Genomic DNA, 53,605 nt, shown 5'->3' on the forward strand with positions numbered 1-53,605 from the left:
ATAAGAGACACCGTACCATTCGCTAGGCCAACAACTATTTCTTTTTCTGCATCACCATCAGTATTAGCAACAACTGGAGGACCATTGGCTGCATCACCAACAAATAATTCTCCGATCTTGTTCTCTCGTAGTATCTTTCCTTCTTTGTCTGTCTCAATCACAAATAACCATCCCTCAGGATGCTCAGGCGTGCCATACACACTAAAGAAAACCGTCTCAAGATCACCATCATTATCCATATCAGATACAACAGAACGAGAAAACAGATCCTCATTCCCGCCAACCAGGAATAGAAAATCCAACTGCTCAACATCTTTCGAGTTTTGCATATCACCTTTGAGTAAAGTAAAACCCGTTCTTCTATTATCGTGCTGGTAGGTGGGCCAGTCAAGCTGGAATGCTTTTTGTAGATTAATTCCCTTGTACCTAAGAAATGTCTTTGGATCAAAGATATCATCACCTGTTTTTTTGAAAATGTCTTCTATCTCGTAAGGCTTCAAAGCCGGATCAAATTGTTTCATTAAGAGAACAGCTCCTGTAACATGTGGTGCTGAAAAGGAAGTACCAGATGTCCAAAAGCCAAAACCAATATCATTAAAGATATTTGAAAAACCTCCTCCTTCCTTTGTTGATCTTATTTTTTCTCCAGGAGCTACCAGGTCGAGATTTTCTCCTCGATTTGAGAATTCTGATATTCTCTTCCAACTTGAATAGGAACCAACAGAAGTTACGTTTGGAAGACAGCTTGGATAATAAAGACCATCAATAAATTCTCCATTCCCAGAAGCAACTATAACGCTGATTCCATTTGAGACTGCATTATTTATCTCATCTTGAAGATGATAATAATCTGTACAATTTTCATTTAAACCAGAAGTGGCATTTGGAAGACCAACACTCATACTGATCACAGCAATACGGTACTTTGTTGCATTATTTATGCACCATTGAAGACCTTTTTCAATATTGGTAAATCCAAAATCAAAGTATGCTTCCTTGGTGTCAAAACCAGCACTCCCATTGTCTTTTTCAACCTTAATAGCTATTATCTTTGACTCGGGTGCTATGCCCAGGTATTTGTCATCATCAGATGAAACGATACCAGCAACATGGGTCCCATGATGTAAAAGTTCTGAGGGGATTGGATTATTGTCATTATCACCAAAATCATAGCCACCTATGACCCGACCACAACTTCCATCATTAATATTAGTCGTAAAGTTGCATCCTCCCAGATTTGGGTGAGTATAGTCAATTCCGTCATCTATAATACAAACGGCAAAATCTTTTCCCCTAATGCCTGCTTCGTTGATTATATCAGCATGAATTTCTTTTCTACTCTTATCTAATCCACTTACCTCCTTTGGGGTTATTAGTAGCATTAAAGAGAAAAAAATCACAACAAAAACAATTACACCAAATCTTGCACCCGCTCTTTCCGCGTTCATATTACTTTCTCTCCTGTTTAATAACGTTCCTCAAAAAAAGAAATAATAAGATTAGAAAAAACCATACTAATCCAAAAGAGATAAAGTATTTTATAGATAATAGTATAAACGAAGCAGTACAGTCACTTAACATTTGATAAAAAAATAACGAGAATTTATTAACACAAAAAATAGACCGAATATATATAATAGTAAGGAAAGTCGTTATTATTGTTAATATTAACCATATCAACAAATAATGCTTGGATTTATTTTTAAAGATTGTAGTAAGCTTCATGGTTACTTTTCACCTCTCTTTACTTCCACCTGAACAATATCATAGGCTTCGAACGGCATGTTACAGAACCGTCGATGATCACAGAAATTAAAGGTAATGGATGCAACCTGTAAAGAAACATCCTCATTCAAGGTAAAGACAGAAGGCTTGCTGGCATTGCTCTGCCTCGGGTCATACAATCTCTTGGTGGGCACGCCGTTAATGCGGAAGAAACAAGCCTTGGTGTTGCGATCACAGTACAGCAAATCAATAACGTATTTTTCCTTATCAATGATATAGCCACGTTGAGTATCCAGGCGTGCACCAATCTTCATGCTCGTTTTATCATAAGAATCAAACTCTTTGTACGTCAGATTCGTGAAGTTCTGGTGCACTCTAAAGTACTCCTGGATAGAGGGGGTGTGAATAGTCTGATTATGAATGGTTCTTGCAAAAGGAAGTTGAGAAGGATCTGGAGAAAACGGCGTTAAAATTGACGAAGGATCAAGCGCAGCGGTGAAAACTATGCTTAGGAATAAGCTCGTTATAAACCATAATATCATGCTTTTTTTCATGGTACAAACCCCCGAAACAAGAGAAAATGCATACTTATTTATCTGCCTTTTGGTTAAATCGGCGGAAGACTTCCGGCTGATGGTTAGAACGAGGATAAAAACGGCAGAAAGAACTAGCTACCACATCTCATAGGTTTGGTAATGTTCATTGTACAAAAGTGCTTTCGTCATGCGTTCTGCGTAGGCCTTTACATTTTTTCCTGATTTACCTAATATAATAAATTCCCAGAGTACACCCTTCTTTACCTTACGGATCTCGTGCATGCCTAATCGTTCTTGCAGTGTTTTCAACAATCCCTGTGCATCATCTTCACGTGCAGTTATTAAAACAACCGGTGTCTGAGTTTCAGGATGTTTATCACGGATCAAGGTTGTTGTTGCACGGTGCTTGTTCACATTTACCAACACATCCGTTGTCTGTAAACGCTTGCTGAAGGCTTCATAATGCTTCTCATCTCCATCAACGGTAAACAAATAGTAGTCTCTCCGTTTGAGTTCTTTAAGATCAGTATAGCCCATACGCTGCAAGGTCTGCAAGGTCGTCAATGCAGTGGTGTCAGGAACAACGAGTTCAACGGTTAAGATGATATACATGGGCATGGTTATCCTCTGCTTTGTTCTCTACTTTTTTTTGGTAATCCATTGCTTGAGTGATGCAAAAATAGCACTTGCGGGTGCAAGTTGTTCTGTTTCTTTGAAGGACTTACCCTCATGTTCTGGCAGTTGTTTCCACCACGTAGATCGTTCTGGATGGGGCATGAAGGCAACGATATTTCCTTCTCGATTGCAAAGCCCTGCAACGTTCTCTGTGGAACCATTCGGGTTAATCGGAAACTCATCAAGAGCATTCCCCGTCTCATCACAATACCTAAAGACAATCTGATTATGCTTGGCAAGAGAGGAAAACAAATCAGGATCATTGGAGACAAACCTTCCCTCACCATGCGCAACCGGAAGGGGAAGGACAGTATGTTCCTTTATCGCACAACTTGCTGCTGACTGTTGCTGTTCAGAGATTATCCTCACCCATGTACAGTAATATCCAGCGATTTTTGGATTACGATTAGGAGCCAAGGCAAGCTTCACGGTTCCATCAGTCCCAGGAATAAGACCAGACTCCACCACAATCTGAGCACCATTACAAATACCAAACAACGGTTTTCCTTTTTTTGTCTCTTGCTTGAGGATATCCATGACAGGATCCTTAGCTGCAATAACCCCTGCACGAACCCTGTCCTCATAACTCCAACCTCCGGGAATAACATACCCATCATACGTCGATAAGGTTGCTGGATCATTCCATCGTACAATCGTGGCGTGAAGACCAACCGCTTCAAGAGCTCGTTTTGTTTCCTCTTCACAATTCTGTCCTGCAAACCAGACAACAGCGATGCGTACCATTATTCCAGAGCCTCCTTGACGCCATTTGTCCAACTTGCCCGTAATGCTTTGAGAGAAAGCCTTACTCGTTCATCACCATTGAACTCAATGGTAAGAGAAGGATCTGCAACTGTTTCTCCAATCTTGATAAGATCAACACCATACTGAGCACAGATTTTTTCTACTGCTCGTAGATGCTCATCAGCAATCTCAAGAACAAATCCCGGACTTTCACTAAAGAGAATACGATCAAGACGTTCTTGATCATTCAGAGAGAGCCCCACACCGATGTTTCCATCTGCATTTCCGCCAAGCATCATCTCAGTAACACTCGTAACAAAGCCACCATCTGAGATATCATGGCAGGCAAGGACCAATCGTTGATCAATCGCATCAATTACCGTATACACCATGTTCCGATGAAGGGTAAAGTCCAATTGGGGAAGCTGTATGCCTGTTTCCTGATGCAAGCCATAATAACTACTCCCACCAAGCTCCATCATACGGGGTCCAATGAGATAAAGACCAGAACCAACCTGCTTTAATTTCATGGTTATGGCCTTGCTGTAATCCTGCATAATACCAACCGCAGCAATAATGGGACTCGGATCAATGCTCTTGCCTTTTGAACTTTCATTGTAAAAACTGACATTTCCAGAAACAAGAGGTACTGGTGCTTTTGTTCCCTTTAACCAGAGTTGGGTAGCAGCATCTGCAATGCCCTTAACACCTTGGGTAAAGTACCAGAAACTTTCTGGATCCTCGGGATTCCCATAGCACAAACAATCAGTTAAGGCAGCCGGTGTTGCACCAATGGCTGCAAGATTACGCATACTCTCAGCAACTGCATGGGCAGCCCCCCCGTAGGGATCAAGACGATTATACACAGGATTGCAGTCAGTGGTTAAGGCAACGCCAACTGATTTTCCGGGCAAGGGAGCAAGGAGTCCTGCATCTGCCTGTCCTGTACCAATAACCGTGTTTCCCATAACATTGGTATCATAATGCTCATAGATGGGTGATTTAGAAGCGATGTGTGGCAATCGTAAGAGCTTCAGAATAGTGGCATTGTAGTCCTCAGGTTCAGCAATCTCAGGTTCTGTATGTTTTTTTGTTGGCTCTTTTATCGGACGATCATAGAGTATAGGAGTGGTAATAACCTTTGCAGGTGCATGGCAGACAACGGTTCCTTGGTGCATAAGGATGTAATCCTTACTTTTTGTTACGTTTCCAATGACGGTTGCTTGAGCACCCTCACTTACTTGAGGTAGGGCAAAATCTTCATTGTAAATCCGTAAGACAACAGGAGTAAAGGATTTTGGTACAACCCAGGTAAACCGTTCCTGGGTTTCAGCACAGGCAATAATGTAGGGAGGCAATCCTGTGATAGAGACAGGTACTTTATCGAGGTCGATGATAGCTCCATAGCCACCTGCATCACACAGCTCTGCGGTTGAACACATGATACCACCAGCACCCATGTCCTTAAAACCAACAGTAATTCCCTGTTTTTTTATTTCATTAAATACCGCATAGGTTGCACGAATAAGCATGTTCTTGAGAAAGGGATCAGGAACTTGAACGGCCCCTTTATTGCTCTGCTCATGTTCTTCTTGTAAGACCACTGAAGCAAAGGAAGCACCACCAAAACCACTGTTATCAGTAGCTTTTCCAACAATGATAATATCATATTCTTCCTCACCTGAGCCAGGAGGAGCTTGAGAATGGATAATCTCATCAGCCTTTACAATGCCCAGACAAACAACATTAACAATACAATTCTCATTAAAACTCTCATTAAAATAGACATCACCGGCAAGATTAGGAATACCTACAGGATTGCCATATCCTGCAATGCCGTCAACAACTGCATTCGCAATGTACTTTGTTCGTGCCTGTTGCTTTCCTTCGGGATCACCGAATCGCAAAGGATCTGCTGTTGCAATAATCTTGGCTCCCATACAGAGCACATCACGAAGAATACCTCCAATACCTGTTGCAGCTCCTTCATACGGAACCACTTGACTCGGATGGTTATGACTTTCATGACCAATAACCAAACCGTATCGTTCATGAGCAAAGACACCAAGTTCAATAATTCCTGCATCCTCTGCAGGCCCAAGGATAACGTTTTTTCCGGTTGTGGGTAAAAGCTTAAGCCACTTTTTGCTACTCTTATAAGAACAGTGCTCGCTCCACTGGATGTTAAACATGTGGAGTTCAGTAAGGCTAGGATTTCTCCCAAGAAGGGCTATAATCTTCCGTGTTTCCTCAAGTGTTAAAGAAATTCCTTGCTGTTTCAGATACACCTTGAGATTCTCATCCGAAAGGGTATCCAACAAAAGAAGATTTTCGGGGAGTTTTGCAGGAGATGCTGATGAAGATTTTGACAGAGGTTTTGCAGAAACAGATGGAGTATTTCTCGACGTTCCCATAGCAACAGGTAACTAGACCTGCTTTATTAATGTTTTGCTGGTACTTTTTTCGTAGGTTTGTCCTCGACAGTTCCCGGAAGGACAGCGTTCTGAATAATGAACGGAAGGCTGGTAAAGTAGTGCTCGCGGTACTCACCAAATGTTTGATAAGTAATGATGATATCCACAAAAGTCTTCTGGATTTCTTTGATCAGTTTATGGGCTTGGCTCATATTTTTGGTGACGATATAGAGCATCAAATCCCAGTCTCCAAGGACTTTGACTGCTCGTATAATCTCTGGTTTTTGAGAGATATACTCTTTAAATTTCAATTCATGAGGAAGATCAAAGGTTTTGACATCGATGCACAAGGTCTGCCAATGATAACCAAGACGGGAAAGACAGGGTAAGATGGTAAACTGGCGAATAATGTCCTGTGCAAGGAGTTTTTTCATGCGTAATCTTACGGTATCTGGGCTGAATCCGAGTGCAGCAGCGATGGTATACGTTGAAGCCCGTGCATTATCCGCAAGCTGTGTCAGAATAAGATAATCCTTGGCATCAAGCTGTTTGAGGATTACTTTCTTGGGTTTAAGCATAACCTTTTCCTGCACGTATGTTTGAGGAAACTGGATGGATTTAAAGCCAGTAATGATCTCAAATTTATGTTTTTCAACGATAATATCGGTAAATGCTTTCGTGAGGTCGGTAAGAAGAGCATCAAATTCCTGGACATGACGGGCAACAAGGATCCATTCAAAGTCCCAACGGTCACTGTACTCAATCAATCCTTTGGTATGGGGATGGGCTAAAAAAGCATCCATAAGTTCCTGTCTTCGTTCAAGGTTAGCCTCGTTAATGACGAAAAAGACATGATAGGTTGCATAGCCAAAGTCACGCAAGTCTACGACGGGCAGGAATTGCAGGAGTATTCCCTTTTCCTGTAAGCGTTTTATCCTATAAAATGTTCCTTCTTTCGAGAGCCGAATTTGTTTGGCGATTGCCGAAATGGGCATCCGGGCATCCATCGAGAGTAATGCGAGAATTTTCTCGTCCTTAACATCGAGAGAGATGGCTGTATCAATGGTCTCATCTATCCGATAGACAGGCAAAAGTTGGGTCATTCTTTTAACTAAAACGAATGATCTATATATAATTTTCGGTATTGTGCTGAATCAGAAACGAAGTTTTTATTTATATCTTATACTTTCTTAGATACATCATTGATTAATAATAACGAAAAACAAAAACTTTATATAGATGTTATCACTAAGGGGTTACACTATGAAACGAAACACTGCATTCGAAACGTCCTCAACTGGACTACCTGGAAATACTGATACTGATGGAAACATGCCCGCGGGAAGAGATGGGAATGACCCTTGTTCTCCTCCAGAAAGAGTACGGTCTATGTACCGGCTTGGCGACCGTCTGTATAGCTCAGCACCTCTTCGACATCTTGGAGCAACAGGTATTGAAATTGCTGTTCTTAATGGCGTAATTCATGTCACGTTCCCTGATATCGTTGATGATGCTCGCCATGTTGTGTATGATCTCCGGCATAGCGGAAGAACCGTTGGAGAAATGCTTCATGGCGGTCCTGAAGGAATGCGAAGCATAGAAGTAACTATTGATGAGGCACTCCAAACCTTGTACAGTACTTCTGCAAATGATCCTAGGTCAGCACAGTTACGTGAGCAACTACTCGACCAAGAGGGTTTTACTCGTGAATTAGCAACGATCTATCAACAGAATGAGACGCTTACAACACAGGCACAGCGATTGCTCTTACAATTGGGAGGAGCAGTAAGTCATACCAATCAACTAGGAACAGATATACGAGATGGTTGGAGTGACAGCTCTCTGCCTGGACATGGGATCGTAGGATGGTGGAAGGATAATGTTGATGCACGCCTTGAAAAGGGCCGGGCACAGCTTGAACAAGGTCGAGGAAGAGACGGATACCAAGGATTAACACAAGAACAGGCAGTAGCAGAAGCGAAAGCACGATCAGAGCTGATCAATACCTTTTTTAATGAAGTTGCTCCTGCATATGATGCACGGGAGAGAAATGAAGATACGGTTCGGCAGTTGTACGATAATGCGCGAGCAGAAAATCAAGCCCTCGGAACATTATTCCCACGCATTAGTACCTATGCACAAGATGCAGTTACCGGAACCGTACGAAACACCTATAAGGTTGAACAGAGTTTGTGGGAAAAGGCAAGGAAAGGAACCGATATAACCATCGATGATGTTGCAGGAGCACAAAAGGATGTTCATAACTATACGCAACAAGTTGAGCAAACCAGGGAAGCAGTAGGAGATGAGGTTCCTCTTCAGGATTACCATGGTGGACAATTCCTTGACTACACGGTTAATGGACCAATGCTTGCAGCAGTAGCTGTTTTAGGAGGAAAATTCCTTGTCCGAAGGATTCCTTTTGTCGGAAAACCTACTGATAATGGCATCACCCGTCTAGTAGCATATCCACTGAAGCTTGTAGGAAATGGTATGCATGCTGCCTATGATGCTATCCATGATAGAATTGTCGATCGCTATAGTGGTCATAAACCACAGGAAAGTCCTAAACTACAAGAAACAGGAGAACAAACAGGAGGCAACCAACCATGATTAAATCAGAACATCTGACTGATGCAGTTATTTGCAGAGAACAAGAAAGCGTGCTTGAGGTGTCACGCATTTTACGAGATACCCAACGACGTCACCTTATTGTACTCAATACTAAGGATCAACCTGTAGGAGTTATTTCAAGCGTTGATTTAAACAACAGGGTCCTTGCAGAAGAAAAAGACCCAAAGAAAATACAAGCCCATGAAATAATGACCAAGGGAGTCAGAACAGTATCCTTACAGGACACCTATGAAAAAGCATTCCAGATTATGATTGAGCTTGGCACGTATTCCATTCCGGTCTTACGCCAGGGAAAATTACTGGGCGTACTTGAATTCACCAAGGCATTTAAACTCAAGGAACTGGAGGCAGCAAACCATGCACAGCATCCGTGATCTCTTTACCTACATGCCTGCAAAGCGCGAAGAACTGAGCGATTACATTACTCGTTACTACAGCGATGTTGGAAATATGGTTGCGAGTAACCCAGCATATCGCAACACCTTGGAAACTGCGGTCAGTGAATCATTCGATAAATACAAAAATCACTTTGGTGGATTAACTGCAAAATTAAGTGGCCTAGGTCATGCCATAGGATACAGTGCAGACGCCTGGTTTTTGGCAACTGGTGATTTCATCGGTGCGTTAGGAGGAAAGTTCTTGAACCTCTTGGCACAAGTACCCCAGAAGTCATACGCCTTAGTCTATGGCTTACGAACAGGAGATTATCGAGGAGCTGCACAGAATATCCTTGAAGGATTAGTAAGCTATGTTCCTGGACTAACCTTTGTTGACCAGGGCTTGGGACGCATTGCACAAAAAGCCATGGTACGAGATGCAGTCTATCGCTTTGAAAAGGCAACAGGAATGTATAAAGGATGGACTACAAAATTGGCAGACACGCTGAAAGATAAGTACCGTGATGTCAAAGATCGAAGCAAGAATGTTTTTACGCCAGCCTATCAACCAGCATTCCAGCAGGCGTAAGATAGATTTATATACGTCCAGCCATTCTTTGCCGTGAAGAGACACTCCACGATAGGTTCAGAAACAGTAAATGAAAACGCGGAGTCAAAAAAGGTGAGATTATGGAAAATCTCTTCAAATGTACCAGTTGTAAAGCTGAATTTCCTTTTGAACGCATGAGATACACAAACACCAATCGTCTGGTGTGCATGACCTGTTATACAGCAACAACGCCAAGTATGGGCAAAAGAACAACTCCTTCTCTACAACCTTCTTCTCAGATAAAGTCAGTAGCAAAACCTTCGCCAAGTAAACCTATAATTCCTCCACCAGCAACACGGTATCGCTGTTGGCAATGCCAGTATAAATTTACTATCAAAAAAGGTTCACGGGTAAAACAGACCTGCCCGTACTGTGGCAGTACCAGAGTCAGCGAGGACATCACCTCATCACAAGTGCTCAAGGACGTTGCTGACTTAACGCTTGAATAGGAACGTTAAATCCACGTACGTAAAACACCTTACGCAGAAGTAAATAATCCTTAGTGTTGTTGTCATAATCCTGTACACGATTTTTTAGGTGGGGAGGGGGAGAACAATGGTAATGGTAAGGACTGAAAAAACAAACCTTGCATTGGTAACACCAGAATTCTATGGCAGAGCAATGGTCGGTGGCTTGGCAATGGCAACCTTTGGATTGGCACATGCCTTACAAGGGAGAAATTATGATATGCGCGTGTTTCTTCCAGCGTATGAAAGAACACCACGCAATGAAAAATTTTTATTACAACCTCAAAAAGGGGATCCCCATAAGGACATTTTTTCAGCAATACCTGTCCACAATGTTGAGGGTGCTCAGGGACATTTTTCCGGAGGACCCGTTTCCTACACTGAACGTCCTAGTACCATTGAAGAAGTAGCTTACAGGGAAAGTAGCCGTGCAGCGTTTCATGCAGCAGTCGAATTTGCCGAAAGAACGGTCAGAGCACTTGAGGAACTTGCTGCAGGAGATCCTTCCTGGAAGCCCGATGTTGTCCATGCGCATGACTGGTATGCTGGCCCAGTTGCTTATTTCTTAGCAAAGAGTCCAACTCTCTCAAGGGTTCCAACCGTGATAACGGTTCATAACGCAAGCTATATTGGCGAAGTTCCCTGTCCCCCTCCTCAAGAAGATAGTTCTCAAGGAGAACTTCTCAAAAGACAACGACAAGCACTGCAGATTGATCGAGACTTATTCACCAGTCTCCTTGAACTGAGTATTCATTTTGCCGATGCAACAACAACCGTAAGTCCGGCCTATGCAAGAAGAATTCTGGGAAATGAGAGTGACATTGATGGTCGTGTAGCAAGACGAATGCGAGAGAATGGTATGGAAGCCATTCTCAACGGACTAGATTATGAGCTCATGAATCCACAAACAGACCCTTATACTTTTCGTTTTGATCCAACAAATATAGAATCAGTAGGATATGGCAAAGGCAGAAATAAATACGATCTGCACCGAAAACTGGGTATTTCTCCTGATGGACAGAAAATGCAAGTCACGCTGATGGCACGACTTGAAGAGCAAAAAGGAATTGATGTGGTCATGCAAGCGATGAGCGAACTTGCAACCATCGATGGCATCTCTCTCCTTATTGTTGGTGAGACCGGTAATGATCGACTACGAGAACAGCTTCAACAGATGAACGGAAATATGAAAGGACGTCCGTACTTTGCTCCTCCAGAACTGCAACATCTGGTATTGGCAGGGAGTGATGCCATCCTCCATCCATCAAGAAACGAGCCTTGTGGATTAGTTGTTCTGGAAGGGATGCGCTATGGTGCATTACCTATTGTTACTGGGGTGGATGGGCATGTGGATACCGTCGTGCCTTTTGACGGTCAGCAGGGATATGGGTTTATGGTTCAGCAACTCACCCCAGAAGGTATTGTTCGTGCGGTAACCCAAGCACGAGACGCTTTCAAGCAAGGAGAGCCATGGAGAAGAGCACTCGGTAATGTTCTTCGTGAAGACTTCTCATGGGATGGTACAAGAGATCCCGTAGGAAAGTATATTGAGCTTTATGAACGAGTTAGAGCACAAAAAGCACCGAAACAAGCGGTTTCGTAAGTCCCTTTATATAAGAGAGAATTCAACCGTTTATTTTAGCTAGGGCTTACCACTGACTCGTTTTCTTCTTCACTCTTTTCTTTGTTTTCTTCACGGACTGAACCAAAGCTCAGCAGAGGATCTTCATTATCCGGATAGGAAAGGGTTGGATCCAGTAAAGGTTGTGAAGAGCTTTCTAAGCTACTTAATGACTTGACATAGATCAATTGAACAGCATCGGCAAGGACATAACCATTGGCCTCATCGCTAACGAGTACTCCCTCAGTTTGGCTATTATCAAATTCATATTGGCCAAGGTAGATCCATTCATTTCCTAGTGTAGAGAGATTACGGATGATCCATGGAGAAACACCATTTCGATGATAGATTTGGTAGTGCGCATTCTTAGCCATAAGACCAAGATATTGATGCTCAAATTTCCAAACATAGACATCATAGGTTGCGGGAGGAACAAGATCATCAACAAGCCATGCTGCTTTCTCTAGCCCTGTTCCTGCATCATTATAGCGAGTATTTCCTGCATAAGCATTCGTAATCGTAATAAGATTCCATGCGCCAGCAACAATAACAAATCCAGGATCTTTATTATCAACAATATAAACCAGAGGGAGATCAAGCACGGTTACATTCACCAGTTCACTCACCATGAATTCACCATCACTTACGGTAATTAAAAAGGTATAATTCCCTGCATCATCATAACTGGTATTCCAAGTAAAGACATTGTCCTGTTGTACAAAGCGGCTATCATTGATCATAAAAGAAAGGGTATCATTCTCTGGATCAGTAGCATTCACTTGTATCATTACTTGTTGGGTTTCATTAATGGTAATCGAGGAGAGTGGTTGGAGGTACGGTGGGCTATTTTGGGTCATATCAACAACAGTAATACTGATAACTTCTTGATCAGTTGCTGTCCCATCAGTGACATTAAAGGTAACAACATAGACACCAGAGTCATTACTTGTTGGAGTCCAGCTGAATTCGCCAGTTATAGCATTAAAGCTAACATCACTGGGAAGTACTTCAGCAGCGTCAGTCCCAAAGACAAGGGGATCATTATCAGCATCAATTGCATGAAGCGCAAGGAAAAGAGTTTCTCCCTCAACAAGAGATTGATTTCCAAGAGGATCTAAGACTGGAGCTCGATTACGGAACGAGGTCTTAATAAGGTGGTAGCTTTTCTGTGTGTTATAGTAATAAAGCTGGAGCTTGATGAAATGGTTGATGTGATTACTTAAGAGATAAGTAATATCTTGCTGAAGATTTGCCGGATACACATTTTGTGTATCATAACTCGTGGCACTTTCAGTTGCATAATCATAGACCACAAGATTGGTTACTTCTTCTATTGGAGTAATTAAGAGTCGCTCATTCTCTCCAAAGAAAGTGTACATCTCTGAGCCCCAACTATTAAAAGGACCATCTGCACTGGGGTAAGCGCCTTCTTCAATACCACCGTCAGGGGAATATTTTACTAAGTGGAAATTTCGGAGCACATCATACTGATAAAGGCTTATCTGAACAAGGTGATTGGTAAACGCATCAAGATAAGGGGTGATGTCAAAGGTATCATAAGCATTCTGTCTACTGATGTTAATCCTTTTTTCAAATCCTCCATTGTAGTCATAAATCCGTATGTTATTAAATTGTTTTTCTGCGGCAACAACATAGCTTTCTCCTATCTGTGGAACCGTATACAATGAACTTGACCAGGAATAGAATGAACTTCCTGGCTGGTTACCATCAGCACCTTCAACAATGCCTCCTTCAGCAGTTCGTTTCACCAGATGGAAATTACGTTCAGTAGCACCATTCAAGGCTTTGATCTGAATAAACTTATTTTCATATGCCGCAAGCAAAGGGGTAATGTCACGAAGCATGCCACGAGGAATGCTTGTTGGGAGATCATAATACTGCCAATATTCATCATCATAATCATAGACGCCAATTCTAGTAACCATACTGTCAGGTGCAATGGCCAATCGTTCTCCGTTTCTGAAGAAGGTAAACATATAGGAAGACCATAAGCTAAAGGAACTGCCATAGCTAGCATACCCACCTTCAATAAAGTCGCCACTTGCTGTTTTTTTAACGAGATGGAAATTTCGTGGAATATTATTGAAATAAACATTGAGCTGAATAAGATGATTATCATATCGAGAAAGATTACTCAAGCGAGTAAGTTCAACAGCAGTTCCTCCATGATAATTCTGACCAAGAGGATAGGTGTAGGATTGATCATCGCTGTAATCATAAACGGTAAGTGTATTAAAGTAGTTATCAGCGGCAATAGTCAGTTCATCATTGGGTTGGAGAACCGTATACAAGTTGTTGGACCATGAATAGAAGGAACTGCCATAACCTGCTCCTGCTCCTTCAACAATACCGAGGCCATAGCTTTGCGCATCAATTGCTGGGCCTTCTAACCCAGCTTCAGAGGGGAAATACCCTTGCGTGTTTTCATCATCGTAATAAAAGCGATATGCTAGTGTTTGATTTCTATCAGTTACTGTTGGTAAATAAGTAAATGTAACCTGAGCTGGAGAATCTATGTTTTGTGTAGCAACTGTTTTCCACCAACCATTGGTTAAAATTTGGAGCGATAAGGTAAAAGGCCTCTCTTGTTCTGCAACAGTTAGTTCATAAGTAAATTCATCACCCCACCCTCCTTGCAAAGGCGTTACTGAAGCATTCAAAAATACCGGCGGCAAACGCAAAGAAGGATTAGCTATTGTTGTTTTCACGAGATGGAAATTGTTCTTCTGTGTACCATCATAGATATTCAACAATATGAATGATCCTTTTTGTTCAGCAATGAAATTAGTGATGTCAATAAGCTTTGCAGCAGGATAATCGTTTCGTAAGGAATAATTAAACCAGGTATTCGTACGGTAATTAAAGATCTGGACCATGTTTGTTGTTCTGTCTGGAGCAACAAGAATGCGCTCGTTTGTCCTAAAAAGAGTATACATATCCGAACTCCAACTATTGAACGGGCCATCGCCACTTGGGTAAGCACCTTCTTCTATTCCACCCTGAGGAGAATATTTGACCATGTGGAAATTACGCCATGTATCATACTGATAAAGACTAATACTCACGAGACGGTTACTAAAAGAAGCGAGATAAGGAGTTATATCAACTGCTGCGTATGCTTCTTGTCTGGTAATATTAAATTGACGTTCATTGCCCGTAACATAATCATACACCCGTATATTATTAAAGAAATTATCCGGAGTAACGAAATAGCGCTCTCCTTGTTGGGCGACGGTATATAATATACTTGACCATGAATAGAATGAACTTCCTGGCTGGTTGCCATCAGCGCCTTCAACAATACCTCCTTCAGTAGTTCTTTTTACCAGATGGAAATTACGTTCAGTAGCTCCATTCAAGGCTTTGATCTGGATAAACTTGTTTTCATATGCCGCTAGTAGTGGCGTGATGTCACGAAGCATACCACGGGGAATGCTTGTTGGGAGATCATAATACTGCCAATATTCATCATTATAATCATAGACGCCAATTCTCGTAACTGTACTGTCAGGCGCAATAGCCAATCGTTCTCCGTTTCTGAAGAAGGTAAACATATAGGAAGACCATAAGCTAAAGGAACTGCCATAGGCAGCATAGCCGCCCTCAATGAAATCACCACTCTTGGTTTGTTTGATCATATGGAAATTTCTGTAGGTGGTATCATAAAACGCTTGGATGGTAACGAGGTGGTCCTGATGATTTTGGAGAGCACCAGTAATGTCAATTTCTGTACCAGCAGCATAGGTCTGATTAAGCATGTATGAATAGGAGAGATCATCAACCATGTCATACACTTGAATGAGATTAACCGTATCACTAGCTGCTATGATAAATTCATCTCCCTGCTCAACAACCGTATACAAGGTGTTTGACCATGAATAGAAGGAACTGCCATAACCTGCTCCTGCACCTTCAACAATGCCTAAACCATAAGGAGTGTTATCAAGGACAACGCCTTCAAGTCCGATCTGTGATGGATAATATCCCTGCTGAACCGTAAGATTATTCCAGATTTCCGTATAGAAGAATCGATAACGTGTTGTTTGATTCAGGTCAACAGCAGTGAAATTATAGGCAAACGTGATATTTCGATCGGTACACCAAGAGCAAAGCAGACTACTGGTATTTCTCCACATCCCATTAGCGTATACTTCTAACGTGAGGTAAACATCTCCTCCCTCTCTATCCATCACTCGTGTCTGATAAAGATACTGATTGTTCCATGAGCCAGAAGGCGGAGTTACTTGTGAGTTTACAAAGGATGGTTTTTCATTTATCTGAACCGGAAGTAATGGAGACGCACGATTGTTGGTCTCATTTTGTTCAGTAAATGTGTTCAGTGGATCAAGAACAACAATGATGGTGTGATTTCCAGAAACCAATGTCCAGTTGTTGAGATATTGTCCTGAAGGTGGAAGGATCACTGTTTGTGAGCTGTTTGGCGAAAGTAGTGGAACGACAAGTTCTCCAAGAAGCGACGATGATCCATTCGGAATATTGGGGAGATCATACACCAGAACAGGCACATTGGATAAACTTGCTGATCCTTTATTGTGGATGGTAATATTGATGGTTACAAGCTGTCCCTGTACAGGTTCTGGAGTTGAAAATGAAACATCAGTATTACTGATCAAAAGATCAGAAAGGAGATTTACCGCAAATTCCTGACTGGCCCTATTGTTGACTTCACTTTTTTCTTCAATAATGTTCAACGAATCAAGAACCACAGAGATCTCATGTAGTCCCTCACTGTTGTTCCATGGAAGAGAAGCAACTTTACGTAAACTTTGCTGTTGGGATCGTGGATCTAATGCTCCGGTGATAAGAGCAGCATCGCCACTCCATCCACCAACATCTTGACCATAATCACCATTTGACCACTCAAGATTTCCTTCGGAATCGTAGATGTAGATCCATCCTGATTTGTCCCCAATCATCAATTCACTATCGCCATCATTGTCATAATCTCCAAAAAGAGGAGACGTAGGATTTTCCTCTAAAGATGGCAGTTTAATGTCTCTTTCAAGAACATAGCCATCATTACCATCAGATTCGTAAACCCACACATGCCCATCTTCATCCAAAGCACGAGAAGATCCAATTGCTATCTCGTCTTTTCCATCTCCATCCCAATCAGCAATGCTTGTTGGAGAGAGATGTCGACTAAATCCATTTTCACCTGGCAGACTCATCCATTCTTGACGGTAGTATCCTGCGGAAATGTATTGATAGACAAACACTGCACCTTTGTTATTTTCAGCGTAATGATCACGATCTCCTGTCCATATTTCAATGTTCCCATCATTATCAGTATCACCAAGGGCAATTCCCTGAAGATATCCGCCAAGATCTTCGCTTACCCATTCTCGCACATAGACTCCATGATCATACCCATACACCTGAAGCTTTGCATTAGTATCACGATATTCATTAAAGATAATCTCCATGGTTCCATCATTATCGACGTCTTCAACAGCAAGCGAATGAATGTTCTCTGTATCTTCTGCTATGAATGTGGATTCCCGGATAAAGGTACTTCCATTCCATCCCCAGATTTCAATTTCATCAGGGCTTGGTCCTTGATCAGCAATGATCATTTCAGCAATCCCATCATTATCGACATCGCCGATGGTAATTCCTCCTTCCGAACTTAGTCTATCCACGGTTGCATTAAACATATTTACTAAAGGATAAGCTCCAGGGTATCTGAAAACATAAAAGGTACTCGTACCTCCACAGGAGAAAATAAGTTCAGGATTCCCATTACTATTAACATCACCAAGTGCAAGTGCATTACACCAATTACCTGGATTATAGCTCCACAATGTTGTCTTATTCACCGGATCTATAATCGTAATCCCATTCGCATAGCTGCCTAAAATAAGTTCGCTATTTCCATCCCTATCCAAATCAGTGTTGCTCTTAAACCAAGGTTCGCTATCAAGTTCCTCAACTATGCTCCTTCCGATCAATGTTCCATTCTCAGGAGTACCATCATAAAAGTCAAGTGAGAGGTTATAGGCAGTATCTCCGCCATTGTTCGCAACAGTAGCCAAAAGCACACCAGTTCCTGGTACAATCAGCTCAGGCCCGAGTATCAGCTCTGGTTCAACCAGTGCATACTTTCTCACAACCAAAGCATCAATCCAGCCCGTGTCAGATCCTGCTGTTGTATTTGCATTTTTCTCGTAGGCAAATCTCAGAGTTTTTAGTCCTTCAGTCAGGCCCTTGCTCACCTTTGTCCACGAAACTGTTCCTGAAATGCGCTCTTCATAGCCACCTATTCGACTGCATGAGATATTCTGCACACAATAATAGAGGAAATCTTGGTTCTGTTCAGAAGAAACTGACCAATAAAAGACAAGAGATGCAGGCAGGGAAAGATTCAACTGCTTCTCAATCCATGAAATTTGTCTATCAGCAATATCATTATTCCCTGAGGAGAAATTTCCTTCATATTTGGTGGAGCTGTATTTTCTCCAATAGGGTGAGACACTTCCTCCCAATGTCCAATAGCTTGTATTAATCGGGCCTTCTTCCCAATTCTCAAAGATATCAAAAACATCTTTTCCATTACTTTGACCAGTTGCCGAATTATTCCCGTATGAGAGAGCAACGGTCAAGGTACTGTTGGCAGAGAGGCGAGGGATTTTAAACCAAAGACGAGTATTATTGGTATTACATCCTGACTCAAGCCAATAGCTTAATGGCTGGCCTTCCATAGTCGCTATTCGTAGATCACCACAATCTTGACGTAGGACATCCCTACTTACAAGGGTTGCTGTATCCAAAGAAACAGCTACTGGATAGTCAAGCAAATCACGGCCCGAGATCTCATGCAATGTTACTATCCTTTGGAGCAAGAACATTCCCTGAATGTCCCTTGCTTTTAGCGAAACATCAGGAAGAATTGAAAACAGCGTGGTAACTTGATTATTACTTTCATTTTTTTCAGTAATTTCATATAAGGGATCAGCAAAGACAGTAATGTTATGATTTCCTAACGAGACATTAGACCAAGCTATAGGAACAGAGACCTCTTCTCCTGGACGTAGCTTGGTGATTATTACGGTACCAATGATCGTTCCATTTTCCATACTTCCGTCATGGGCACGGACTCTAACATAAGGAGCATCTCCCTGACCGGAGTTACGAACTCTTGCTCTGATAACCGTTGACTCACCAATAAGGAGATCCGGATTTGAAAATTGAAGATCAGCATCAATGGTTAAATCTGGCAAGGAAGAATTCTGCATTTTGGTGTTTACTTTAATCAGATGATAACTCTTTTGACTACGCTGATAGAACACCTGAAGCCGTATAAAATGCTGTGTATGTTCTCTAATTATTTCTGTTATATCCACTAATGCATATTTCGGATAAACATTTAGAAGACTATAGTTGTACCATTGATTCGAGGAGTAATCATACAGGTACACTCGGTCAATAAAGTCATTCGGTGTAATAAGGATTCTCTCATCTTCTCGCAAGAGGGTGGAGAAATCAGTACTGTATCGAGAAAATGATCCACTATCATCAGGGTAAGCGCCTTCAACAATGCCTCCAGCCGGACTTACTTTAATCATATGGAAGTTACGATCGGTTGAGAACTGAGCTGCCTTAATTTGAACGAAACGATTAGCATAAAGCTCTGAGGCTTTACTGATATCAATGACTTCACCAGGTCCATAGGTTCTGTTCAGACGGAACTCTTCCCAAACATTAGTGATATAATCGAGAATTTTAATTCTGTCAATAGGATCCGGTCCTGCAATGTAAACTTGATCTCCTTTTTGTGGGGTTGTATACAGGTAGGTATACCATGAGTAGAATGAACTCCCCGGTTGGTTGCCATCAGCACCTTCAATGATTCCTCCCTGATTGTTTCTCTTGATCAAATGGAAATCTTTTTGGTTATTATCATCATACACTTGGATCTGGACCAATGCATTTTCATACTCTCGTAAGGTTTTGGAGATTTCCACTAATCGTTGTGCAGATGCAGTTTCACCAAGGAAGTAATATCTCCATTGGCCACTACTGAGATTATATACACCAACCTTGTTAATGTCAGCTTTCGGTGCAACATACAGACGGTCGTCTGGCAATACCATAGTGTAAGCATACCCCTGCCAGTTAGTAAAGGATCCACCGTAACCGGGATATCCTCCTTCTTGGATTGCACCTGTTTCAGTCTCTTTAAGCATATGGAAAAGCTTGACACTGCTTTGAAACATCACACGAAGCCTGAGGAAATCATCAAGGTGATGTTGAAGGAAAGGTGTAATATCAATCTCCATCCCTTTTTGGTAAATCCTACCTAGTTGATAAGTAGAGGTATTATCATAATAATAATCATATACTTCCAGGGTGTCAATAGGTTCACTGGCAACAATAAAGATACGGTCATTTGTCTGAATAGCAGTGTAGAGATCATCATCCCAGGTGTAAAATGAACTGCCATAGCTTGCTCCTCCTCCCTCAACGATACCTCTCCCATAGCTACTGTTATCAATGTAAGGACCAAGAGTGCCATCAAGACTAAGATAATAACCTTGGCTATCATTTTCAGAAAACAAGAAACGATACTGTGTTGTTTGATTTCGATCAACAGGAGTGAAGGTGTGATTAAAACTAACTATTCCTCCACGAGTGAACTGAGTTGCTACCTGTTGCCATTGATTATTAGTCAGAATTTGGAGGCTGAGATTCATACCTTCTGCATGAGGAATTGCCTCAACCGTGTAGGTATAGTCATCATTCCAAGATCCAGAACTTGGAAAGACAGATGCATTCTGGAGAATGGACGTTTCATTAGAGGCCTGTTGCAACAAAGGAACTCGCTTAATAAGATGATAATTCTTTTTGCTTGCACCAAAATAGGTTTGTATGGTTATGAGATGATTTTCGTGGTCTAAGAGATAAGAGGTAATGTCCATAATCTGGTAAGCAGGATATGTATTAGAGAGCGTGTAACTATACCATTGATCGTCACTGTAGTCATAGATCTGAAGCAGATTGATAGATTCATCAGGAGCTAAAAGCAGACGTTCATCCTTTCCAAAAAAGGTAATTAAGTCGGAAGACCAAGAACCAAATGAAGCATCAGTGTTTGCATAACCACCTTCAACCATACCCCCATTCGGTGATTTTTTAACCATGTGGAACATGCGAGCAGCACCATCTCTGAGCGCACGGATTTTTATGAGGTGAGTCGTATGATTCTCAAGAAAAGGGGTTACATCAAGACTCATACCACGCTTTGTGGTCTCATTTAATGAATAGGTATAAGCACGATCATATCCGTAGTCGTAAATCTCAAGCGTATTTACCGTGCTATTCGGAGTTACGTACAGTGTATCACCGACAAGAGGCACAGTATAGAGTGCAGTTGACCAAAGCGAGAATGAACCCCCTTGTTGAGATCCCTCTGCACCTTCTACGATACCGCCTTGCTGAGATTTTTTGATCATATGGAAATTTGTTTCAACATCATCCTGAAGAACTTTAATCTGAACAAAGTGATCAGTAAGACCTACTAGATAGGAAGTGATCTCAATAGCTTTTCCCCGAGGTAAGTAGGTAGCGTTTGCACCTGCACCGGCATCACCAATGTTAATAAGGTCAGCATAATACCACTGATCATTGGCATAATTGTATATCCCGAGTTTATTGACAACACTATCAGCAACAACATACAACCGCTCTCCAGGAAGAAAGAGCGTCTGCGCAGTTGTATCCCATGAAGTAAATGCATTTCCATACCCTCCATAAGCTCCCTCTACCATCCCACCTTCCTTGGTCGTCTTGACCATATGGAAACTCCGCTGAAGCGTTTCATAAAAAACCTGGATCTGGACGAAATGGTTCATATGCGCTTGTAAAGGTAGGGTAATGGATGTTCGCTCTCCTCTCAATGAGGTAGCATTCAAACGATAATAGAACCACTGTTCACTCAAGTAATCATAAACAGCAATGCGATTTATTGAATCTGAAGCAGTTACGAAGAATTCATCTCCCTCTTGAACAAGCGTGTATAATTGATTAGACCACGAATAAAATGAGCTGCCATAAGTTGCTCCTGCACCTTCAACAATACCAAGCTGATTGTCCTCATCATTTATTTGAGGGCCATCTAATCCAGGCTTTGAAGGGAAGTAACCACTATTGATAACACCACTGGAGTAATTTTGACTACGAACCTCGTCACTATAGAAAAAGCGGAACTTGAGGGACTGGTTTCTTTCTACTGGTGTAAAGGATGGAGAAAAGGTAAGTTCCTGCATTTGACCACAGGCTCTACAGGTCAATGTACTTATATTCTGCCACCACTGGTTTGCAAAGATCTGGAGCAAGACTTGGACATTATCAGCCTCTGGATCGGTTACATTAACGGTAAAGGTATAGGTATCATCCCACGAGCCATTTTCGGGAGAAAATGAGGGATTTATGAACACTGGAGGAAGATCTTCAGAAACATTAATCAAACGACGAGCAACATTATTGGTTTCATTGATCTCATTGATGCGGTTATCAGGGTCAACAGACACATACACTTGGCTTGTCCCGTTAGGGAGGCTGGGTTGTACGATAATAGATAAATTAACCTCTCCCTGTGCAGGAATTAACTCGAGAGTTCCCGCACCTATTGAAATATTCAATGAAGGGTCTCCCTTGAAAAGGCCAACAGGTACAGAAGAAACATTCGATGTGCCTGTATTGTGAATCGTTGCTGTAACCCACAAAGGTAAACCCTCTCGTGGAGTCTCATTTGAAAAGAAAATATCTGACGGTGTAAGGGTAAGATCAATGTAATCAAAATCAGTTGTCTTAGTAAAATCAACCCATGTTGTGCCATTAATAGATGCTTCAACATTAATGCTTCTGCCTGTTCCCGCATATACCCCATTGACGACCATGTTCCAGTCAGTGGGATCATCAATATTAACGGTATACGTTCCTGAATCAAGCATGGGAACAGCGTAATCACCATTTTCATCCGTAGCATAAAATGGCGTTTCAAATCCTGAAAGATACACTAATTCATCTGAAACACCTCCACCGGATTGGTTGATTACTCTGCCTGCAATAATAGCAGCATATTCGAGCACTGAATCAACCAAGGTAACTTGATCCTCAGCGACGGTAATGTATCCAGCGCTATTCTTAAGGGGAGTCTGAACCGGAGGAATAATATCAATGGTATATGCTCCTGGAATAACTCCAGTGAAGTTATAAGTTCCATCTTGTGTGCTTACTACTGAATAAGAGTTTGATCCAGCCATTTGGATACGTGCTGCAACAACAGGGCTTCCATTAAGGGCTCGAACCATACCTCGAACCATCCCACCTGAAGGTAAGGAGATGTTGAGATACGTTATGGAACGAAGGGATATCATCGTTTGATTTGATACTGACAAGAAATTACTTCCTTCGGGAGGAAGAGCAATAAGGGTGTACGTTCCATTAAGAAGATTCGATAAGGTAAAGAGTCCATTCTCATCAGAAGTTACTGATTGTGACGTTCTTCCCAAAGCACGAAGTGTAGCATTCGGTATGGGCACATTATTTTCATCAAAAACAATACCGCTGAGATTACCTCCTGCTTGGAAACTGGTAATATTATATATCCTTGTTTGATATGGCTGGTCTTCATTATCGATTTCTTCTGGAATTGAAAGAACAAGACGAGTAAGGTTGAATGATCCAGAACCAGCGGCAGCAGAAAGTAACATACCATCAAATTGCAAACTCAGACCATATATTCCTCGAGGTAAGAATGAAGAGTTCGCTCCACTTGTGAGATACTTCCCCTTTTGATCATACAAGATACCAGTAAGGGTATAATTTCCTGCTTTGGTTACGTTGATTCCAGTTTTTACAATAAGGACATTGTACAGAAGATCTCCATCACTATCTAATCCATAGTCCTGGTAATTTCCTATAAAAAATGCAGGAGGCCGTTGGAATGCCGTGTAGTTATATGCAGAAGTTACTGCAGGACTTGTTTCTCGGCTAACTAGAACACCATTTTGATCAAAGAGACGAAAGTTACGCAAGGTATAGGGGCCGTTTAGAGAATACTGCCAAAAGGTATAACCATTAAAGTATAGGGTGACATTACGGATGCCTTGGTCAAGATATACAACTGCTGATGCGTCAGCAATATGTTGTTGATCTTTGAATAAACTTCCCACAAGGGTATAATTCATTGGCTCACTTATGTTTACCAAAACATCAGTAGCAAGATAATTAGAGAGATTATCTCGGTCGTTGTCTATTAATCGAATACCTGATATGTTCATGCCTTGAACAATGACTACGGTGGTGGTAGCAACATTATTACCCTCATCAATCTCCAAAAGTCTGTTGTCTTCATCAAGTATTGTAGTAATCTGATGCATTCCCTTTGTTGTAATCCAGGAGAATGAAATTGGCGTGTTGTTATTAACCATCAATGAGGAAAGGGTTGTATTCAAAAGAAGTCGTGTTTCTGTACCAAGAGTACCGTCAGCACTAGTTTTACTTAAAGAGTCTGCCACTAAAGAATCTACTCCTGAAGAACCCTGTGCCAAAGAACTCTCCGAGATCTCATACGTATCATAGACCAAGATACTGATATCGCGGGCAAGAGCATTACCCTTGTTCAGCAGAGAAAGGGTTATGGTCTGATTTCCTTCAGCAGTATTCGCAAAGAGTATGTCTTCTGATGTTACAACAAGATCAGCAAAAACTTTACTGACACCTCTCGCTTGGTTATTGTTTTGATTTAATTCTTGCAATGTTGCCAAAGGATCAATAACACCATAGACGGTTCGGAGGCTTTCATTCAGTGATGATACATTCCATAGAACCGAGATAGTTGTAGAGTGGTTAGCATCAAGCGAAGGAAGGTTATTTTCTGCAATGAGGTGATCATCACTTATGTTGCTATCATAGAAACGGACAATAACCGGGGATGCAGTAATTGTTCCTATATTTTCTATTTTTGCGCTTACATTAATTGTCTGATTCTCCAAATACGTCACGTGAATTGAGGATAGAACAAGATCTGGAAGGATAATAAAGGTGTTTTGTTCATTATTGGATTCATTTTGCTCAATGATACTATCATATGGATCGACAACAAAACGAAGAAGATGCGACGCGTTGAGAAGTGGTATGGTCCAGTCAAGAGAAAGAGTGATGTTCACTCCTGCTTGCAACATACTGATGTTTTTTTCTTCTAAAAGAGTCATATTATCAAAGAATGCCACACTAATATTTTCTACAAGAAGATCACCAAGATTGGTAATGGTTGCATTAAAAGAAACTGTCTCTCCGAGCTCTGGATTTTCGTTTGAAGAACGTAGACCCTCATCCAGAATACCAACATCAGTATACCGTTCATGGTTAAGAACATAGAGATGGCTTGCATTAAAATGTGGCATGGGAAGCGTGATATTGGTTCCCTCGAAGGTTTCATTGACGATAGTAATGTTTGTTTTGAGATAGGATGTCCATATCATACCAGCAGAATCAATTCCTAAAGTCATTGCAGATTCAATCTCATGATCATGAGTTAGCTGTTTCTGAGTGCTCCAGTAATTATAGCGTGGATCATAGACAGAGTAAAAAAGGTCTAGTCCTTGCTCAGAAAGGCTTTCCCACATTGCCACAAAACGATCTCCTCGATCTGGAGCAACACGAAGTTCATTTATTCCTGTAGAAAACGTAGTTATTTGTTGTGGCATTGACCAGTTGTCATACTGACCTTGGTACTGAGTGAAGAAAAGCCGTTGGATCGTTGCATTGGTGGTAAGATTAAGCTCATTTATTGCCCAAAGAACATCTGCATTGTTTTTCGTATCATAGAAAACAACAGGCATTACATCCTCATAATTATTAACGGTTAATTGACGGGGCAATGACCATGTTTTTTTGTAACTTGCAAAGAAAAGTTCTCTGTCCTGCTGACTAGTAAGATTTCCATCCGTGTCTTGAGACCAAACAAGCAAAGCATCAGTTCCATTAAACCCAAAGCTTGGTCGAGCATCTATACCGATGCCATGGAGAGCTAGGCTTGGTGTTGTCCAGTTGAATCCATTCCAAAATGTAGCGTAAACATCTTCAACAAAAGGAATATCTTCTCCGATAAGACTAATGTTATTATCGGTGTCTTGTATCCACAGAAGCATGAGATTTCCCTCAGTGTCAGACGCAAGAGAAGGAAGAAAATCAAGGACATTGTTCTGCGTTAAAGCACTCGGTTCACTCCATTGTAGGGTTGTAGGATCAAAGAGGGCATAATAAATTTCTAAGTACGGGAAGGTTTCAGTAGGTGTTATGTTAACAGGCAGATTTTCGTTAGCAATAACGGTCCATACAGCAATTCCTTTACCATTTTGATCAAAGCTGACAACTGGTCCAACATCAGTAATAGTGTTATTAGTTATAAAAGAGGCATTACTCCATGAAAGACCATTCCACGAGGAATACTGTAATTCAAAGCTCTGGGAGAGATTTTTTGCAGGATCATCATAAACCCAGACCAGGAGTTTTGAGTCATTCCTACTTACTGCAAAGGATGGGTTTGCATAGGGAAATATGTTTTCGATAATACTTGTTTCAGTTGTCGAGCCAGAAGTGTCAGTAATCGTTTTCAGCTCAGTTGCCCTGAATAAAGAGTAATCATGATGGATATATTCTCGTTGGAGTGGAGTCCATGCACTCACATCACTGTCATAAAAAAAGCCAGCAAGTGTTTCTGGATACTTCCATGACCATACCCAGCGCATTTCCTCACTCACCCACATATAGGTTACTTTAGCCCTTACCCATAGTTCAGCAAGAAATTCTTTTAGATAATCACACCCATTGCAAAACTGGAAAGTTCCTGAGGGTTTTCCTCCCAATCCTCCTTCAACTTGTGCAAGACCTTCAGTACCAACACGAGCAACCCCTTCAACAGAAGAACCTGTATGAACTTCTCCAGACTTAAAGTCAAGTGGCATATCAGGACCTGATGCACCCCATACTGCTCCGCCCCCAAGCTCTGGCTGAATAATAACAGCAAATTCTGCAATCCACCAATTCCATGGATATTCAAACGAAGTCCAACCAGTAACGTCAATTCCTAATTCATCAAGGTAAATTTGAGGGCTGAGGTTTAACTCACCTGAGGCCATGATGTCAATGCCCATTTCCCGTTTTGGACTTGTTCCACCAACATCTACTGAAACCGTTCCTCCTCCCTCTACAAGCCCTAATCCTAAAGTGTTGTATGCAGCCTTACCCTCTACGTCCAGCTTCAATCCATATGCCCCACCAATAATCGGAATCTGCTCGGGAACGTCAAATGCTACATCAACTGCTGGATCAGGAAACTGCATGTGGAAGAACTCAAAGATAAGACCATTATCATAAAGTGTAAAGGGAGGATAAAATGCTGGTGTTGGTGAGTAGGTCATTAACCATGTATGAACACCTGTCGTATAGACCATGGAGACATAAGGCTCTGAACGTACTTCTTCTCCATCAATGATTTCAGTAGCAACCACTTCTAGCCAGTTCTCACCCAAGACAAGATCAAGCCCGGTGTCATAACTTTGGGTAGCTGCATAGTCTCCTAAAGGAAGAGGACTGCCGAGACGAGCAGGTTGGGAAATAGTTACTCCGTTAAGCGTATATTCAATACGAAGGGGTGCTGCATCTTGCTGTGTCCACTCTACATATGTATCAAAATTATTGATGGCACTGACGGCATACATAAATGCTCCTGTATAGCGTGATTTTACTGCAGTAATCTTTGGTTTATGACGAGTAATCTGTACTGAAGTTTGTGCAGGAGCATACTCACTTGCTGAACTTTCCATATGTGCAATACCTTCTTGAGTCATGGAAAGAAATGATGCTCTTGCACTACCATTTTCATCAGTGATTGCTTTCTGTGGTAAAAGTATGCCAAGAGGTTCCGGAGAAGTTATTTCTGCAAATGTTACCATTACACCGGGCTTTGCAATTTGAGCACCATGTAGATCTTTTAATTGCGCAACAATGGTACTGGTACTATTAATAGATACCTGAGAAGGCTTAGCATTGAGTGAAATAAATGCTGACGAATTTATTACTATCAAGAATGAATCACTTACCTCAAAACTAGTAGGTTGGGGCCAGCAAGTTCCAGAACATGCCCTTCCCGTTGCAAGAATAGTGAAATTATGATCATTGTTAGTAGGTTCGGGAATAACCACGTTTATATCAAAATAACGCTGACCCGTGCCAGACATAGAAGCTCTTCCAAGATAATGCCAATCTATATCACTCTCATATTTTCCAAAAACCGTGAAATAATACGCAGGGCAGGAAACCATTCCATAATATTGAAGATGAATACTTACCGTTTCGCTAGGAAAAGCACTTTCTGGTCCATTTGCATCAAATCCTGAAATATAATATCCGTCAATAATAGGATTATCGCTGTTTTTAGAGGTATCACATCGCCAGCCTCCAAGCGTTAACTGTAGTCCCCGTGTTCCTGTACCTCCTTTTTCTTCGATGTAATCAAGAAATTCTTTAAACACCGTAAAGCGTTCAGTATCGCCAGCTATGATTGATGGATGAACAACAACAAAGAAATAATGTTCCCACATCGTTATCTCATCATAACGTTTCTTGAGCAACGTAAGATATTCTTGCGCAGTAGACGAGTGTGCTTGAAATCCAAAAGAGGAGGTCTCAAATGGACCTTTTAGGCTTCCCTTTAATCCTAAATATAATTCATCGGGTGGAGAAAATAAACATACCTGACAAGTAACATTGTTGGTTTCATTCTGAGGAAAAAAATAGGTATCAACTAAGGGCACTTCACGATTATTCGTTTGAATGGTTGAGATAGGCATAATCAAGAAATTATAATCAGTGTAATAAGGAAAACGGTAACTGTCTGTTGTAGCAATGAAGCCTGTATTCATTTGAAAATCAAGATCTTGAAGGGCCTTAAAGGTATCCCTATTCTGTTGAAACTGTTGTGGCCTAAATTCTCGATACGGAAGCTGAACACCAAGCGCATCTTCAATAGCCATGAGCGAACGATTAATGCGTTCACGCTGGGTAGGATAATCAAACAAGGTAAGATCCTCTCCCTTTTGCCAACCGCCAACAGCAATTTTATGTCCTCGTGCATACACTTCGCGTACAGTGTCTGGATGACGTGAGGCAAACTCTCCAGTAACATACACCGGAACACGCCATTCATGTTCTTCCACTACATCAAGAAGTTGAAAAATATATTCATTGTCTAATTCATCCTCCAGATCAACCTGAATAGTCACATACAGCGGCTTGTGGTCAGGACTTTCGAGAAAAATAATGGTCTCGTTTGAAAGTGCTAACAGTGGAGGTGGAACAGCGGTTGTATAGGTCTGTGCAAAGGCTGAGGGAATGATGGTAAGAAAAAAAACTACAATTAATAGCGTACAAAAAAGATCATACTTTGCTAAATACTTCCTTAATCTATTCACGCAACAAACCCCCACTCATTCCCCTGTGAAAACAATCGACGATAAACGGTAACTAGAATAAATCACGGATGAAGGAACTATAAATATGTTTCGAAATCAACAAAAAACAGCAAAGCGAAATAATTATATAGTAGCTTTCCTATTACCTAAAAAGGGGGAATGTTGCGAGTGTTTATTTTATTCACTTTTTGGGCTTAGTTTTTTGATCAGATCTAGTCATACAGAGCCGTATTAAGCGATGTTATAAAGGGGTGGTAAGAATGGATAAACTGTTCTCTGAAAGAGCATATCCTATTTCGATGTTAAGGAAAAAAACTTTTTTCTCACTTTTAATTTTAATGATTCTGATGATTACTGTTCTTACTATCACTGCTGAAATTGATACTGTTGACCGGAATGGAAATGAAGGACTACAAGACGGAATCCACGAAAAAAAGATTCTCCAACAAAATGCCTACCAACAATTTTCAGAAGTCTTACCCTCGAAAGCTATATTGCCTCAAAAAAACGGAGTATGTAACAGACATGACAGAGACATTCTTCCTCCTTTCAACAGCAACGCTGACAACGACACAGAAAGAATCTATAGCTCAGTAGATGAAATACAGCAAAGAAAGTTAACAACAAATATCATAAATCTCCAAATTGATCTTGAAGATGAACATGATGCGAATATATTACCAAAACTCTTAGAGATGCTGCAGTCAGAAAAGGTATTAGTAACATTTTTCTTCACGACTGATTTTATGCAGGCATATCCCGAAGCAATCACAACAATTATGGATGATGGACATTCTATTGGTTTACTTATTACTGAAGATATCTCATTGATGAGCTATGAAAGACAAGAAACGTTCATGGCTCAGAAACTAGCAGTGTTAACAGAAGTTACATCGTTTCCATCAGAGAAGATCGTGAAGCATATAAAAATTAAGTTATTAACACAGAATGCAGACACCTACCTTTTAATGAAAAAAATGGATGTTCAGTATCTTACGAGTCAGTTTAATGATCCTGCACTCTGTGAAATCAATGATGGAGAACTCCAAGGAAGTTGTGGATATTGTCAAGCACTTAAGGGAAAGATTACGCATGTTTATCCAACGGTTTATGGATTCTGGGCAGTACCAGTATCTTCAATATCAATGTCCTCTGAAGGAAGCGAAGATAAAATAGTTCCACTCATGCAAGAAGAAATAGCTGGCACCTTCTTCGATACTGTCTACCAAACCTATAAAACAACCGTCGCGACGCAAGAACACGTTGCACTGCGATTTATTACTGCATCACTGAAAGCATCTGAAGCAATAACAGAAAAAGAAGAGTTTCATGAATTGACGGTGAATGTCAGGGCATCAGGAGGGCTGATTAAGCCATTTCAAGAAGGCCTTCTCCTGTCAGATGAGCAAAATGATATTTCCTCACTCAATATCACCGGTGGACCACGAGGAATCTGTGGTAGTCAAAATATCACTGGAGGGAGTAACAATACCTTTGACATAACTGTTGAATACACAAATGCACTGTACTGCCCAACCTATTATTTTCGTATCTATGGAAAACTCCCGGAAGAACAAGAATGGGATCTTTTAGGCGAATATCAAGAATTTTCCTCACTCGGAACGCACAGTTTTACGCAGACTGTTACGACACCACCTCTTGTGTCCAACAGTACACATTACGAAGTTATGGTCGTTGGCCAAGACTGTAAAGATGGTCCCTGTTGGCCAACACCAATTTCCTACCAGATGAAAAGTTCAGCAGAAATACCCTTGTATGATTTTCAAATAATTAATATTAGTATTGAAGGAACAAGCAGCAAAAATAATCCAGAAACAGGAAACATTGTTACGCTTTCAGCAAACCTAAAAGGAGCGCCCTATGCATTAGTAAGTTGGACTGTTGAATCAGTGGGAAGCAGATTGACAACCTCACCTCATGGATCCAGTAAAGCTCACCAAAATTTACCTATAGCTCCACAAAACACCGGTAACCCTCTCAAATATACGCCGAACATTGATACTCATGGTGCAAAAACAGTTATAGCCAAAGTAACGTGGAAACAAGCTAATGTTACCTGTCAGCAAGAAATGGAAAAAAATGCCCTTTTGTATTTCAAAAAGGATGGAAGTGATTATAATGCATTTAATGGTGATCCCAATTGGTTTGGGTATTGGTCACTGCATGATGATCAAGCAGTTACTGCTGAGGGCTTTGATCACCAAAATGGGTATTTTAAATATGATCCCGGCTATAATGGGTGGGGATATACTAATTTTCAAAGTATATCGTTAGGTAAACAAGCACCGCTTGGATGTGGAAAAAATGGTGGTTTTTTTTCCTTTCCTAGCATGGGGATTTCTATAGATCATACAGGCTCAGATTGTGTTTCGTTAACCCTCGGGCATGAAACAACGCATGTTGATGTGTATAACAACTGGCTTCCTGGCGGGATTTGGAACGGAAGACCGGATACAGACTGTGATGGAATTCCTGACATTGAAGAAGCAAGTTTGCAGGGTTTTGATCCGAATTCTCCAGATTCTTCTCAAGGAAATTATTTTATCAGTGGAAGTACGACCGTCCATTTTCTCAAACCAGATCCTAATCATCCATGTGCAGGAAGTAGGGTTAAATCAGTAGATGGAGAGATTTATGCTGATCTAAAAGGCCAGGTCTTGCATAGCACCTACAGTCGAGACTGGGCACAGCCAGGGAAACAATCCATACCTGCTTATCGAAGAATATCACAAGAAACAGGAAATAATGCAACCTTTACTGGCTTATTCCGAGATTTTGGTCTCGATACCAACCTTAACCAATTATTTGACGTTCTCACCCTCGACGCTGGAGTTGATGTTAGGTCAGCAGGAAACTACTCTTTTGAGGCTTTACTCGTAGACCAGAAAGGACAAAAGTTTGGTGCACAGCCTTTGTTGATTTACTTGGAAGAAGGTAACCAAACCATTCAATTATCATTTGATGGACAAGCCCTACGAAAGGCAAACGTTAATGGAACCCTTAACGCAACAGTCCGCTTATTCGGTGATAATCTTGAAGAGACCACTACGATCAACACGGGAACATATCAAGCCGTACAGTTCGAATGGTTACCGGCTGAAATCCTCGGTATAACACAAGAGACTACACCTGATCAGAATACTAACTCGCTTTATGACTCGCTTATTCTTAGCGTTGATGTTGATGTGCATGAACAAGGGATGTATACACTTCGAGGCTTTTTAGCTGACGGTGTTAGTGTTGCAGAGCAAACAGCGACACTCTTACCCGGAGTTAGCACTATTAACTTAACCTTCGCTGGAGTATCACTAAGAGCTTCAAGAAGCAATGGACCCTATCAATTAGGACTAGTAAGCCTTACTAATGAACTGTTTACTGAAGTGGACGTTGCCTATGATATCTACGAAACCTTGGCTTATCAGTACACCTCGTTTGAAATGCCTCGAGTTGAGTTTAGAAGTAAACCACTGGAATTCGGTGTTGATCTTAACGCAAATAGATTGTATGATATCTTACGGCTGAAAACAACAGTTGCTGTTAACCGTTCAGGAACTTACTTTTTTTCTGCTCATCTTTGGAATAAAAATGCTATACCTATCTCTCTAGCAACAAAGACCAAAAGTTTATCAGCAGGAACGCAATCTGTTGATCTTGATTTTAATGGATTTGCTATTAGTAACTCAAAACGTCATGGACCTTATCAAATTGTTTCGTTAACCGTTTCAGACACTAATGGTAGTATCCTCAATGAATACCCTTTACCTATTAACACAACATCCTATCTTTATTCGGACTTTGATGCCTTTGGTAAGATTAGTGGATTCACCTTGTATAACAAAACTCCGGTAGAGAATGTTGAGGTAAGTGTGAGTGGTCCAATAATAACCTCAGCTCAGTCTGATGTATCTGGGAGATATGTTATCGAGAATCTTCCTGAGGGTACTTACACCCTTACTGCGTATCCTCATCCAGAATCTAATCTATATCCAACAACAAAGACAGATTACTTTGTGTCTTCGGGACAGGAACGTGTACTTAACTTTTCACTGAGTGCAGCAGGAAGCGTCAAAGGTAAAGTCACTGATCAAAATGGTTCTCCGGTAGTAGGTATTTTTCTCTATGAAGATGTTTTTGAGCCTCCACAATATCCTACTAATGTGACAGGGGAATATATTATTCCTTACTTACCTGCTGGTTCTACAACCATTAAAATTGCTGAAGGAACGTGGTACATCTTAGTGAATGGCGAATACTTTGGCATAGGGGATGGTGTTTTGGTTGATATCCTCGCGAAAAATACAACGATTGTTGAGTTTACCCAACAACTTCCAGCAAATTGTACTGACGCTGATAATGACAGTTTCTTTGGTGGCTGTTCTATTCTTCCAGATTGTGATGATACAGATCCATCGATCATTGGGCTTAGAGATGATTTATACCTTAACCACAATGTAACCTTATGCACCGATGGATACTCTCTTGATGATGATGGTACACTGGGAATTATACGGTTTAATGCCACTGGAATAACACTCAATTGTAATGGAAGCATTATCCGTAGTATACGACTAGAAGAAGGAACTGGGATCTACACGCAGAAAGATAATTCGAAGATTGAAGGTTGTACATTTGTGAATTATGATGTAGGAATTGGAGCCGACTATGCACAGAATATTTCATTGTCACTGAATACGCTTATAGGAAATGATGAAGGCATATCATTATATCGCTCAGATGGATATATTGTGCAAAACCTTACGTTGTATTATAACGATGTGAGCATGACTATCGAATCCTCAGATGATGGTCTTGTAACCAAAAGTAATTTCACTACGAATAATCAAGGGATTGATCTTTCTTCGAGCAACCGCGTTATGATTCTCTCCAATCGTTTTGATAATGTAAATATGGACCTTTTGATTGATGTTTATTCCCAACAAACGGTTGTCGGTGGGAATGGCTTTTTTGGTAAAGGTGTCATTGATGATTCGGGAAGCACGAATTATTGTGCAATGCCAAATTATTTTGCACCAGGTGCAAATGTCCCCTATGGCGCTCAGGTCTGTGGATGTACTGATGCTGATGGTGACACAACTTACGCTTACAATGTAAGCTGTACTCTCGGTAATGACTGCGATGATACCAATGCGTCAATCATTGGCCTTAACGATGATCTTTATATAAATCGTAATTCAGTTCTTTGTAGTGCAAACTACTCAATAAAGGATCAAGGGGTTGGTGGTGTGTTCATCCTCAATACAAGTGGTATTACCTTAGACTGTAATGGAAGTAGTATTATTGGTCAAAACCAGGACGGATATGGGATGTATGTAGAAAGAAAATCAAACATCACTATTAAAGGATGTACCTTTCAAAATTATAGGAAGGGGATTCTTGCAGAAAGCACGTCCAATATTTTGTTTCTCTTAAATACCCTTACAGGTAATTACCAAGGATTATCTTTGGATAATGCAGATCGATTCGTTGTGCAAAATCTTACTGCTATTGGTAATAATTATGGCATTGATCTTTCCTATTCAGATAGTGGAACAATAACCAAGAGCGAATTTACCAATAATAATTACTATGGAATTGATATTAATTCTGGAAGTCAAATAACTGTCCTTTCTAACTATTTTGATAATCCAGCTGTAGATCTCTTCATAGAGGCTTATGTTGAAAGAGCAACGGTTGGGGGTAATGGTTTCTATGGTGGTGGTATTTATGATGATTCGGGAAGCACTGATTATTGTACGCAAAGAAATTATTTTGCACCGGGTGCAAATGTCCCCTATGATGCTCAGATCTGTGGATGTACTGACAATGACGGTGATGGAACTTACGCTTACAATATCAGTTCATGTATTATTGGTAATGACTGCGATGATACTAATGCGTCGATCATTGGCCTTAAAGACGATTTTTACCTCAACCAGGATGTTATCCTATGCAGAGGAAATTACACTCTAGAAGATAATGTAGCCTCAGGGATTTTGATATTTAATGCAACTGGCATTACCCTTGATTGTAATGGCAGTACCATCAAGACCAGAGATCCAGGAGATGGAGTTGGTATCTCTATTTATAGAAAAGGAAATGCAAGTGTTAGAGGATGCACTCTCTCAAATTTCGCTATTGGAATCTCTGGAGACTCTGCAGATAATATTTCCCTTAGTTCCACTACTATTAAGAATTTTGGTGGGTCTACTGGTGTTGATATAGATTCGTCGTCTAAGTTCAGTATTCGCAATGTTACGGTAACCGGTGACTTTTATACGGGTATAAATATTTACTACTCAGATAATGGAAGCGTTATTGATAACACCATAGCGGGTAGCAATGACTACGGAACAGGAATAGAGCTTTATGATGTTTCACAGATCGTTATGAAACGTAATAACCTAACTGGAAATGATGTTGGGATAGGGTTAACAGTTGTTGATAGAGCTATTATTGAGGCAAATGAGATTTATGGAAACAGTGAAGGCATAGATGTATGGTATCTGCTCACCAATAGTAGAATAGTAAATAATAACCTCTATGATAATGTGTACTATAATTTTGTCAATGAGGATTCTAGAGATATAACTGCTGAAAATAATTGGTGGGGAACTACCACTCGTGGTATTATTGTATTATCCATTTATGATTATTATGATGACTCTGGTTTAGGCATTGTCGATTTTGAGCCATATTTGTCTGCACCGTACAACCCCTTCATCAAAAAGCAAGAATGTTATTTTGAAAACAATACTATTACCTGCTAATCGACGAGATAACGGTAACAGTTCGAAGCAGACTGGACAGAAGCTAGAAGATGATTCAATTTAGGTAGAATATCATGCAGTATGCGTAACTAACTTTACCACGTCCTTAACATTCAACAATTGTTCTTTTCCTGTCCTCATGTCACGTAACTTTACTTTTTGCTTTTGAAGCTCGTCTTCACCAACAAGAATAACATACGGGATCTGGTAACTGTCTGCATACTCTAAGTGTCTACTCACTCCTTTTTTGCCGAGTGCAATGTCTACATGAATATCCTGTTGACGTAATTCCTGGACAATACGAACCGAGGCTGCCATAGTTCCTATGGGGATAACATAAACCTGCACAACGCTTTTCTTTATACCATGTTGCTGCTGCATGACCAGTGAGATTGGTTCAATACCAAATGAAATACCAACCGCAGGATACGCTTGCTTGGTTCCTAAAAGGTTACCAATCATCTCATCATACCTACCACCACCTGCTAAGGAACTCTGGAAGGTTCCATCAGGAACAAAAGCCTCAAAAACCGTACTCGTGTAGTACGCCAAGCCCCGAGCAAGCGTTACATCAAGGACAAGAGATTTGATGCCAAAGAAGTCAGCAAAACAAAACAATTCACGAAGTTCATGAATTCCCTGCTTTCCTTGTTCATCTTTTAACTTTCCAGAAAGTTCATCTAACATTGCCAATGGTTCTTTTGCAGTTACTGAAAATAAAGAAAATATCCGCTGCATCATTGCTGGTGTCAATTGATGACGCTGTAGTTCTTCTTTGACGCCAGCCTCACCAATCTTGGCTAGTTTATCAATACTAAGAATGGTAACCTCTAACAGAGACTTTGGAACCCCTGCCTCTACCAAAAGCCCGTCCAAGAGTTTACGGTTGTTCACTTTTATGGAAACCAAAATACCAAGCGTTGTAAAGGCTTGCTCAGTTAATGCCAAGAGCTCTGCATCAGCAATCATACTCGTGGTACCAACCACATCAACATCACACTGCCAGAACTGTCGCATCCTTCCTGCTTTAATGGGTCCATCCCGAAAAACAGGTCCCATCTGATAACGTTTGAAGGGCAATTTCACGTTCGGATGCATGGTAATATAACGCGCAAGAGGAACCGTAAGATCATAACGCAAACCTAAATCTCTGCCACCTTGATCCTTGAGTTTAAAAGTCTCTTTCAAAATTTCTGAGCCACCAGTATATTTTGATGCCAAAACATCAACGCGCTCAAGACACGGTGTTTCAAGCGGATTGTACCCATACGATTCAAACAAACCCTGGAGCACAAGAAAAACATGCTGCCGGGTAATCATCTCTTCAGGGGTAAGATCCTTTGTTCCTTTAGGTATGGTAATGTCCATTGCGGGATCGAACAACACGCATTATTTAAATGTTTCTTCACCAATGTTTATAAATGACTCACCGTTCCATAATCCACTAGCTGGGGCTGTGGTCTAGCTTGGACTATGATACGTGCCCGGGGCGCACGTGATCCCGTGTTCAAAAGAAGATTAACTGAAAGTCACGGCAGCCCCATTTTTTTAACTCTTCTCAAAAAAAGACAAATAAAGAATCGATCTTCTTTATGATCTATTTTTTCTTCTGGAAGAACCAATTTCCTTCAGTATCAACCCGTGCCATGGCATCTCCCTCAAGATACGCCTCAGTTGTTGCTACATCAAAGTTCAGCCCGTCAGCCTCTAAAAAGATAACGCCTCTCCTACTTGTTAGACAACCCTGCTCTTCGTACCATGTTCCTTGCATTGCTTTGATAGTTCCATGATAGAGGCAAAGCGTAAGGTCTTTTCCTGCAATCATGACCGTGCCATCACCATAGAACAACAACGTTCCATTTCCCCAAGCGCGATACTCACCATGACCCTGATAGGTATCAGCATACGTAAGAGGCAGGAGAAAAAGAAGCCCAACGAACATACCAAAAATGACAGGGCTATAGGTAAAGCCACGATGACATAAACGCTTATTCTTTGTGCATATCTGCTGCTTTTTGTATAGTTGGTTACGAAAGTTGTGTGGGTTGTTTATTATTGCCATACCCACTGAGAAAAATCAGAGATTAATAGGTGTTTGCAGCATAAAAATAAGCGAACTATTGCAAAGAGTGAAAAGGATACACATTCGTCGGAAAGGTATCAGAAAGAAAAAACAATGCCGAAATTTTTACAAGAACGCTGAAAATCCTACCCGACTATCATTTCTCAAATGCTTCTGCTAATTTCCTTCGATAGGCATGAAGCTGCTGGTCATATTTTCCAGTCATGCTCATCACTTCGATTGCAGCCAGAGCAGCATTTTCTGCTCGGTTAAGACCGACCCAAAATCCCTTCTCAGTCAGTTTTAGAAGTGAAAGAGCATCTTGTGCTGTTGCTTGCTCATGCAGCGGAACATTGATAACCAACTGCTTGGATGCATTTTTCACGAAAGTAAATGAAGACAATGGTGAGAAATGAATGATCAATGATAGAGGAGCTATTGCCTCAGTTTCTCGGTTTCTTATTGAAAATGGCACACCAAATTGCTGAAGTATGTCAGTACATGCGGTTACTCGTTCATGTGTTGTTTCTCCAGACAACACCACCTGCTCATACTGCTGGAAAATACACTGCAGATCAGTAAGATCAGTACCACCATCTACGCCACGACCAAGAACAGGAACACCTGCAGGCATTTGATGGACAGAAAGGAGTGCATCTAGGCCATGGTAATTTCCATGACACGGAACGCCAATGACCGGGCGTATGGTTTTTGCTGCCACAACACCAGGCAAGTGTGCAGCTAGCCCTGCACCTGCAATGATTGCGTTGTATCCTTGCTCTTTCTCAAGAATTCTACCCAACAACAATGGTGATTTATGGGCAGATGCCACGATAAGTTTTGCCGCAATATGTTCTTTCGCGCAGCAATGAAGTATCTTGTTATAGACCTTATTATCAGAAGAAGAACCAAAAATAATGAGAACGTCAGGTGTTTGCATGACGCGCTCCTATTCCTCTGCTTCCTCCTCCACGTCTTCAACCACTGTTTTGGAGGTTTTTCGTTCGGTAGGTTTTTCCTTACTGGGATTTACTGATGCCTCACTTTCCTGCTCACTAATTTCGTCTTTTTCTTCAGTAGAAGCGTGTTCGCTTCCTGTTTCCTCAGCCGGTTTTGTTACCGGTTCTTGTGGAGCAGCATCGCTTGCTGGAGCCTCTCCTTCGTACTGGACAATGCGAATTTCACACACCTTTAGCGGGAAAACCTTGGAAGTAAGATCCTTTAACGATCGTTGGAGTTTGTGATTAACGAGCTGAAGAATCAAATCTTCGTAGGTTAACTTATGAACTGCATCTTGTAAGTAAGCATGAGCGGTCTTCCGCAATGCAGTTTGGACAGATTTGGTTGTTTTATTTTTAGTGATGAGCAGTGGTTTAAATCGTACTAATTTTTGGTCCTTGGTTTTGCAGAGAAATGATGCATCTACCTTATCTTTTGTTCTTCGCACCAATCGTTTGATGGTTGCAGGGATGATTTGATATTTTACTGGTATGGCATATGCATTATCTCCCTCAACTGTCTCGACAGCAAAGGTAAGCTTCGTGTTCTGTGCTTTTGGATCACCGGTCATATCCATGAGATTTATTTCAAGCGTTCTTCCTCTCAGTGTGTTTGCCTCGTAGGTTGGAACCTCTCCAATCTCTGGTTCTCCAAACATCTTTGGCCCATAGATCTTGAACCATCGTTTCTTTCGTATTTTGACTGTTTTTTGTTCCTTTGCCATTATGCATCACAACATTATTGTTTTACTATCCATTCTGGTATAACACGCTAGGAAAAAAGGGTTGGTTTATAAATGTTGGCATCTTGGAAAAGAGATGCTTGGTCGTTATTCTCCATTAAATATCAAGATTCTTAACTTCTTTTGCATGGGCCTCGATAAACTCTCGTCGAGGATCCACTTCATCGCCCATCAAAATCTCAAAGATCTGATCAGCTTCTATGGCATCTCCAATAGTGACTTGCTTCAATGACCTATTCACAGGATCCATGGTTGTTTCCCATAACTGGTCTGGATTCATCTCACCAAGGCCCTTATACCGTTGAATAACCGTTCCTTCCTCACCGATCTCTTTAAGGAGGGCGTCTTTTTTTGCATCACTGTATACATAATAGACATCCTTTCCTTTCTTTATCTTGTAGAGGGGAGGTTGAGCGATGTAAAGATTCCCTCCTTCAATAATCAGGCGCATGTAACGATAGAAAAAGGTCAAAATCAAGCACGTAATGTGTTGTCCATCAACGTCTGCATCACACATGATAATAACTTTGTGATAACGGAGCTTTGCCAGGTCGAAGTCTTCTCCAATACCTGTGCCTAGTGCGGTTATAATAGTAACAATCTCTTCACTGGTAAGCACTTTATTAATGCGAGCTTTTTCGACATTTAAGATTTTTCCACGCAACGGAAGGATTGCTTGAAACTCTCGATTTCTCCCTTGCTTTGCCGAGCCGCCCGCGGAATCTCCCTCGACAAGATACACTTCACATTGTGCTGGATCCCGATTAGAACAATCAGCGAGTTTTCCTGGTAATGAAGATCCTTCTAAGGCAGACTTTCTTCGCGTTAACTCTCGTGCTTTCTTGGCAGCCTCCCGTGCTTTGGCAGCGGTGTATGCCTTTTCAACAATCAACCGTGCATCCTTCGGATGTTCATCTAACCATTGCTGGAAGGCCTGACTAACAATTGAATCAACAAGACCTTTTATCTCAGAGTTGCCAAGCTTTGTTTTTGTTTGGCCCTCAAACTGGGGGTTAGGAACCTTCAATGCAAGTACGGTGGAAAGCCCTTCACGGACATCATCGCTCGAGAGTTTTGTATCATCTCCTACCTTTGCTTTTTCGAGATAACTGTTTAAACCTCTGGTAAGTGCAGTTTTAAACCCCGAAAGGTGCGTTCCTCCTTCGACGGTGTTGATATCATTAACAAAGCAGAGTGTATTCTCGGTATAGGCTTCATTATACTGCATAGCAAGATCGATATACACCCCATTTTTTTCTTTCTCGATATGGATAAGCTCATGAAAGGGCTTTTTATTTTTATTGAGGTAGGCAACAAACTCAACAATGCCCCCATCATATTGAAACTCAAGTTCCTGGCCAGTTCGTTCATCTTTTAGTCGGACATTTAAACCCTTGTTGAGGTATGCTAATTCCCGCATTCGTTTAGCAAGCAGGTCGAAATTAAAGGTCGTTACCGTAAAGATCTCATCATCAGGATAAAAGGTAACTTTTGTTCCTGTACCTTCAGCAGGGCCAATAACCTCGAGTTCTGTAATGGCCTTTCCCTGGGCATAGGTTTGTCGATAGGTCTTTCCATCACGCTTAATTTCAATGATACATTGTTTGGAGAGCGCATTAACAACGGATAAGCCAACCCCATGTAAGCCACCGCTTACCTGATAAGCCCCTTTCTCAAATTTTCCTCCTGCATGGAGCTTGGTCATAATGATCTCGAGTGCAGGCTTGTTGAACTTGGGATGGATATCAACCGGAATTCCACGACCGTCATCGATAACCGTAACTGCATTATCCTTGTGAATAATAACAACAATCTTTGTACAGTAGCCTGCAAGAGCCTCATCGATGCTATTGTCGGTAACTTCATACACAAGGTGATGAAGCCCTGGTTCTGCTGTACTTCCAATGTACATGCCTGGTCGTTTGCGGACAGCTTCAATGCCACCAAGAACTTGGATGTCCTCTGCTCGATAGCTACTGCTCATGTTCGTTCATGTGTTCTGCTTTGTTTTTGAGGATTTTTTGCTGAAAAAAGTTGCTGATAAGAAGGATAAAATCACTTTATCCACACTGCTACTGGCATTGAGCCATCTATATAAAGGTTTCGCAACAGGTCACGCAGAGTTGAAACGCAATAAAGCGTTGTGACCAAGAAAAACGACGTGCCCCGAGAAATAGGGCAAACGGCAGTCTCGGGGCACCTACGCGATGTTAAGAAGCTTCCTGATAACCTTGCATAAAACCTGCTTCCTCATTACTCATTTCATCGTCATCAAGTAATTCCTCACGAAATTCTTCGCAGTAAACATCTTCATTTATGTCATGGAAATCGTACATAAAGCCGTGAACCTGTCTCCCCGGACGCATGGTGATCACCTCTCTTTGCTTAGTAAAGGTTATGAGCATTAGGTTTATATATATCTTGAGCATATAGTATATATACTTGTATATACTCTTACCTTTTCCGAGAGCAACCTAATGATTATGATTTCAGAAGACCACAAAACATGCATGCAATAAGACGTATTATCGGCTTTGGCAAGAGCTCGTATGTCGTATCATTACCTAAGAAATGGGTACAAGATAATCACCTCAACAAAGGGGATACGCTCCATCTTATCGAGCAGAGTCCTCACTTGGTTATTTCTCCTGCTGAGCAAATACCTAAAGCTATTGAACGACGACAAGATATCAATGTTGATGGTAAATCCATGGGCGGGGTAAAGGCAGAGATCATAGCGGGATATGTGAGTGGTAATGATATCATTGTCATTGCGGGAAAACAACTCGAATTATATGTGCGTGAGATTAAGAGTACCATCCGAAATTTAGCAGGACTTGAAATTTTAGAGCAGACCCCGGAAAAAATCATTGCAAAGGATCTGCTGAACCTCCAAGAGGTTTCGTTGCAACATTCTGTCAGGAGAATGGATATTATTGTGCGGAGTATGCTCCAAGATGCTGCTGAGCCATGGACAACAGATAATTATGCGAGTATTGCAGAGCGAGATATTGACGTTAATAGGCTTCATTTTCTCAGTCATCGGGTGATCAACAAAGCATTGATTGATCCTCGCATTGCAAAATTGATGGAAAAAACACCCTTTGAACTCCTCCGTCATTGGCACATTATTGTTTGTTTGGAAAAAATAGGGGATCAGACAAAACGGATGAGGAGGTATTTACATCCATCTGGGCTCGATAAAGAAACTGCTGTTGCACTCTGCCAGAAACAGAGAAATCTCTTCGAAGAATACAACCGAACCATGCAGGCCTTTTACAAAGATGATAAAGAAAGTGCTCTTGCCACCGAGCTCAAGAATAAGGAAATTATTTTGGACCTCAACACCTTTCTTGAATCTCACTACAATACTTCAACCATACGAATCATTGAGATCATGAAGAGCACAGCAAGCAGCATCAAACACATTGCCCGTTTTACCTTGGAACATTAATTTCTGAAAAGTACTTTCACCTGAAATGAATCTGGATACAAACATTTATATACCCGTAGTTTAAATATTTAAACTGGGAGTTTATATGAAAGAAATAACCAAAACGGAAATGGATATTGTACTAAAACTTGTAAAAAGTCCAGAAGTAGATTATAATGCGAATAGTCTTGCAAAGGTTGTGGGAATCACTGCTATGGGTGCACTTAAAATACTAAAACGTCTGGAAAGCGAATCAATCTTAACATCAAAAAAAATAGGAAACGCTGTAATCTATCATATAAACCCTGAAAGCTCCTATGCTCATCGCTATGTAGGATTAATATTATCACGAGAATCTCGCCATACTACCCTAACAGTAAAAAGATGGGTTCAAGAACTAAAAAAAATAAAAAACGCTAGTCTTGTCATCCTTTTCGGTTCGGTATTAGAAAAAACAAATCCCAATGACATTGATGTTCTTCTTTTGACCGACCAAAAGCATTTTCCTCAGTTACAAAAAGAAATAAAAGAACTCAATGAAGCAAACATTAAAATGATCCATCCAATATACCAAACGTTTAATGATTTAGTCAACAATATTAAAAAAAGGGATAAACCTCTGTTAAATGCCATAAAGGGAATAATCGCAGTTGGTGAGGAGAAGTTTATTAAGGTATATCATGAGTCACGCAAAGAATAAACTCCGCTGGTGCTTGAATAAAGCAAAGAAAGAACTACAAGACGAGAAGAAACATCGAGGCCTCGTTGAAGTAATCCCAAACATGGAAACAGCGAGAGATCATTTAGCAAAAGCAGAACATAATCTTAAAGTCACTTTTTACCTTCAAAGAGGAGGATTTACCGATTGGTGCTCAAGCAGCCTATTTTACACAATATATCATTGTTTCCTTGCTATTTTGGCAAAGGTTGGTTATGAAAGTAGAAATCAGGAATGCACGTTTGCGGTGATTGCCAATTTAATCGAAGATGGCAAAATTACGCTTGAACAGAGTGATCTGGAAAAAGTAAGCTCTATGAGCATAGCAGAAGCACAAGAGTCTCCCCATTCAGCAATAAGTATTCGAGAAGAATATCAATACACCACTAAAGTATCATTAGAAGATGAAGAATATCAAGAGCTATTACAGCTCGCAAAGTGAATCTTGGATAAAACGAAATATATACTCCTCGAATAACCTCGAAGAGGCATTTTGAAGAAAAAAGAGAAAAACACACGAATCGAACTTAGTACCCTTCATAGACGAGTTCTTTTCCATGACTTCGGAGAACGGTTTGTGGATGGTTACTTTTACGTACCTTGCCAACAAGCTTTGCAGGACATTGTTGTGAAGTGCAGAGTGACAAGATTCCTTCGACATCATGGGGATTGGCGATAACAAAAAAACCCATGCCCATATTAAAGCGTTGGTACATCTCATAGTCTGAGAAGCCTGATGCATGTTGCATGAGTGAAAAAATAGGCTGGGGTTCGAGAGGCTCAGTGATAAGGTAATCAAAGCCCGTAATTCGGTTGAAGTTTCTCAACCCATAACCGGTATTATTAACACCAACAATACGATAACGACTACCAAGAGTAGCCATAATTCTTACATAGATCATTGTTGGTTCGAGGAGTGCATCGCCAACAGTTATTGAAGTGCCTGGAACAAGATCGTGCAAGCGATATTTCCCCTGATACCCTTTCCGGTATTCTGCTCTGGTCTCGAAATCTCCTTGTAATAGTTTTAGTCGAAGATCGGTAAAACCATTGCTGTGCACTCCAGAACTTGCTAGGGCAATAATAACATCACCATCATGAGGCGTCAGTACAAGACTCTTCTTTTCAATAAATCCAATCATCGTTCCTGCAATATCAAACCCATGACCTGGTTTAATTCCGCCGAGAAGTTCATGAACCGATGCAGTTTCTCCCTTACCAAGATTACAATAAACCGTGTTATGGAGAACATCGCTTGCATTGGACTGCTCAAGGCCTTTCACGATTCCTTTCATGAGTTCAGCAGTAATGCCTTTCTCTTGGATGACACTTTGGACTGACATGCAATTCAAGAACAAAAAAGGACTTATCCTTCCAAGGGTTGCTAAATCATTAGCATTCATAGCAACAACATCAATGCCGATAGTATCATACTTTTCCATTGCTTGAGCGATAAGGACTTTCGTGCCTGCAGTGTCTGCTGCACACACACAGTAATGCTCAGGAAAAAGATCGCTCTCAAAGATTTCTGCGAATAAGCCTTCAGTCCCCTTTACTTTGTTCTTTTTCAATGACCGTGGAATCTGTTTTTTGAGCGCATCTACTGCATGACGTTCACGCTCTTGATAATCAGCATTCATAGGGCATGAAAAACAGCCACGTTATTTATATGTTGTTATTTTTTGAGCATTTCAGTTTGAAATAAGTGTCATGTGTAGGGGGGCAATACATTTTTATACTTAAAAGAGCTCTCCACTTCCATGGGCTCAATTCAAATTCTTCCTAATGAGATTATCAACAAAATAGCTGCAGGTGAGGTCATTGAACGACCTGCTTCAGTGGTTAAAGAACTTCTTGAAAATAGTCTCGATGCACAGGCAACCCAGATAACCGTAGAGGTAAAGGAAGGTGGCAAAGTCTCAATAAAGGTAACCGATAATGGCACCGGTATGAGTAAAGAAGATGCTATCCTAGCTATCGAACGTCATGCTACCAGCAAAATCAAAACAATCCATGACCTCTTTGCGATTACCACCCTAGGATTTCGAGGAGAGGCATTGGCAAGTATCGGGGCAGTCTCTCTGATGAAGATACAGACAAAGCAAGATCGTGAGCTTGTTGGTACCCAGGTTCAGGTTGAGGGTGATGGGATTGTAGGGGTTAATGAAGTCGGATGTCCCTCGGGAACAAGCATTGAAGTAAAGGATCTTTTTTACAATACACCTGCACGGAGAAAGTACCTGAAAAGTACTGAAATAGAGTTCTCCCATATAGCCGATGTCGTTACTCGGTATGCGCTAGCAAACCCGGGGATTTTTTATAAACTTCTGCACAATGACAACGAAATCTTTATCAGCCCTGCTACCAATGATATGCTCAGCAATATTGTTTCTATTTATGGTAAGGATGTGGCAAAGGATCTTCTTGCAATCCATTTCTCTGGTGATATTGATGTCATGGGATACATCTCTAAACCACAACTAACAAGAAAAGACAAATCACAGCAAAGTCTTTTTATCAACAAGCGATATGTCAAGAATAGTATCGTCAGTAATGCTGTCCATGATGCCTACCATACCCTCCTCTTTGCTCATCGCTATCCGATCGTGGTTCTCTACATTACCATTGATCCAACAACTATTGATGTGAATGTCCATCCACAGAAAACTGAAATCAGAGTGGAGCATGAAAGCTCTTTGTATGCAGCTGTTTTTCGTGCAGTGCGAAATACCTTACAAGAAAATAACCTTTGGTACACCGCTGAGGGAGGAATCCAACAATCCACACTAACAGTACAAAAACCACAAATTCACCATTCAGGAAAAAAAAGATACCCTTTAGAGCATACAGCACAAACTCTACTTCCAAGCGAAGAAAAAAGAAGAATAAAAGAAGAAACCGCTCCCCAACTTCCTGACCAGTTACCTGCACCTGATACCGAAATTATTGTTTTAGGGCAGATTGGAAAAACATATCTCATTATCGAGGATGCTCAAGGCTTGCAGATTGTTGATCAACATGCGGCTCATGAACGAGTATACTACGAACAGTTTATGGATACACAAAAAGAGATAACAGTGCAACAACTTGTCCAACCAAAAATAATAACCGTTCCTCCACACGAAACAGCGATCGTAGAACAATATAAGGATCTTCTGCAGACAATGGGTTTTGCCTTAGAACCTTTCGGGATGAACACCTATAAACTAGCAAGCGTTCCTTTTATTCTTGGAAAGATTCCTCCAGAAACCATTATCCACGACCTTCTTGACAGTCTGCAAGCAAATAGAAACATCAAAGATATTGAAGAACTACGACAGAAAATGGTTGCAACCATGGCCTGTCGAGCTGCAATAAAGGCAGGAGACACCTTAACTCCTCCACAGAGTAAGATGCTTGTTACTGAACTCTTTCAGTGCCGAATGCCCTACACCTGTCCTCATGGGAGACCAACCGTAATATCATTTACGATTGATACCCTTGAGAAGATGTTTAAACGGAAATAACAAACGAATCCTACTGTTGAATAACGCTTATTGAATGGTTACCAAACTGATTTTCGAGAGTTACTTGGTCAGTAACCCTATAGCCAAATCTTCTGATATACCGTTCAGGAGGATGATCCCCCAAACGGGAAAAGGGCATGAGAATCATTCCACCCTTTGATAAATAACTTCGAGAACCATCAAAAAATCGTTCTAATGTTTGCGGTTCAGTTATGTAGATTCCCTGAATATCATCCTTTGGCGTTCCTTCTAAAAATGGATGATTAAAAATAATAACATCATAGAGGAACAATGGCAATGAATCAAACAAATTACTTTTGACAACCCTCATATTTTCTAATCCTCGAGCATTTCTTCGAGCACTTCTCAAGGCAAATAAGGACTTGTCAACAGCAACAACATTCTTTGCTCCTCCACGTGCTACTACTACGCCTTGAACACCGCTCCCAGTTCCCATGTCAAGCACATCCTTTCCTCGATAAAGATGCGGATGAAGCACCAAATATTCAGTGAAATGTTGAGCAACCCAGCTTTGCTCAGGCCCAAGTGTTCCCCTACCAATGAAAATAGGATCAACTCCTAAATAATCAAAAAAAGAGCTAACATAATCTCCATGCTGTAATTTAGCTTCCAAATCCCTAACAAGTGCCTCTCTCGGTATTTTATCCATATTCATCTTCTTCCTTTCAATTCTTCACAGATCATTTTTACTCCGGCGATACAATCTTCCTCTGCAGCAGTTAATGAAACTCTTACATACTGGTTTGATGTTCCAAATGCAGTACTTGGACAAACTGCTACCCTACAATTATTAAGAAGCGATTCAGAGAAACGGTCAGCATCTACGCCATTCAAATGAAGATACAAGAGCGGAGCACTGTCAGGCTCGGTGAAACAAACAGAGCTTTCTTCTAAAATACCCTTAACATCATCTAACTTTTTTTTATAATCGCTGACTTGTCTATCGAGCATTTCATCTTCGTGATCTAAAACATACCTTGCAACGGTTTGAGTAAACTGAGAAGTGCATTGGATGGTATCATAAATAAATTGCTCGATCCCATCAAGCAGATCTTTATCATTAGAGATGAGATAACCTACTCTAAATCCAGCCATCCCAAACCCTTTTGAGAACGTTCCAACGATGACCAATCGATCATTTTCTACTTTCGTTTTAGATTTTTCAAAAGCTAACGGCTCATATGCTGTATCAACGATGAAATACAAATCTCTTTCTTTGCAGAACGTTGCCAAATAACCTATTTCCTGCGTGTTAAAACGGATTCCTGTAGGGTTGTTAGGATTACTCAACAACAGTCCTTTCGTACAATAATCAATTCTCTCTTCAAGCTCGTCCTGGTCAAACCGCCAGTTTAATGCAGATTTTCTCTGAACCCTCCTGACTGTTGCTCCTCGATCACTAATAGTTGGGATAAGACAATGTGCCCATTCAGGTTCTGGAATAATGATGTTATCTCCTTGTTTCAATAATACCTGCATGAGACCATGTAACAAAAAACGTGATCCTGCGCTTACTATAACACTCGCTGCTCCTACACCATACTTCTCGGCTAGTTGAGTTCTCAACCCTTCACTTCCCCGAGGAGAGCTGTAACCAGAGGTTTCGGGACTTATAGCATCTCTTGCTACGGTAATTATTGTTTTATCCGGAATCTGTGGATCAATGGTATGTAACTCTATTAGTTTTTCTCCCAGAGAAGTGAGATGCATTACTGTTTCACAAACTTCCGCAAGTTTGTCCCTCATTTTTACCTCTCGAAAACATGTAATTGTATCTGGGAGGGTATGAAGAGTTCTGTCTTAAGATTGTATCCCGCAGATCTACAACATTCTTGCAATTCATCTTTCAGATTCTGTCTCGTCTCATCAGGAAGATCAGTGCCAAGTGTTGTTACCGTTCCTTGTTCCAGACAGTACAAGATTTCAGCAAATGAATGAGGTTTCAGCCAGGAGAATGCTCTGCCAGAGAAGGTTTGTTGTGTAAATCCCTTACTTCGTAGGTATCGTTCTGCAGGGCTCTGATCACCATGCAACACTTGACTGTTAAATCTCGTAAAGGGAAGTCCTGCTTCAGACCTTAGGTTATGATACCGCTGAAAGAATGCAACCACTTGATTAAGATGACCGGGAAGCACCTCATTGCTAAACCATTCTCTGACTTCAGTCAATCGATAATCATGGTGCTCATACATTGCCTCAGTACCATGAAACACTGCATTTATTTCCTCACCTAATATGATCTTACCATTAGGAGAGAGGCAAGCGACAAGATTGTCTAATGCATGTTGCCAATGCTCTGATAAAATATGCATCGTGGCAAAACTAAAAACCCTGTCAACATCATGAAGACATTCAAAAAATCCTGCATCCTCAAGAGAAGCATGATGTATTTCTGTATTTTCATACCCAACTAAACCTTGAGCAAGCTCCTCAAGCATTGGTTTTGAAATATCCATTCCGACTAATCGTGTTGATGGATGGTTTGCTTGAGCATATGCTGCAAATGGTACAAAGAATCGTCCATTCCCTGTTGCAGCTTCCAAAACTGTCTGAGGAGCACCTTCAAAAACTCTTACGGTAACTTCATAGATTACCTCTGGTGGAATATACCGACATCTACTATATGCTTCGACACTTGCCTGTCTTTGGTGGACAGCACTAAACTCTTTACCTTTTTCTCGATATGCTTGTTGATAATTTGGCATTTAGCCACAGAAGCATGGTTTTCTTTATTAATAATATTTGTCTATAATCAGACAACTTTAAATAATAAGAGCACTTTCTTCATCAAATGGAAGCAACGATACTATCAAAAATCGGCTTGTCTGAGGCAGAATCAAAGATTTATCTCACCGTTCTTAAGCTTGGAACCGTTACAGTTAAAGAAATTGCAAAAGAATCCGGATTTCATCGCACGAATATTTATGATGTGCTTGATAAACTCAAAGAGAAAGGATTAATGACCTTTCACAAGGTTGGCAAGACCACCAAGTACAAGACTGCTGATCCAGAAAATCTGTTTGCGTATCTGAAAGAGAAACAATTGTTTCTTGATTCGCTTATGCCAGATCTGAGGAAGCTACAGGAACTATGCATCGAAGACATCGAGGTTGAAGTTTATCGTGGAGAAGAAGGGATGAAATCAGCTTGGAGAGACATGATAAAAGAGAAAAAAACACTCTATGGTTTCGGCGTACGAGGACAGCTAAGGGAATACCTTCCTGAATTTGCAAAGCAATTTCTTCGCGATTTGAAGAAACATAAGATTCGGTATTACGGCATTTATACCCGAGGAGAACGAAAACCTCCTTGGTACTACACTGAGGTTAGATATGTCCCACATTCTATGAGCTCTCCGGTAGCCACGTTCATTTACGGCAACAAAGTGAACATAAATATCTGGGAACCAACATTGATAGCTATCGTCATCACCTCAAAAGGAGTTGCTGAAACCTACCGAAAGCACTTCAAATTATTGTGGAACATAGCAACCAAATAATCAAATGTTTTAACGTATCTATAAGTTTTTTCTGGGTTTTTTTCCCACTTCTTATTGTTCATTAGGCTAAAACGTAATTTCAGTAAAGAGAACTTCAAAGAAAAATAAAAGAAGATTTATACAGGATTTGGAGTTCCAGATGTTGGCGAAATTAAGGCTGATTATCAGCTGGAATTAGTACAATCTAGTGGTGGTCCAAATAATCCTTCATTTGGAAGACTGGGTTATATCAAAGGACATCTTCGATTATTGCAAGAAAGAGTGCAACAACATAAACCGTAACACCAAATCCCCCTTCTATTTTTTAGGACTCCAAATTTATTGAATATAACATATAGGAACCTTGTTAAATGCCTTTTTTTGGCAACAGAATTCTCATAGACGAAAAGTTCGAAAACCCGCCGTAAATCCCAGTTGTCGCTGTAGTTTTTTATTATAAATTTTATAATGTATTTTCTGCGTAAGCAGACTAGAATTTAATGAAAATCGGGGCTTGTTTTTAATGATATTTTTTATTTGATCATGATTCTTATTGTGGTAATTTCATTGAACCATTAATTCCCTTTGTAATTTCTGGCATTCCAGCTCCAGTTCTTTCATATTTTGCCTTTAGTGCAGTTGCTAAATCTTCACAAACTCTTTCAAATGTGATTGATTGATTTAATTCATCATCTGGAATGCTTTGGTTATGCTTTAGTGCATCTACTAATGTTTTATAGCCTTTATCCGCAAGTAATGCCTTCTTTCTTGCACTTTTATAATTTCTTGAGAATTCTTCTATAAATGCGCCTTGTTCTGCTGGTGTAAGTTCAGCTAACCTTTGTGCCTGAACATCATCTAATTCCATTATTTTGTACACTCCAACAAAATGTTGCCACATTCTTGCTCTTTGTTCTGGGTTTGGATAATCAACAAAATAAGATGTAAGACGACCTTCTCTTGTTAATGCGTCCTCGAATGACTCTGATAATAAATTTGTGCTTAGAGCAATTACTAAACTCCTGTAATTTCCGATATATCTTTTTAATGTATCAAGTGGTTCTTGATAATGTTTTGATACTGATTCTGCTCCCCTTCCAGCTTTTTCCGCCAAGATAGATGCTTCATCAAAATACAAAAATGAAGGTTTTTGCCTCTGTTGTGCCTCTCTTAGTGCGATCTTAATTTCGCTTTCTAAATTTTTTGCAAAATCTCCAACCCATTTACTATTTACTTCAGCAACAGAAACTTCTTTAGAGTAAGCACCAGTAGCTTGATAAACTCCACAAATAGCCCTCAATAAAATGGTCTTGCCTGTTCCCGGTGGACCATAAAGAATGACACCGCTATAAGCTGGTTCTTTTCCTTCAAGTAATTCTGGAATAGAAACTCTTGTTACAATATCATCTTTAAGAACATCATCAATAAAAACCTTGTCTAAAGGAGACAGTACTTTTGCTCTGTATGGATGAGGTTTTGTAGGGTCGTCTATCGCATCTTTAGTTGAAACACTTGGACCAACAACTTGGTCAATTGAAGTAACTGGTTTGTCTTTAATTTTCCAGTATCTTATTGGTTCAGGTTCTGCAATTTGACTACGTATACCCAAAATATCCTTATCTGAAAGACCTAATTGCCGACCACGTTCTTCCCATTCTCTAACTTGCTGGTCATGATATTGTGTACTTTCTCTTATCTTTTGCTCATGATGCCTATAGCTATCATCCATCCCTGTTCTTAAATGTGAAAGTGTACTTGCTCTGTCTTGTAATTTTCTACGCAAGATTCCCATTACATCTTCTTTACTTAGTGCCATTCCTATTCACTAAACCTATATAATTAACTAGTATTTAAATCTTTCTATTTTGTTACTATGTATTAGTAGTTAATATAGTATATTCTCAAGCCCCGTGCGGTGTTGAATAATTACCTTAGAATTTGGCTAACTCGAATTCTATTTTGAGTTCTTTTAGTATTGTGACTACTTTTGTTATGTCTCCCTTATTTTTCACATGAAGTACCGTTTTTCTTGATTTATTCAAATCAATTTTTCTTAATAATCCTTCTCTTTCATAATTATAATCATAATTTGATTTATCTCGATAACCATACAATTTTCTTATTATTTGTGTTCTTTCACTATTGCTTTTTCCTTTCAAATCATACATTATTATCGCTTTTTCTGCCATGGTAATATAGAAAAAGCAACAAGTATATAATGTTACGCTATTTTGAATAGCGTAAAAGCTAAAAAGAGGTGATTTTATGGCAAAAAGAGAGAGATGGGGAAAGAAATTTGAAGATAAAAGGGACTGGAAAGTAGAGAATGAAAAGTATGTTGTAAGAGGGGAGTTCCTGTTTGACCTTGACTTTGTCAAGTCGTGGGGCGAAGAATTGACGTCCTCCCCAACCATAAATGGTGGGGATTCCTAGTCAGTAAGTCTTTGGCGTCATGAGTCTCGTGATTTTTTACGTATTCTTTTGCTTTCTCTAGAGTGATGTGTCCAACTGAACCCATAAACTTTCCATCACC

General features: G+C 40.7%; 31 protein-coding genes and 1 tRNA gene. 13 read left to right on the forward strand and 19 right to left on the reverse strand.

Annotated features, from left to right (window positions below):
• The 6 genes from HYW21_08865 to HYW21_08890 all read right to left on the reverse strand — a co-directional run.
• Positions 1-1,382 (reverse strand): S8 family serine peptidase (locus tag HYW21_08865; protein MBI2549431.1); only part of this gene is annotated, 1,382 nt, incomplete at its 3' end.
• 345 nt (positions 1,383-1,727) lie between these two features.
• Positions 1,728-2,279 carry a hypothetical protein gene (locus HYW21_08870; GenBank protein MBI2549432.1) on the reverse strand — a complete coding sequence of 184 codons (552 nt, stop codon included), beginning with the start codon at positions 2,277-2,279 and terminating at the stop codon, positions 1,728-1,730.
• A 117-nt stretch (positions 2,280-2,396) separates the two neighbouring features.
• The gene (locus tag HYW21_08875; GenBank protein ID MBI2549433.1) at positions 2,397-2,879 is read right to left on the reverse strand and encodes a hypothetical protein; all 483 of its coding nucleotides are present in this window, start codon (positions 2,877-2,879) and stop codon (positions 2,397-2,399) included.
• A gap of 21 nt (positions 2,880-2,900) precedes the next feature.
• Positions 2,901-3,680: a phosphoribosylformylglycinamidine synthase I gene (gene purQ / locus HYW21_08880; protein ID MBI2549434.1), complete on the reverse strand. Its 780-nt coding sequence runs from the start codon at positions 3,678-3,680 to the stop codon at positions 2,901-2,903.
• A complete protein-coding gene (purL, locus tag HYW21_08885; protein MBI2549435.1) occupies positions 3,680-6,094 on the reverse strand; it encodes a phosphoribosylformylglycinamidine synthase subunit PurL in 2,415 nt (804 codons plus the stop codon). The genes purQ and purL overlap by 1 nt, the downstream gene beginning before the upstream one ends.
• 26 nt (positions 6,095-6,120) lie before the next feature.
• Complete coding sequence (locus HYW21_08890; GenBank protein ID MBI2549436.1) at positions 6,121-7,197, reverse strand: Lrp/AsnC family transcriptional regulator; 1,077 nt, start codon at positions 7,195-7,197, stop codon at positions 6,121-6,123.
• 160 nt (positions 7,198-7,357) lie between these two features.
• Between HYW21_08890 and HYW21_08895 the strand changes: the two genes are divergently transcribed.
• The 5 genes from HYW21_08895 to HYW21_08915 all read left to right on the forward strand — a co-directional run bounded on the left by HYW21_08895 (position 7,358) and on the right by HYW21_08915 (position 11,785).
• Complete coding sequence (locus HYW21_08895; GenBank protein ID MBI2549437.1) at positions 7,358-8,707, forward strand: hypothetical protein; 1,350 nt, start codon at positions 7,358-7,360, stop codon at positions 8,705-8,707.
• Positions 8,704-9,102, forward strand: coding sequence for a CBS domain-containing protein (locus HYW21_08900; GenBank protein MBI2549438.1), 399 nt, complete (start codon positions 8,704-8,706; stop codon positions 9,100-9,102). The genes HYW21_08895 and HYW21_08900 overlap by 4 nt, the downstream gene beginning before the upstream one ends.
• Positions 9,086-9,694 (forward strand): hypothetical protein, encoded by a 609-nt coding sequence (locus tag HYW21_08905; GenBank protein ID MBI2549439.1) that lies wholly within the window; start codon positions 9,086-9,088, stop codon positions 9,692-9,694. The genes HYW21_08900 and HYW21_08905 overlap by 17 nt, the downstream gene beginning before the upstream one ends.
• A 101-nt stretch (positions 9,695-9,795) precedes the next feature.
• A complete protein-coding gene (locus HYW21_08910; GenBank protein ID MBI2549440.1) occupies positions 9,796-10,164 on the forward strand; it encodes a hypothetical protein in 369 nt (122 codons plus the stop codon).
• A 106-nt stretch (positions 10,165-10,270) separates the two neighbouring features.
• Positions 10,271-11,785 (forward strand): glycogen/starch synthase, encoded by a 1,515-nt coding sequence (locus HYW21_08915; GenBank protein ID MBI2549441.1) that lies wholly within the window; start codon positions 10,271-10,273, stop codon positions 11,783-11,785.
• A gap of 35 nt (positions 11,786-11,820) precedes the next feature.
• Here the strand turns inward: HYW21_08915 and HYW21_08920 are convergent, their stop codons facing one another.
• The gene (locus tag HYW21_08920; protein MBI2549442.1) at positions 11,821-29,325 is read right to left on the reverse strand and encodes a DUF2341 domain-containing protein; all 17,505 of its coding nucleotides are present in this window, start codon (positions 29,323-29,325) and stop codon (positions 11,821-11,823) included.
• Positions 29,326-29,672: 347 nt separating this feature from the next.
• Between HYW21_08920 and HYW21_08925 the strand changes: the two genes are divergently transcribed.
• The gene (locus tag HYW21_08925) at positions 29,673-36,113 is read left to right on the forward strand and encodes a right-handed parallel beta-helix repeat-containing protein (protein MBI2549443.1); all 6,441 of its coding nucleotides are present in this window, start codon (positions 29,673-29,675) and stop codon (positions 36,111-36,113) included.
• A 72-nt stretch (positions 36,114-36,185) separates the two neighbouring features.
• On the opposite strand, the gene hisS is transcribed toward HYW21_08925, so the two are convergent.
• Complete coding sequence (hisS, locus tag HYW21_08930) at positions 36,186-37,481, reverse strand: histidine--tRNA ligase (protein ID MBI2549444.1); 1,296 nt, start codon at positions 37,479-37,481, stop codon at positions 36,186-36,188.
• Between the two features lie 82 nt (positions 37,482-37,563).
• On the opposite strand from hisS, the gene HYW21_08935 reads away from it, so the two are divergent.
• Positions 37,564-37,656: transfer RNA gene (locus HYW21_08935), tRNA-Pro, on the forward strand.
• 54 nt (positions 37,657-37,710) lie between these two features.
• Here HYW21_08935 and HYW21_08940 read toward each other — a convergent pair.
• The 5 genes from HYW21_08940 to HYW21_08960 all read right to left on the reverse strand — a co-directional run bounded on the left by HYW21_08940 (position 37,711) and on the right by HYW21_08960 (position 42,282).
• Positions 37,711-38,175 (reverse strand): hypothetical protein, encoded by a 465-nt coding sequence (locus tag HYW21_08940; protein MBI2549445.1) that lies wholly within the window; start codon positions 38,173-38,175, stop codon positions 37,711-37,713.
• 157 nt (positions 38,176-38,332) lie between these two features.
• A complete protein-coding gene (locus HYW21_08945; GenBank protein ID MBI2549446.1) occupies positions 38,333-39,115 on the reverse strand; it encodes an AIR carboxylase family protein in 783 nt (260 codons plus the stop codon).
• A 9-nt stretch (positions 39,116-39,124) separates the two neighbouring features.
• A complete protein-coding gene (locus tag HYW21_08950) occupies positions 39,125-39,898 on the reverse strand; it encodes a hypothetical protein (protein MBI2549447.1) in 774 nt (257 codons plus the stop codon).
• Positions 39,899-40,013: 115 nt separating this feature from the next.
• Entirely contained in the window at positions 40,014-41,900 is a 1,887-nt protein-coding gene (gene gyrB, locus HYW21_08955) for a DNA topoisomerase (ATP-hydrolyzing) subunit B (protein MBI2549448.1), read from the reverse strand.
• A gap of 226 nt (positions 41,901-42,126) precedes the next feature.
• Complete coding sequence (locus HYW21_08960; GenBank protein ID MBI2549449.1) at positions 42,127-42,282, reverse strand: hypothetical protein; 156 nt, start codon at positions 42,280-42,282, stop codon at positions 42,127-42,129.
• A gap of 140 nt (positions 42,283-42,422) precedes the next feature.
• Between HYW21_08960 and HYW21_08965 the strand changes: the two genes are divergently transcribed.
• From HYW21_08965 to HYW21_08975, 3 genes are all read left to right on the forward strand, one after another.
• Positions 42,423-43,370: a phosphate uptake regulator PhoU gene (locus tag HYW21_08965; protein MBI2549450.1), complete on the forward strand. Its 948-nt coding sequence runs from the start codon at positions 42,423-42,425 to the stop codon at positions 43,368-43,370.
• Between the two features lie 85 nt (positions 43,371-43,455).
• The gene (locus tag HYW21_08970) at positions 43,456-44,049 is read left to right on the forward strand and encodes a hypothetical protein (protein ID MBI2549451.1); all 594 of its coding nucleotides are present in this window, start codon (positions 43,456-43,458) and stop codon (positions 44,047-44,049) included.
• Positions 44,030-44,509 (forward strand): hypothetical protein, encoded by a 480-nt coding sequence (locus tag HYW21_08975; protein ID MBI2549452.1) that lies wholly within the window; start codon positions 44,030-44,032, stop codon positions 44,507-44,509. The genes HYW21_08970 and HYW21_08975 overlap by 20 nt, the downstream gene beginning before the upstream one ends.
• An 85-nt stretch (positions 44,510-44,594) precedes the next feature.
• Here the strand turns inward: HYW21_08975 and HYW21_08980 are convergent, their stop codons facing one another.
• Positions 44,595-45,707, reverse strand: coding sequence for a hypothetical protein (locus tag HYW21_08980; protein MBI2549453.1), 1,113 nt, complete (start codon positions 45,705-45,707; stop codon positions 44,595-44,597).
• A 120-nt stretch (positions 45,708-45,827) separates the two neighbouring features.
• On the opposite strand from HYW21_08980, the gene mutL reads away from it, so the two are divergent.
• The gene (gene mutL / locus HYW21_08985; GenBank protein MBI2549454.1) at positions 45,828-47,573 is read left to right on the forward strand and encodes a DNA mismatch repair endonuclease MutL; all 1,746 of its coding nucleotides are present in this window, start codon (positions 45,828-45,830) and stop codon (positions 47,571-47,573) included.
• 10 nt (positions 47,574-47,583) lie between these two features.
• On the opposite strand, the gene HYW21_08990 is transcribed toward mutL, so the two are convergent.
• The 3 genes from HYW21_08990 to HYW21_09000 are packed head-to-tail and all read right to left on the reverse strand — an operon-like array spanning position 47,584 to position 50,299.
• Complete coding sequence (locus HYW21_08990; protein ID MBI2549455.1) at positions 47,584-48,243, reverse strand: methyltransferase; 660 nt, start codon at positions 48,241-48,243, stop codon at positions 47,584-47,586.
• A 2-nt stretch (positions 48,244-48,245) separates the two neighbouring features.
• Entirely contained in the window at positions 48,246-49,340 is a 1,095-nt protein-coding gene (locus HYW21_08995) for a pyridoxal phosphate-dependent aminotransferase (GenBank protein MBI2549456.1), read from the reverse strand.
• A gap of 2 nt (positions 49,341-49,342) precedes the next feature.
• Entirely contained in the window at positions 49,343-50,299 is a 957-nt protein-coding gene (locus tag HYW21_09000) for a class I SAM-dependent methyltransferase (protein MBI2549457.1), read from the reverse strand.
• Between the two features lie 86 nt (positions 50,300-50,385).
• Here HYW21_09000 and HYW21_09005 point away from each other — a divergent pair, with 86 nt between their 5' ends.
• Positions 50,386-51,093, forward strand: coding sequence for a hypothetical protein (locus HYW21_09005; GenBank protein ID MBI2549458.1), 708 nt, complete (start codon positions 50,386-50,388; stop codon positions 51,091-51,093).
• Positions 51,094-51,622: 529 nt separating this feature from the next.
• On the opposite strand, the gene HYW21_09010 is transcribed toward HYW21_09005, so the two are convergent.
• Both HYW21_09010 and HYW21_09015 read right to left on the reverse strand, forming a co-directional pair.
• Entirely contained in the window at positions 51,623-52,888 is a 1,266-nt protein-coding gene (locus HYW21_09010) for an ATP-binding protein (protein ID MBI2549459.1), read from the reverse strand.
• 115 nt (positions 52,889-53,003) lie between these two features.
• Positions 53,004-53,261 carry a hypothetical protein gene (locus HYW21_09015; GenBank protein ID MBI2549460.1) on the reverse strand — a complete coding sequence of 86 codons (258 nt, stop codon included), beginning with the start codon at positions 53,259-53,261 and terminating at the stop codon, positions 53,004-53,006.
• A gap of 76 nt (positions 53,262-53,337) precedes the next feature.
• Here HYW21_09015 and HYW21_09020 point away from each other — a divergent pair, with 76 nt between their 5' ends.
• Complete coding sequence (locus HYW21_09020; GenBank protein MBI2549461.1) at positions 53,338-53,505, forward strand: hypothetical protein; 168 nt, start codon at positions 53,338-53,340, stop codon at positions 53,503-53,505.
• The last annotated feature ends 100 nt before the right edge of the window (positions 53,506-53,605 follow it).

This window comes from Candidatus Woesearchaeota archaeon (assembly GCA_016187565.1).
Taxonomy (GTDB): domain Archaea; phylum Nanobdellota; class Nanobdellia; order Woesearchaeales; family JACPJR01; genus JACPJR01.

Coding starts and splice junctions, on each gene's coding strand:
- HYW21_08870 (MBI2549432.1), bottom strand. CDS start 2,279: ATGAAAAAAAGCATGATATTATGGTTTATAACGAGCTTATTCCTAAGC.
- HYW21_08875 (MBI2549433.1), bottom strand. CDS start 2,879: ATGCCCATGTATATCATCTTAACCGTTGAACTCGTTGTTCCTGACACC.
- purQ (MBI2549434.1), bottom strand. CDS start 3,680: ATGGTACGCATCGCTGTTGTCTGGTTTGCAGGACAGAATTGTGAAGAG.
- purL (MBI2549435.1), bottom strand. CDS start 6,094: ATGGGAACGTCGAGAAATACTCCATCTGTTTCTGCAAAACCTCTGTCA.
- HYW21_08890 (MBI2549436.1), bottom strand. CDS start 7,197: ATGACCCAACTTTTGCCTGTCTATCGGATAGATGAGACCATTGATACA.
- HYW21_08895 (MBI2549437.1), top strand. CDS start 7,358: ATGAAACGAAACACTGCATTCGAAACGTCCTCAACTGGACTACCTGGA.
- HYW21_08900 (MBI2549438.1), top strand. CDS start 8,704: ATGATTAAATCAGAACATCTGACTGATGCAGTTATTTGCAGAGAACAA.
- HYW21_08905 (MBI2549439.1), top strand. CDS start 9,086: ATGCACAGCATCCGTGATCTCTTTACCTACATGCCTGCAAAGCGCGAA.
- HYW21_08910 (MBI2549440.1), top strand. CDS start 9,796: ATGGAAAATCTCTTCAAATGTACCAGTTGTAAAGCTGAATTTCCTTTT.
- HYW21_08915 (MBI2549441.1), top strand. CDS start 10,271: ATGGTAATGGTAAGGACTGAAAAAACAAACCTTGCATTGGTAACACCA.
- HYW21_08925 (MBI2549443.1), top strand. CDS start 29,673: ATGATTACTGTTCTTACTATCACTGCTGAAATTGATACTGTTGACCGG.
- hisS (MBI2549444.1), bottom strand. CDS start 37,481: ATGGACATTACCATACCTAAAGGAACAAAGGATCTTACCCCTGAAGAG.
- HYW21_08940 (MBI2549445.1), bottom strand. CDS start 38,175: ATGGCAATAATAAACAACCCACACAACTTTCGTAACCAACTATACAAA.
- HYW21_08945 (MBI2549446.1), bottom strand. CDS start 39,115: ATGCAAACACCTGACGTTCTCATTATTTTTGGTTCTTCTTCTGATAAT.
- HYW21_08950 (MBI2549447.1), bottom strand. CDS start 39,898: ATGGCAAAGGAACAAAAAACAGTCAAAATACGAAAGAAACGATGGTTC.
- gyrB (MBI2549448.1), bottom strand. CDS start 41,900: ATGAGCAGTAGCTATCGAGCAGAGGACATCCAAGTTCTTGGTGGCATT.
- HYW21_08960 (MBI2549449.1), bottom strand. CDS start 42,282: ATGCGTCCGGGGAGACAGGTTCACGGCTTTATGTACGATTTCCATGAC.
- HYW21_08965 (MBI2549450.1), top strand. CDS start 42,423: ATGCATGCAATAAGACGTATTATCGGCTTTGGCAAGAGCTCGTATGTC.
- HYW21_08970 (MBI2549451.1), top strand. CDS start 43,456: ATGAAAGAAATAACCAAAACGGAAATGGATATTGTACTAAAACTTGTA.
- HYW21_08975 (MBI2549452.1), top strand. CDS start 44,030: ATGAGTCACGCAAAGAATAAACTCCGCTGGTGCTTGAATAAAGCAAAG.
- HYW21_08980 (MBI2549453.1), bottom strand. CDS start 45,707: ATGAATGCTGATTATCAAGAGCGTGAACGTCATGCAGTAGATGCGCTC.
- mutL (MBI2549454.1), top strand. CDS start 45,828: ATGGGCTCAATTCAAATTCTTCCTAATGAGATTATCAACAAAATAGCT.
- HYW21_08990 (MBI2549455.1), bottom strand. CDS start 48,243: ATGGATAAAATACCGAGAGAGGCACTTGTTAGGGATTTGGAAGCTAAA.
- HYW21_08995 (MBI2549456.1), bottom strand. CDS start 49,340: ATGAGGGACAAACTTGCGGAAGTTTGTGAAACAGTAATGCATCTCACT.
- HYW21_09000 (MBI2549457.1), bottom strand. CDS start 50,299: ATGCCAAATTATCAACAAGCATATCGAGAAAAAGGTAAAGAGTTTAGT.
- HYW21_09005 (MBI2549458.1), top strand. CDS start 50,386: ATGGAAGCAACGATACTATCAAAAATCGGCTTGTCTGAGGCAGAATCA.
- HYW21_09010 (MBI2549459.1), bottom strand. CDS start 52,888: ATGGCACTAAGTAAAGAAGATGTAATGGGAATCTTGCGTAGAAAATTA.
- HYW21_09015 (MBI2549460.1), bottom strand. CDS start 53,261: ATGGCAGAAAAAGCGATAATAATGTATGATTTGAAAGGAAAAAGCAAT.
- HYW21_09020 (MBI2549461.1), top strand. CDS start 53,338: ATGGCAAAAAGAGAGAGATGGGGAAAGAAATTTGAAGATAAAAGGGAC.